This window comes from Janthinobacterium sp. GW821-FHT03A03, from assembly GCF_059421435.1.
On the sequence record NZ_JBWKUZ010000010.1, the window covers coordinates 122,624 to 163,050 of the forward strand.

General features: G+C 58.6%; 51 protein-coding genes (1 of these 51 cut by a window edge). 4 read left to right on the plus strand and 47 right to left on the minus strand.

Translation table 11 applies throughout. The features are described from left to right. Nucleotides 1-1,520: the 3' portion of a penicillin-binding protein 1A gene (locus tag AC07VI_RS18830; RefSeq protein WP_086145716.1), read on the plus strand. It extends 826 nt beyond the left edge of the window; the window shows 1,520 of its 2,346 coding nt (coding positions 827-2,346); the start codon falls outside the window, past its left edge; its stop codon occupies nucleotides 1,518-1,520. A gap of 182 nt (nucleotides 1,521-1,702) precedes the next feature. On the opposite strand, the gene cyaY is transcribed toward AC07VI_RS18830, so the two are convergent. Further along, complete coding sequence (gene cyaY, locus AC07VI_RS18835) at nucleotides 1,703-2,032, minus strand: iron donor protein CyaY (protein WP_086147742.1); 330 nt, start codon at nucleotides 2,030-2,032, stop codon at nucleotides 1,703-1,705. A 40-nt stretch (nucleotides 2,033-2,072) separates the two neighbouring features. Here cyaY and lptM point away from each other — a divergent pair, with 40 nt between their 5' ends. After that, on the plus strand, nucleotides 2,073-2,255 hold the full coding sequence (gene lptM / locus AC07VI_RS18840) for an LPS translocon maturation chaperone LptM (protein WP_070221692.1): 183 nt from the start codon (nucleotides 2,073-2,075) through the stop codon (nucleotides 2,253-2,255). Here lptM and msrQ read toward each other — a convergent pair. The 5 genes from msrQ to AC07VI_RS18865 form a co-directional block, all read right to left on the minus strand. After that, nucleotides 2,252-2,905 (minus strand): protein-methionine-sulfoxide reductase heme-binding subunit MsrQ, encoded by a 654-nt coding sequence (gene msrQ / locus AC07VI_RS18845; protein WP_086147741.1) that lies wholly within the window; start codon nucleotides 2,903-2,905, stop codon nucleotides 2,252-2,254. The genes lptM and msrQ overlap by 4 nt on opposite strands. 9 nt (nucleotides 2,906-2,914) lie before the next feature. Continuing rightward, nucleotides 2,915-3,892: a protein-methionine-sulfoxide reductase catalytic subunit MsrP gene (gene msrP, locus AC07VI_RS18850; protein WP_086147740.1), complete on the minus strand. Its 978-nt coding sequence runs from the start codon at nucleotides 3,890-3,892 to the stop codon at nucleotides 2,915-2,917. An 85-nt stretch (nucleotides 3,893-3,977) separates the two neighbouring features. Next, nucleotides 3,978-5,129 carry a c-type cytochrome biogenesis protein CcsB gene (ccsB, locus tag AC07VI_RS18855; protein WP_086147744.1) on the minus strand — a complete coding sequence of 384 codons (1,152 nt, stop codon included), beginning with the start codon at nucleotides 5,127-5,129 and terminating at the stop codon, nucleotides 3,978-3,980. 49 nt (nucleotides 5,130-5,178) lie between these two features. After that, entirely contained in the window at nucleotides 5,179-7,275 is a 2,097-nt protein-coding gene (locus AC07VI_RS18860) for a cytochrome c biogenesis protein ResB (RefSeq protein WP_492992268.1), read from the minus strand. Nucleotides 7,276-7,459: 184 nt separating this feature from the next. Next, entirely contained in the window at nucleotides 7,460-8,149 is a 690-nt protein-coding gene (locus tag AC07VI_RS18865) for a c-type cytochrome (protein ID WP_086147738.1), read from the minus strand. A 186-nt stretch (nucleotides 8,150-8,335) separates the two neighbouring features. Between AC07VI_RS18865 and yihA the strand changes: the two genes are divergently transcribed. Next, nucleotides 8,336-9,079 (plus strand): ribosome biogenesis GTP-binding protein YihA/YsxC, encoded by a 744-nt coding sequence (gene yihA, locus AC07VI_RS18870; RefSeq protein ID WP_086147737.1) that lies wholly within the window; start codon nucleotides 8,336-8,338, stop codon nucleotides 9,077-9,079. Nucleotides 9,080-9,155: 76 nt separating this feature from the next. On the opposite strand, the gene AC07VI_RS18875 is transcribed toward yihA, so the two are convergent. The 5 genes from AC07VI_RS18875 to AC07VI_RS18895 all read right to left on the minus strand — a co-directional run bounded on the left by AC07VI_RS18875 (nucleotide 9,156) and on the right by AC07VI_RS18895 (nucleotide 16,762). Then, on the minus strand, nucleotides 9,156-10,004 hold the full coding sequence (locus AC07VI_RS18875; protein ID WP_253251979.1) for a hypothetical protein: 849 nt from the start codon (nucleotides 10,002-10,004) through the stop codon (nucleotides 9,156-9,158). Between the two features lie 309 nt (nucleotides 10,005-10,313). Continuing rightward, nucleotides 10,314-13,424, minus strand: coding sequence for an efflux RND transporter permease subunit (locus AC07VI_RS18880; RefSeq protein WP_086147736.1), 3,111 nt, complete (start codon nucleotides 13,422-13,424; stop codon nucleotides 10,314-10,316). Beyond that, entirely contained in the window at nucleotides 13,421-14,590 is a 1,170-nt protein-coding gene (locus AC07VI_RS18885; protein ID WP_086147735.1) for an efflux RND transporter periplasmic adaptor subunit, read from the minus strand. The genes AC07VI_RS18880 and AC07VI_RS18885 overlap by 4 nt, the downstream gene beginning before the upstream one ends. A gap of 88 nt (nucleotides 14,591-14,678) precedes the next feature. After that, a complete protein-coding gene (locus AC07VI_RS18890) occupies nucleotides 14,679-16,037 on the minus strand; it encodes an ATP-binding protein (protein ID WP_086147734.1) in 1,359 nt (452 codons plus the stop codon). Beyond that, nucleotides 16,034-16,762: a response regulator gene (locus AC07VI_RS18895; protein ID WP_034753223.1), complete on the minus strand. Its 729-nt coding sequence runs from the start codon at nucleotides 16,760-16,762 to the stop codon at nucleotides 16,034-16,036. Before AC07VI_RS18895 ends, AC07VI_RS18890 begins: the two co-directional genes overlap by 4 nt. Before the next feature lie 187 nt (nucleotides 16,763-16,949). On the opposite strand from AC07VI_RS18895, the gene AC07VI_RS18900 reads away from it, so the two are divergent. Beyond that, the gene (locus AC07VI_RS18900) at nucleotides 16,950-17,495 is read left to right on the plus strand and encodes a Spy/CpxP family protein refolding chaperone (protein WP_226936494.1); all 546 of its coding nucleotides are present in this window, start codon (nucleotides 16,950-16,952) and stop codon (nucleotides 17,493-17,495) included. A gap of 70 nt (nucleotides 17,496-17,565) precedes the next feature. Here the strand turns inward: AC07VI_RS18900 and dsbD are convergent, their stop codons facing one another. From dsbD to AC07VI_RS19080, 36 genes are all read right to left on the minus strand, one after another. Next, nucleotides 17,566-19,518, minus strand: coding sequence for a protein-disulfide reductase DsbD (gene dsbD / locus AC07VI_RS18905; RefSeq protein WP_492992263.1), 1,953 nt, complete (start codon nucleotides 19,516-19,518; stop codon nucleotides 17,566-17,568). A 158-nt stretch (nucleotides 19,519-19,676) separates the two neighbouring features. Beyond that, nucleotides 19,677-20,069: a 50S ribosomal protein L17 gene (gene rplQ, locus AC07VI_RS18910; protein ID WP_034753219.1), complete on the minus strand. Its 393-nt coding sequence runs from the start codon at nucleotides 20,067-20,069 to the stop codon at nucleotides 19,677-19,679. Nucleotides 20,070-20,207: 138 nt separating this feature from the next. Further along, nucleotides 20,208-21,185 (minus strand): DNA-directed RNA polymerase subunit alpha, encoded by a 978-nt coding sequence (locus AC07VI_RS18915; protein WP_008444343.1) that lies wholly within the window; start codon nucleotides 21,183-21,185, stop codon nucleotides 20,208-20,210. Nucleotides 21,186-21,296: 111 nt separating this feature from the next. Then, on the minus strand, nucleotides 21,297-21,920 hold the full coding sequence (rpsD, locus tag AC07VI_RS18920; RefSeq protein ID WP_038496998.1) for a 30S ribosomal protein S4: 624 nt from the start codon (nucleotides 21,918-21,920) through the stop codon (nucleotides 21,297-21,299). Nucleotides 21,921-22,178: 258 nt separating this feature from the next. Beyond that, on the minus strand, nucleotides 22,179-22,583 hold the full coding sequence (rpsK, locus tag AC07VI_RS18925; protein WP_010394475.1) for a 30S ribosomal protein S11: 405 nt from the start codon (nucleotides 22,581-22,583) through the stop codon (nucleotides 22,179-22,181). Between the two features lie 17 nt (nucleotides 22,584-22,600). Beyond that, nucleotides 22,601-22,966 carry a 30S ribosomal protein S13 gene (gene rpsM, locus AC07VI_RS18930; protein WP_046681666.1) on the minus strand — a complete coding sequence of 122 codons (366 nt, stop codon included), beginning with the start codon at nucleotides 22,964-22,966 and terminating at the stop codon, nucleotides 22,601-22,603. Between the two features lie 14 nt (nucleotides 22,967-22,980). Continuing rightward, nucleotides 22,981-23,094 (minus strand): 50S ribosomal protein L36, encoded by a 114-nt coding sequence (gene rpmJ, locus AC07VI_RS18935; protein WP_010394471.1) that lies wholly within the window; start codon nucleotides 23,092-23,094, stop codon nucleotides 22,981-22,983. Between the two features lie 42 nt (nucleotides 23,095-23,136). Beyond that, nucleotides 23,137-23,355 carry a translation initiation factor IF-1 gene (infA, locus tag AC07VI_RS18940; RefSeq protein ID WP_005663428.1) on the minus strand — a complete coding sequence of 73 codons (219 nt, stop codon included), beginning with the start codon at nucleotides 23,353-23,355 and terminating at the stop codon, nucleotides 23,137-23,139. 18 nt (nucleotides 23,356-23,373) lie between these two features. Then, nucleotides 23,374-24,708 (minus strand): preprotein translocase subunit SecY, encoded by a 1,335-nt coding sequence (secY, locus tag AC07VI_RS18945; RefSeq protein ID WP_071325660.1) that lies wholly within the window; start codon nucleotides 24,706-24,708, stop codon nucleotides 23,374-23,376. A gap of 32 nt (nucleotides 24,709-24,740) precedes the next feature. Continuing rightward, nucleotides 24,741-25,172 carry a 50S ribosomal protein L15 gene (gene rplO / locus AC07VI_RS18950; RefSeq protein WP_034753211.1) on the minus strand — a complete coding sequence of 144 codons (432 nt, stop codon included), beginning with the start codon at nucleotides 25,170-25,172 and terminating at the stop codon, nucleotides 24,741-24,743. A 30-nt stretch (nucleotides 25,173-25,202) separates the two neighbouring features. Further along, nucleotides 25,203-25,382, minus strand: a complete 180-nt coding sequence (gene rpmD, locus AC07VI_RS18955) for a 50S ribosomal protein L30 (protein ID WP_010394435.1) — start codon at nucleotides 25,380-25,382, stop codon at nucleotides 25,203-25,205. A gap of 10 nt (nucleotides 25,383-25,392) precedes the next feature. Beyond that, nucleotides 25,393-25,911 (minus strand): 30S ribosomal protein S5, encoded by a 519-nt coding sequence (gene rpsE, locus AC07VI_RS18960; RefSeq protein WP_086147731.1) that lies wholly within the window; start codon nucleotides 25,909-25,911, stop codon nucleotides 25,393-25,395. Between the two features lie 9 nt (nucleotides 25,912-25,920). After that, entirely contained in the window at nucleotides 25,921-26,283 is a 363-nt protein-coding gene (gene rplR, locus AC07VI_RS18965; protein ID WP_010394431.1) for a 50S ribosomal protein L18, read from the minus strand. A gap of 13 nt (nucleotides 26,284-26,296) precedes the next feature. After that, the gene (gene rplF / locus AC07VI_RS18970) at nucleotides 26,297-26,830 is read right to left on the minus strand and encodes a 50S ribosomal protein L6 (RefSeq protein WP_076565202.1); all 534 of its coding nucleotides are present in this window, start codon (nucleotides 26,828-26,830) and stop codon (nucleotides 26,297-26,299) included. A 10-nt stretch (nucleotides 26,831-26,840) separates the two neighbouring features. Continuing rightward, complete coding sequence (gene rpsH, locus AC07VI_RS18975) at nucleotides 26,841-27,236, minus strand: 30S ribosomal protein S8 (RefSeq protein WP_071325662.1); 396 nt, start codon at nucleotides 27,234-27,236, stop codon at nucleotides 26,841-26,843. A 14-nt stretch (nucleotides 27,237-27,250) separates the two neighbouring features. Further along, nucleotides 27,251-27,556, minus strand: a complete 306-nt coding sequence (gene rpsN, locus AC07VI_RS18980; protein ID WP_010394423.1) for a 30S ribosomal protein S14 — start codon at nucleotides 27,554-27,556, stop codon at nucleotides 27,251-27,253. A gap of 2 nt (nucleotides 27,557-27,558) precedes the next feature. Next, nucleotides 27,559-28,098 carry a 50S ribosomal protein L5 gene (rplE, locus tag AC07VI_RS18985; RefSeq protein ID WP_010394421.1) on the minus strand — a complete coding sequence of 180 codons (540 nt, stop codon included), beginning with the start codon at nucleotides 28,096-28,098 and terminating at the stop codon, nucleotides 27,559-27,561. Nucleotides 28,099-28,104: 6 nt separating this feature from the next. After that, a complete protein-coding gene (rplX, locus tag AC07VI_RS18990; protein WP_034753204.1) occupies nucleotides 28,105-28,419 on the minus strand; it encodes a 50S ribosomal protein L24 in 315 nt (104 codons plus the stop codon). Between the two features lie 9 nt (nucleotides 28,420-28,428). Continuing rightward, nucleotides 28,429-28,797: a 50S ribosomal protein L14 gene (rplN, locus tag AC07VI_RS18995; RefSeq protein WP_008444317.1), complete on the minus strand. Its 369-nt coding sequence runs from the start codon at nucleotides 28,795-28,797 to the stop codon at nucleotides 28,429-28,431. 253 nt (nucleotides 28,798-29,050) lie between these two features. Further along, nucleotides 29,051-29,323, minus strand: a complete 273-nt coding sequence (rpsQ, locus tag AC07VI_RS19000; protein ID WP_010394415.1) for a 30S ribosomal protein S17 — start codon at nucleotides 29,321-29,323, stop codon at nucleotides 29,051-29,053. Next, nucleotides 29,320-29,511, minus strand: a complete 192-nt coding sequence (gene rpmC / locus AC07VI_RS19005; protein WP_010394412.1) for a 50S ribosomal protein L29 — start codon at nucleotides 29,509-29,511, stop codon at nucleotides 29,320-29,322. Before rpmC ends, rpsQ begins: the two co-directional genes overlap by 4 nt. 12 nt (nucleotides 29,512-29,523) lie before the next feature. Next, nucleotides 29,524-29,943: a 50S ribosomal protein L16 gene (gene rplP, locus AC07VI_RS19010; RefSeq protein WP_038497037.1), complete on the minus strand. Its 420-nt coding sequence runs from the start codon at nucleotides 29,941-29,943 to the stop codon at nucleotides 29,524-29,526. Nucleotides 29,944-29,945: 2 nt separating this feature from the next. Further along, nucleotides 29,946-30,761: a 30S ribosomal protein S3 gene (rpsC, locus tag AC07VI_RS19015; RefSeq protein ID WP_071325663.1), complete on the minus strand. Its 816-nt coding sequence runs from the start codon at nucleotides 30,759-30,761 to the stop codon at nucleotides 29,946-29,948. 9 nt (nucleotides 30,762-30,770) lie between these two features. After that, nucleotides 30,771-31,103, minus strand: a complete 333-nt coding sequence (rplV, locus tag AC07VI_RS19020) for a 50S ribosomal protein L22 (protein ID WP_170840583.1) — start codon at nucleotides 31,101-31,103, stop codon at nucleotides 30,771-30,773. Further along, nucleotides 31,100-31,375, minus strand: a complete 276-nt coding sequence (rpsS, locus tag AC07VI_RS19025; protein ID WP_008444295.1) for a 30S ribosomal protein S19 — start codon at nucleotides 31,373-31,375, stop codon at nucleotides 31,100-31,102. Before rpsS ends, rplV begins: the two co-directional genes overlap by 4 nt. Before the next feature lie 10 nt (nucleotides 31,376-31,385). Beyond that, nucleotides 31,386-32,213, minus strand: a complete 828-nt coding sequence (rplB, locus tag AC07VI_RS19030) for a 50S ribosomal protein L2 (protein WP_034753198.1) — start codon at nucleotides 32,211-32,213, stop codon at nucleotides 31,386-31,388. After that, nucleotides 32,213-32,530, minus strand: coding sequence for a 50S ribosomal protein L23 (rplW, locus tag AC07VI_RS19035; protein WP_010394398.1), 318 nt, complete (start codon nucleotides 32,528-32,530; stop codon nucleotides 32,213-32,215). The genes rplB and rplW overlap by 1 nt, the downstream gene beginning before the upstream one ends. Further along, on the minus strand, nucleotides 32,527-33,147 hold the full coding sequence (rplD, locus tag AC07VI_RS19040) for a 50S ribosomal protein L4 (RefSeq protein WP_034753197.1): 621 nt from the start codon (nucleotides 33,145-33,147) through the stop codon (nucleotides 32,527-32,529). Before rplD ends, rplW begins: the two co-directional genes overlap by 4 nt. Before the next feature lie 3 nt (nucleotides 33,148-33,150). Next, entirely contained in the window at nucleotides 33,151-33,807 is a 657-nt protein-coding gene (gene rplC / locus AC07VI_RS19045) for a 50S ribosomal protein L3 (protein ID WP_076565200.1), read from the minus strand. A 346-nt stretch (nucleotides 33,808-34,153) separates the two neighbouring features. Beyond that, nucleotides 34,154-34,366, minus strand: a complete 213-nt coding sequence (locus tag AC07VI_RS19050; protein ID WP_086147730.1) for a hypothetical protein — start codon at nucleotides 34,364-34,366, stop codon at nucleotides 34,154-34,156. A 221-nt stretch (nucleotides 34,367-34,587) separates the two neighbouring features. Continuing rightward, a complete protein-coding gene (gene creD / locus AC07VI_RS19055) occupies nucleotides 34,588-35,973 on the minus strand; it encodes a cell envelope integrity protein CreD (RefSeq protein ID WP_086147729.1) in 1,386 nt (461 codons plus the stop codon). 85 nt (nucleotides 35,974-36,058) lie between these two features. Beyond that, the gene (gene creC / locus AC07VI_RS19060) at nucleotides 36,059-37,480 is read right to left on the minus strand and encodes a two-component system sensor histidine kinase CreC (protein ID WP_099375286.1); all 1,422 of its coding nucleotides are present in this window, start codon (nucleotides 37,478-37,480) and stop codon (nucleotides 36,059-36,061) included. Continuing rightward, a complete protein-coding gene (creB, locus tag AC07VI_RS19065) occupies nucleotides 37,477-38,208 on the minus strand; it encodes a two-component system response regulator CreB (protein ID WP_492992258.1) in 732 nt (243 codons plus the stop codon). The genes creC and creB overlap by 4 nt, the downstream gene beginning before the upstream one ends. A 242-nt stretch (nucleotides 38,209-38,450) precedes the next feature. Next, nucleotides 38,451-39,296 (minus strand): DUF817 domain-containing protein, encoded by an 846-nt coding sequence (locus AC07VI_RS19070; protein WP_086147726.1) that lies wholly within the window; start codon nucleotides 39,294-39,296, stop codon nucleotides 38,451-38,453. Between the two features lie 145 nt (nucleotides 39,297-39,441). Continuing rightward, a complete protein-coding gene (gene rpsJ / locus AC07VI_RS19075; protein WP_010394389.1) occupies nucleotides 39,442-39,759 on the minus strand; it encodes a 30S ribosomal protein S10 in 318 nt (105 codons plus the stop codon). 179 nt (nucleotides 39,760-39,938) lie between these two features. Beyond that, nucleotides 39,939-40,427, minus strand: a 489-nt coding sequence (locus tag AC07VI_RS19080) for an EF-Tu C-terminal domain-related protein (protein WP_494808814.1), incomplete at its 5' end; no start/stop codon positions are given.

Genomic DNA, 40,427 nt, shown 5'->3' on the forward strand with positions numbered 1-40,427 from the left:
CCTTCGGCGTGCACGCGGAATATGTGTCGGAAATGGCGCGCCAGCTGGTCTACGAGCAATTCAAGGAAGACACCTACACGCGCGGCCTGAACGTCTACACCACCATCACCAAGGCCGACCAGGACGCCGCCTATATCGCCCTGCGCAAGGGCGTGATGGATTACGAGAAACGCCACGGCTACCGCGGCCCGGAAGCCTACATCGAGATTCCGAAAACCAAGGCCGAAGCCGACGACGCCATCGAGACGGAACTGGCCGACCACCCGGACAGCGATGACATCATCGCCGCCATGGTGCTGCAGGCTTCGCCCAAGTCCATCCAGGCCGTCACCTCGGCCGGCGAGGAAATCACCATTACCGGTCCCGCCCTGACCTTCGGCGCAGCCTGGCTGTCGGAAAAGGCGGCGCCGAACCGCCGCATCAAGCGCGGCGCCGTGATCCGCGTCATGCAAGAAGGCAACACCTGGGTCTTGACGCAGATGCCGGAAGTGCAATCGGCGTTTGTGTCGGCCAGCACCACGGACGGCGCCATCCGCGCCATGGTGGGCGGCTTCGATTACAACCGCAACAAGTTCAACCACGTCACGCAGGCGTGGCGCCAGCCCGGCTCGGCCTTCAAGCCCTTCATCTATTCCGCTTCGCTGGAACGGGGCCTGTCGCCGGCCACCATCATCAACGATGCGCCGATCTCGTTCGACGCGGGCCAGACGGGCGGCCAGGCGTGGGAACCGAAGAACTACGACAGCAAGTACGATGGCCCGATGACCATGCGCAAGGGCTTGATGAAATCGAAAAACATGATTTCCATCCGCATCCTGCACAAGATCGGCGCCAAGTACGGCCAGGAATACGCGACGCGCTTCGGCTTTGACGCGGACAAGAACCCGCCCTACCTGACCCTGGCCCTGGGCGCCGGCAACGTGACGCCGCTGCAGATGGCCGGCGCGTATGCTGTATTCGCCAACGGCGGCTACAAGATCAACCCGTATCTGATCGCCAAGGTGACCGATAGCGACGGCAATGTCCTGTCGCAAGCCAAGCCGGACCTGGCGGGCGAGGAAGCCAACCGCGTCATCGACGAGCGCAATGCCTTCATGATGAACAGCATGCTCAACGACGTGGTGCGCTTCGGCACGGCGAATAAAGCCATGGCATTGAAGCGCCCTGACCTGGCGGGCAAGACGGGCACCACCAACGATTCCATCGATGCGTGGTTTGCCGGCTACCAGGCCAAGCTGGTCGGCATCGCCTGGATCGGCTACGACCAGCCGCGCAACCTTGGCAACCGGGAAACGGGCGGCGGCCTGGCCTTGCCGATCTGGATCAACTACATGGCCAAAGCCCTGAAAAGCATTCCCGTCGAGGAACGTGCCGTGCCGGAAGGCCTGATCCATGTGGGCGACGAGTATTACTACGCGGAAAATCCACCGGGCACGGGCGTAGGCAGCCTGGAAGGCGCGGCGCGCGGCACGCCGGAGGAAGAGAAAGCCAAGGAAGCCGTCAAGAACGAATTGTTCTAAAAACACCCAACCAGACCTGCTGCGCGTCGCGCTTTGCGGTTTCAGATGCTCACTGTGCTAAAGCACAGCTCCGCTTCTCAACCGCAAATCCCATCCGCTCGCTACGGTTTTGTTAGGTGTTTAAAATAAAAAAAGGGCAGCCTGAAGAGGCTGCCCTTTTTTATTGCGCGCGGCTAAAACAATTACTTCAGCACGACGGGTGCGCCCGCCTGCTCGCTGGCCATGCTGGACAAGGCGGCAAACAGTTCGGAGCCGTCGCGCGTGTTGATCCATTCATTGCCCACGCGCTTGTAATGAAAACCGCCGGAACGGGCCGCCACCCACATTTCGCGCATGGGGGCCTGGCTGTTGACGATGATTTTCGTGCCGTTATCGATGAATTCGATTTCCAGCACGTTGCCGCTGCGGCTGCATTCGACGTCGAGCACGTCCGCATCGTTCAGCCGGTCCAGCGCCGCCTCGATGTCCGTCAGGGTGGCTTCGGCCAGGGCCAGGAATTCCGATTCGCTCATGCTACACTCCAAAGATCTTAATCAAACCGTGATTCTAATCGTGAAGTCATCCTCAGCGTTTTATATCGGCATCGCCATTGTGGTCTCTAGCGTCCTGGCCGGCTGCGGCCAGCCCGGCCCCCTGTACCTGCCCAAGCCGCCAGCGGCCAAGGGCGCGCCGGCCAAAGGCCCCGTCGAACCGGCGCCCGTGCCGCCGCCGCCCGTGATCGTGCCGGCGACCTAAACGGAGCGCACCGGGGTGGCGGCATGCGCCGCCCTGGCGTTCTTGACGCGCTTGCTCCAGGCGACATACACGCGCATTAACAGCAGTAGCGCGACGATACTGCCAAACAGGATCGGTTGCGCGAAATTGTGCTTGCCCGCCTTCATCCACCAGAAGTGCAGGATGCCCAGCGGCGCGATGATGTAAATCAAACGGTGCAGCCACTGCCAGCGCTTGCCGCCCAGGCGTTTGACCATGCCGTTCGTGCTCGTCACGGCCAGCGGAATGAGCAATACAAAGGCGATGAAGCCCACCGTGATGAATGGTCGCTTGAGCACATCCTTCCACATTTCCTGCACATCAAAAAAGTGATCGAACCACAGGAAGGTGGTGAAATGCAGCGCCGCGTAGAAAAACGCAAACAGGCCCAGCATGCGCCGCAACTTGATCAGCCAATTCCACTGCGTGAGGCGCCGCAAGGGCGTCACCGCCAGGCTGATGCACAGAAAATACAGGGTCCAGTCGCCCGTGCCCCGCGTGATGAATTCCAGCGGCTCCACCAGTTGTCCCGTATAGGTCAGCCACACCATGCGCGCAAACGGCAGCAGTGCCAACAGGAAAACCAGGCTTTTGAATAGCGACAACTGTTTCGGCGTGGGGTTGAGGGCCATGGTCTTTCCTTAAAAGAACTTCTTCAGGTCCATGCCCGCGTACAGCGAGGCGACATCGTTGTAGCCGTTGAACATCAGGGTCTTGCGCTTGCGCGTCAGAAAGCCGTCTTCGCCGATACGCCGCTCGGACGCCTGCGACCAGCGCGGATGGTCGACGTTCGGGTTCACATTCGAATAAAAGCCGTATTCGGACGGCGCCGACAGGTTCCAGGACGTGCGCGGCTGTTCCTTGACGAAACGGATCTTGACGATGGATTTGGCCGATTTAAAGCCATATTTCCATGGCAACACCATCCGCACGGGCGCGCCATTCTGGTTCGGCAAGGTTTCGCCATACATGCCCAGGGTCAGCAGCGCCAGCGGATGGTTCGCCTCATCGATGCGCAAGCCTTCCGTATAGGGCCACTGCAGCACGCGGCTGCCCACGCCCGGCATCTGCTTCTTGTCGGCCAGGCTGATGAATTCCACGTACTTGGCGTTGCCCGTCGGCTCGACCTTCTTGATAATTTCCGAGAAGGAATAACCAACCCACGGGATGACCATCGACCAGCCTTCCACGCAGCGCAGCCGGTAGACGCGCTCTTCCAGCGGCGCCAGCTTCAGCAGCGCGTCGAGGTCCAGCGTCATCGGCTTCTTGACTTCGCCTTCGATGCTGACCGTCCAGGGACGCGTGCGCAGGGTGCCCGCGTTTTGTGCAGGATCGCTCTTGTCCGTGCCGAACTCGTAGAAATTGTTGTAGCTGGTGGCGTCTTTATAGGCCGTCGGCTTGTCCAGCGCCGAATAGGCGGGATTCAATTTGGCTGCCAGCTTGGGATTGCTTCCTTGCGCGAACGCTTCGCGGCTGGCCATTTCCAGCAAGGCCGCACTGGACATCGAGCCCAGGGCGATTTGCTTGATGAAGCTGCGGCGCGATTCAAACACGGCGCGCGGCGTGATTTCGGAAGAATACGGCAAGTCGATGCCGTTGGGACTGCGCTTGATCAACATGGCGGCTCCGGAAAAAGGTGATTGGAGACACCTTACACCAGTTTTTCCGGGCCGTTCATGACGCTTCTGTCATGCAGATAAAGCGTTACAGCTTGCCGTAAGAGTGCAAACCTGAAAGAAACATATTCACGCCCAAAAAGGCAAACGTCGTTACCAGCAAGCCCACCAGCGCCCACCAGGCGGCGACACGGCCGCGCAAGCCCGTCATCAAGCGCATGTGCAGCCAGGCCGCATAGTTGAGCCAGACGATCAGCGCCCACGTTTCCTTCGGGTCCCACGACCAGTAGCCACCCCACGCTTCGGCCGCCCACAGGGCGCCCAGGATGGTGGCAACCGTGAAGAAGGCGAAACCGACGGAAATGGCCTTGTACATGACGTCATCGAGCACTTCCAGCGACGGCAGGCGGTCCATCAGGTAGCCGCTCGATTTGAGCAGGTAGGCCGAGGCCACCATGGCCGACAGGGCGAACGTGCCGTAGCCGATGAAATTGGCCGGCACGTGGATCTTCATCCACCAGCTTTGCAGGGCCGGCACCAGCGGCTGGATGTCGGCCGCGTCACGCGTGACCGTGTACCACATCAGGAAAACGACGGCCGCCGAAATGACCAGCATGACGAAGGCGCCCAGCTGGCGCGTCGCGTAATGCTGCTCGTAATACAGGTAAAACATGGCCGTGATCAAGGAGAACAGGATGAACACTTCGTACAGGTTCGACACGGGAATGTGGCCCACGTCGGCGCCGATCAGGTACGACTCGTACCAGCGCACCAGCATGCCCGTCAGGCCCAGTACGACGCCGGCCCAGCACAGCAGGGAACCGACGGAGGAGCCGAATTCCGAGCGGGCTACCAGGCCGATCCAGTAGAACAGGGTCGACAGCACGAACAGGGTGCCCATCCACAGGATGGCGGACTGGCTGGACAAGATGTATTTCAGGAAAAATTTCTGATTCGCCACGTCCAGATGGCCGGCGTACAGCTCGATGGCGAACAGCGACAGCACGGCCGCCACGGGAATCAGCCAGCGCACGGGCTTCCAGTGCCAGCCCAGCCACGCAAACGTGGGCGCGGCCGCCAGCAGGATGGCTTTTTCATAGATATCCATGAAGGCGCCAAAGCGCATGAGGCCAAACAGGGAGGCGGCCAGCAAGCCGGCGCCGTAGATCCAGTCGATCAGGCTCAGGCGCTTGAAAAAGCCCGGTTCCTGCGCATAAATTTGTTTATTTGCCAATTCCATCATTTTCTCCATTCCCGGCCACGCTGCAGCGCTCCAGACACAGCGCAGCTTACGCCGATTGCGGCAGTTTTGCCTTCAAGTTCTCAAATTCTTTTTCAAAGTCCAGGGTCTTGCGCTGCGTGCTCATGGCCATCAGGGCGTCGCTGCCGCCGTCGCCATCCTTGATCCACACCCACAGGCGGCGCTCGCGGATATAAAACATGGAAAACACGCCGATCACGAGGAACAGGCAGCCGAGGTAAACCACGCTCTTGCCCGGCGAACGCGTCACCTGCAGCACGGACGCCTTGATTTCCGTGAATTCGTCGAGTTGCAGATACACGGGCGCGCCGTAGAAGAAGCTGTCGGACAGCGCATTCGTGGCCAGTTGCAGGAAGCGGCCATGCTTGTCATCGGCGTCAACGGGCTTCAAGCCATCCTTGCTGCGCGCCGCCTGCCACAGGTCCCACAGGCTGCCGTTGAGAATTTTCATGAAGATATCGGCCGCCTTTTCCTGCTCGGCCGTCGGAACTTTCTCCAGGAAACGCGAAATGGCGAGGAAACCGCCCTCCTGTCCATTGCCGGCAAAGATGCCCAGGCTTTTCGCCGCCGATTCCTGCAGTTGGCCGCGCAAGGCTTCCGCGCCCGCCTGCGGCATGGCCCGCGCCGCATAGCGGGCGGCGGCCTGCTGGCGCAGTTCGGGATCTTGCAGTGCGGCACGCAAACGCATCCATTCCGTCACGCTGTAATTGTCATCGGCGGGAATGCGCAGGTAGCTGAACGGGTCGCTGGGGCTGACACGCATGCCGGCCAGAAACACCGTTGCACCATCAACCGTGACCGGCTGCATGTAATTCTGGTACTCGCGCGCCTGGCCCGTCTTGTCGCGCAATTTGTATTGCACCGAGGGGCCGACATTCTTCAAGTCCTTGTTATGCGCATTCTTCCCGGCCGAACCCAGGCGCTTGTCCAGGCCCACGGCAAACTTCTCGTTAAAACTTTCCGTCTTGTTGACGGCGCGCACATCCTGGCCCGCACTGAGGTTTTCCACGTTAAACGGACGGAAAGCCGACCATTCCACCGTATAGGAGTTGCCATCGCTGCGCTCGAGCGGCGTGCTGCCGCCCACTTCGCCGCCGATGTCGAAACGCTTGGTGGTCTTGCCCGTCATGGGAAAGCCCGTCAACTTGAGCTTGCTGCCGCCATCTTCAAAGCTGGACTGGTACAGGGCCAGGCCCTTGTACAGCAGCGGCTGGTTGACTTTGATTGTTGCTGGGAAACTTTCTCCCGTGACATGGTCGGTGATGACAACATCGCTGGCGAACAGCTTGGGCATGCCCGTGCTGTAGAAATCAATGTGGAATTTCTTCAGCAGGATGGTGATGGGCAAATCCTGGATCAGCACGCCATCGGCCTGGGGAATGATGGCCGTGTTGCTCGACGAGCCTTCCGGGATCATGGTATTGCCGCGGAAAGTAGGATTCGACAGGCTCAAACGGTGCTGGGCGGGAATGTCGGCGATCACGCCGCTGCCGGCAAACGGCGTCTTGCCAAAAAACCATTGCTGCACGCGGATCGGCATTTCCGAGTCGAGCAAGCCGCCCACGCAGATGATGACGATGGCGCCGTGAGCAAAGATATAGCCCCATTTATTGGCGGCGCCCCGCTTGGCGGCCACCAGGGTGGCGTTGTCCTTCTCGACCACCTTGGCCCCGTAACCGGCGTCTTTCAGGCGCATCACCATCTGCTGCGCCAGCACGGCGCGCGGCAGCGGCGCCTGCCATTCCGTCTTGTGATGGAAATTGCGCAGCGATTGCTCGCGCACATTGTCGCGCCAGCTGCGCATGTCCTTGAGCATCTTCGGCGCATTGCGCACGATGCACAGCGAGGTGGAAGCAACGAGGAAGCCCATGATGACGAGGAACCACCAGGCCGAATACACGGAATACAGGCTCAGCTTGTCGAAGACGGCGAACCAGAGCGGGCCAAACTGGTTGACATAGTTGGGCATGGGCTCGTTCTGCTTGAGCACGGTGCCGATGATGGAGGCGACGGCGATCAGGGTCAGCAGGCTGATGGCAAAGCGCATCGACGAGACCAGCTCGACGAATTCAGCCAGGCTGCGGCGCTGGGTTTTTAACTCGATTCCGGTCGTGCCTGTGCTCATACGTGGATACTCATACGGGATATGCAATCTTCAAGAAAATGTAGGCATGGAGCAGAGTGTTTCTCCGCGCAAGGCGGCAGCATACTCCTGTTTGGCCCTTGCCATGAAAAAGGGCAGCCTGTGGAAACGGCCGCCCTCTTCATGCACGCTGGTGCGCCTGGCAATCTCTTGCCACTATGAAAACTTACTTCAGGCCGGCGATATAGTCGGCCACGGCGGCGATTTCATCGTCCGACATGCGGGCGGCGATGGTGTGCATTTGCGCGCTGTTCTTGCGGGCGTCGGCCTTGGTGCTGCGGAACATGCTCAGCTGGGCCACCGTGTAATCCTGGTGCTGGCCGGCAATGCGGGGATACTGGACGGGAATGCCGTTGCCCGTCGCGCCATGACAGCTGGCGCAGGCGGCAACTTGCTTGGAAGCAATGCCACCACGGTAGATTTTCTTGCCCAAGTCTATCGTATCCTTGTTTTTCGCGGCGCCCGGCTTGGACAGCTGCGCGCCCAGGTAGGCGGCGATATTCTTCTTGTCGGCGTCGCTGAGCATCTTTGCGTACGTCGTCATGACGGGCTGGTTGCGCTCCGGCGTGGTGAAATCGACCAGTTGCTTGTAGATATAGCTTTCATGCTGGCCGGCCAGCTTCGGATTGACCGTGATGGTCGAATTGCCGGCCGCGCCATGGCAGGACACGCAGGCAGGCAAGCCGCGCGCCGTATCGCCATCGGCGTACAGGGTAGCGCCCTTGGCAGGGTCGGCCTTGACGGCGACGGCTGGCGCGTGGGCTGGTTTCGGTTCTTCGACCGCGGAAGCAGTTGCCGATACAGCCAGCAAAGCGAGCAGCATGGATTGGACAAACGGTGAAAACGCACGATTCATTCAGGCACCCTGAGACAGTGAGAAATTAGTGGTGGACATTGCCGCGCCCTGGGGATTTTTGCTTTATTTTCAGGACCGCAAGCCGCATCGCTGCTACGCCGGCAACAATAAACAACCCCTTATTGTACAATAGCTTCTTGGCGTTATCGCTCCCTTATCGCTCCCTTTTGTTGCTTTACTACTCCCATGTCAAAACTCTGGCAAGCCCGCTTCTTTACGACCGTCAACCAATTGCGTGACCTGCCCGATACCACGGTGCCGGAAATCGCCTTTGCCGGCCGCTCCAATGCCGGTAAATCGACCGCCATCAACATCTTGTGTAATCAGAAAGGCTTGGCGTTCGCCTCCAAGACACCTGGCCGTACCCAGCACATCAACTACTTCTCCATCGGCGGCGCCCATGTGGCGCAGCACCGCAAGGATGCCACCATCGTCGAAGAGATCGAATGCCTGCTGGTCGACTTGCCGGGCTACGGCTACGCGGAAGTCTCGGGCTCGGCCAAATTGCACTGGCAGCGCCTGCTGGGCGACTACGTGCAGCGCCGCGAGCAATTGGCGGGTTTGATCCTGATCATGGATTCGCGCCGCCCCTTCACCGATCTGGACATTCAAATGCTGGAATGGTTCGCCCCGACGGGTAAACCAATTCACTGCATCCTGACGAAAGTCGATAAGCTGAACCGCAATGAATCGGTCAACGCGCTGCGCCAGGCGAAAGCCAAGCTCGACAGCTACGTGGATGAAGACGGCGTCGGCTTCCCGTTCACCGTGCAGCTGTTCTCGGCCCTGAAACGCGTCGGCATCGAAGAAGCCAACGACAAGATCATGGAACTGGCCGGCATCAGCGAAGACGGCGCGGCCCAGATGGTCGAGCTGATCGAAATGGAAGACGACGTCGAACCGGAAGCGGGAAGCGACAAGCCGGCTTGATCCACATCAACGCTGCGTAAAAAAAGGCTGCCCGTTCACACGGTGCAGCCTTTTTTCTTACGCGGGCGCCGGGCGCCTAGCGCCGTCCCGGCCCCGGGCGCTTCTCGGAAAAGAATTCCTGGCGCAGGAAAGCCATCAGCTCGGCCGTATCCTCGACGCGGGCGCTGAGGTTGACGTTGCGCCCCAGGCGCCGCGATTCCCACACGAAATCGCCGGGCTTTTCGGCACGGATCATCTGAATCATCTTCTTCAGGATGGCCGTTTCGATGTCCGGCTCGTTGCCCAGTTCCACTTTTTCCTGCTTCGGCCAAACACGCTTGAAGCTCGCATTCCAGCCCTTGAACTTGACTTCGGCACTGAACGAAGTCTGGTTGACGATGGAAAACACGCCGCCCGAATCCTCGCGGTCGCTGCCGGAATTGCGTCCCTGCGCGCCGGCGATATTCGCCTTGGCCACGCGCATGGCGCGGTCGTTTTCGCTTTCCTCGGCCGGCGGCGCGGGATTTTGCGCCTCGCGCTGCTTGCGGCGCTGCTCGATCATCGAGCTCATGTCTTCAGCGGGTGGCGGCGGCAACGGCACTTTCGACACCAGCGGCGGCGTGTACGTTTCCAGTTTCGGCTTGTCGCGCGGCACATCTTTTGTGACCACGCGCTTGCTCGGGGCCGGCGGTGGTTTCACCTTGGCAACTTTCTTATCCTTCGGCTTGGGCGTCGGTTTCGGCTGCGGCTTCGGTTGCGGCTTGTCCTTCAGCGGCGCGATATAGACCATCGCGCTTTCCTTCTTCGGCGGCGGAATCTTCTCGATCTTGTCGCTACGCAACAGCACATAGGCCGCCAGCAGCACGTGCAGCAAGACGGACACGCCCAGCGCAACCTTGCGCGTGGTGCTGGTCCTGGACCCGTAGGCCGGTGGTGGCTGAATCACTTGTCCGCAGGTGGGACAAACATCGGAATCGGCAGCCATCAAATGGGTCGTGTCATGCAAAATGAATCATGCTTTCTGTGTAGCGAAGAAATAACATTACAGGGCAGCCATAGTGCCAGAGTCCCTTGCTTTTGGGAACACTTCTGCGGCCTTTCCAACCCGAAGCGTACAGGATAGCGACATTCCTTGCAGCGCTAGCCAGAGTACCCGAGCCGCCCCTTGACGGTTGTTACCGTATGTATCATGGCCCATACAAAACCGGCGCCGCATTCACGCTGGAACGGGGCGCCGGTCTGGGCATGCGGCGTGTCAGGCCTTGCTGTCGAGTATTAACAGTTGCTCGTCCGTCAGCGGCCCCGAGCCGCTGTACTTATCCAGGAACAAATAGATGACGGGGGTGATAAACAGGGTAATCACTTGTGAAAACAGCAAGCCCCCCACCACGGCCAGGCCCAGCGGCTGGCGCAGCTCGGCGCCGGCGCCCAGGCCCAGGGCGATGGGCAAGGCGCCCATCAGGGCTGCCGCCGTCGTCATCATGATGGGACGAAAACGCAGGATGCACGCCTGGCGGATGGCTTCAGGCGGGCTCATGCCTTCATTGCGCTGCGCATGCAGGGCGAAGTCGATCATCATGATGGCGTTTTTCTTGACGATGCCGATCAGCATCAAAATACCGATGATGGCGATCATGGTGAGGTCCATGCCGAACAGGCGCAAGGTCAACAGCGCCCCCACGGCCGCCGACGGCAAACCGGCCAGGATGGTCAGCGGGTGGATGTAGCTTTCATACAGCACGCCGAGCAGCACATAGATCACGGCCAGCGCGGCGATGATGAGGATGATCTGGCTAGCCTGCGAATCCTGGAACACGGCCGCGTCGCCGCCGTAGCGCGTGATGATGGAGGCCGGCAAGCTCATGTCCTTGCCCATCACGTCGATCTTGCCCGTGGCCACACCCAGCGGCACGTCCGGCGCCAGGTTGAAGGCGATGGTGACGGCCTGCAGCTGCCCCTGGTGATTGACGGAGGTGGGACCGATCGTGCGTTCCACATAGGCAATACTTGACAGTTTCACCAGTTCGCCCGACTTGCTGCGCACGGACACGCGGGTGAGCGCATCGTCATACTGGCGGTCCGGTGTGGCCGCTTCCAGGATCACGTAATAGCTGGCCGCCGAGGAATAGATGGTCGATACCTGCCGCTCGCCAAAGGCGCTGTACAGGGCCGTGCGGATGTCGGACATTTGCACGCCCAGCAGATTGGCCTTGTCGCGGTCGATCCTGAGGGACGCCTGCAAGCCCTTGATCTGCGAATCGCTGGTGACGTCGCGGAAGGCCGGGTCGGCGCGCATGCCTACGATAAACTTTTCCGCCCAGTCATTCAAGGCGTCGGGGCTGACGCTTTGCAGGGTGTACTGGTAGCGGCTCTTGCTCTGGCGCCCGCCCAGCTGCAAGTTTTGCACGGGGCGGAAATACACGGCCATGCCGGGCACGGCACTCGTCGCGCGGCGCAGGTTTTCCAGCACCACGGGCATTTTCGGCCGTTCGCTGCGCGGTTTCAGCACCATGAACATGCGGCCCGTATTGCCGCCGCCAACGAACGAGGTCACGTCCTGCACGCTGGGGTCCGCCTTGAGCACGGCCGCCACACGGGCTTGCAAGTCCTGCAGGGCCGCCGAGGAAATATCCTCCGACGCTTCCGTATTCACCTGGATCTGCCCCAGGTCTTCCTCGGGGAAGAAACCTTTCGGAATGGTCGCGTACAGCAGCACCGTCAGCGCGAACGTGCACACGGCGATGAACAGCACCACGTTGCGGTACGCCAGGGCCTTGTCGAGCAGATGCACATAAGCGTTGCGCAATTTCGTGAAACCGGCCTCGAAGTGGCGGCCGATGAAGGTTTTTTCGCCGTGCGTGGGATCGCTGTCATTGTGTTCGCGCGAATCGGCCGGCAGGAAGCGGCTGGCCAGCATCGGCACCAGGGTCAGCGACACGATGGCCGAGACGAGAATGGACAGCGAGACGACGACGGCAAACTCGTGGAACAGCAAGCCGATCACGCCCGGCATGAAGAAGATGGGGATGAACACGGCCACCAGCGAGACGGAAATCGAGATGATGGTGAAACCCATCTCCCTGGCGCCCACGAGGGCCGCCTGGATCGGTTTCTTGCCCATCTCGATATGGCGCACGATGTTTTCCAGCACCACGATGGCGTCGTCGACGACGAGGCCTACGGCCAGGGTAATGCCCAGCAGGGACACGTTGTCGAGGCTGTAGCCGAGCCAGTACAGCAGGGCCAGTGCGCCGAGCAGGGAAATGGGCATGGTGACGGCCGGAATGAAGGTGGCGGCCGCGCGGTGCAGGAACAAAAAGATCACCAGCACCACTAGGATGACGGTCAGGGCCAGGGTCAGGTTGACGTCGTGGATGGCTTCGCGGATCGACAGCGAACGGTCGTTGACCAGGCTGATCTGTATTGACTGCGGCAATTGCGCCTTGAAACCAGGCAGCAAGCGGCGCACGCCATCGACCACTTGCACGGTATTGGCATCCGGCTGGCGCTGTACCATCAGGCTGATCGAGCGCTCGCCATTGAAACTGCCGACGGCCTTGATCGATTGAAAGCTGTCTTCCACCTCGGCCACGTCTTTCAGCCGTACAGGCTGGCCGTTGCGGCTGGCGACGATCAGTTCGGCAAAATCGGCCGCTTTCATCATTTGCGGATTGCCCTGGATGGTCAGGGTCTGGCTGGGGCCGTCAAGAATGCCCAGCGGGGAGTTCGTGTTCGAGGCGCGCAGGGCCTGGGCCAGCTCGTCCATCGTCAAGTTACGCGCGTTCATCAGGTCGGCACGGGCACGCACGCGCACGGCGAAGCGTTTCTGGCCATTGACGATGACCTGGGCTACGCCAGGCAAGGTCGACAGGCTGGGAGCGATCAGGTTTTCCGCATAATCGTTGAGATCCGACAAGTTCAGCGAGGGCGACGTCATCTGGATGAACAGCACGGGCGCATCGGCGGGATTGACCTTGCGGTAAGACGGCAAGTCCGTCATTTCCGTCGGTAACTGGCGCTGTGCGCGCAGCAGGGCCGCCTGCACGTCGACGGCCGCCTCGTTGACGTTGATGCTGGCGTCAAACTCCAGGGTCAGCGAGGTATTGCCCAGGGTACTCGTGGAAGTGATCAGGCTCAGGCCGGAAATGGTGGAAAACTGTTTTTCCAGCGGCAAGGCCACCGACGAGGCCATGGTTTCCGGGCTGGCGCCGGCCAGGTCGGCGCTGACGTTGATGACGGGCGTGTTGTAGCTCGGCAAGGCCGCCACGGGAATTTGCAGATAGGCCAGCACGCCGGCCAGGATGACGGAGAGGGACAGCAGCACCACCATCACGGGGCGGCGGATGCTCAGTTCGGACAGGTTCATGCTGGCTTGCCCTGCGGTGCGGCGCCATCGGCAGCCTTGTTTTTTTCCGCCAGGCGCACCTTGCTGCCAGGACGCAGGTTCTGCTTGCCATCGACGATGACTTTTTCATCGCCCGCCAGGCCGGTGACGACGGCGCTGGGGCCAAATGCATACACGCGGGCAATCTTGCGCATCCTGGCTGTGTTGTCCGTCTCCATCGAGTACACGAAGGTGCCGGTGGTACTCGTGATGATGGCGTTTTGCGGAATGACGAGCGCATCCTTGAGCGTGCGCACGGTCAGCTGCGTATTCACGTACTGGCCTGGCCACAGGTCGGTGCCGCCATTGTTGAAACGGGCCTTGACCTTGATCACGCCGGTGGCGGGATCGACGGCATTGTCGATAAAGCTGAGTTTGCCTTCCAGCTGCTTGCCGCCCGCGTCCGACAGCAGGGCCGTGACGGGCACCTCGCCCGCCTTTTGTGCCGCCAGCAAGCCGGACAGGCTGCTTTCCGGCAAGGTAAACGATACATCGATGGGGTCGAGCTGGGTGATGCTGGTCAGCGAAGTGGCCGGCTGCACCAGGCTGCCCGGATACACGTTGATGGCGCCTACGCGGCCGCTCTGGGGCGCGCGCAGGACCGTGTAGCTGGAGTCGACCTGGGCGGCACGCAAGGCGGCCTGGTCGGCGGCCAGCAGGGCGCGCGCCGCGTCGAGCTGGCTTTGCAGGGTATCGACGGCGCCCTGGGCGATGAAGTTCTTGCTCAGCAGATCCTTGCTACGCTTGAGCTGGCGTTCGAAGTCCTCCACCGAGGCGCGGTCACGCAACACTTGCGCTTGCGCCTTGTCAACATTCGCATGCTCGCTGCGCGCGTCCAGCGTAAACATCAGCTCGCCCTGCTTGACGAACTGGCCTTCGCGGATATGCACTTTGGTCAGCGTGCTGGTCGTTTGCGGGTGCAGGTCGACACTGCTGATCGGCATCACGCTGCCATTGGCCCGCAGCACCATCGGCACATCCTGACGCAGCGGCGCCACCACACTGACGGTGGTGGGAGCCTGCGCCCCACCCTTGCCACCCTTGCCCCCTGCGCCGCTCTGGCTACCGGACTGATGGTTGAAATACCAGATGCCGCCACCGATACACAGGGCCGCACCCACCAGGATTGCCAGGCTAGTCTTTTTCATTATTCTGTCACGCTGTTGCAGCGCAGGGCTGCAGGTTGAAAGTGGTTACCAGAGGGGCTTAACGCGCAATATTGTCGCATGGAAATGATCACTTTCCCGCGTAATACTCTGGCACGATGAGGGTGACTTCCAGTCCACCGTCGACATGATTCGCCAGCAGGACCGTGGCACCATGCTGTTCAGCAATATTGCGAGCGATGGTCAAGCCGAGGCCCGTGCCACCCGATTCGCGCGAGCGCGAGGTTTCTATCCGATAAAACGGTTCAAACACCTTGGCCAGTTGATCTGGCGCAATACCTGGCCCGCCGTCACGGATGCGGACGCGCGCCGCACCCGCGATACGCTCGACGGTCACATGTGCGTACTGGCCATATTTGACGGCATTGTCGATCAGATTCACCAGGCAGCGCCGCATGGCGATGGGCCGCGCCATCAAGGCCATGCCCGCATGGCCGCTCAGCGTCACTTTCTGACCTGCATCGGCGGCGTCGGAACAGACGCTATCTAACAGGGAATCGAGGTCGAGCGCCTGCATGGCTTCCGTGCTGTCCATCGAGCGGGCCAGGTCCAGTCCTTCCTTGACCATGCTTTGCATGGCCGACAGATCGCCCACGAGCCGGTCATACAATTCCGTATCGGCCACCTTTTCCAGGCGCAGGCGCAAGCGCGTGAGCGGCGTCTGCAAGTCGTGGGTGATGGCGGCCAGCATTTGTGTGCGCTGGGAAATATGCTGGCGGATGCGCGCCTGCATGGCATTGAAGGCGGCGCTGGCCTGGCGGATTTCGCTGGCGCCCGACAGGGTCAGCGGCGGATGGTTGATGTCGTTGCCCAGGTCTTTTGCCGCCTGCGCCAGCTGTTTCAGCGGGCGCATGGTCATGCGCGTGACCAGGTAGGCGAGGATGGCGATGCTGATCAAAAATGGCAGCAAGGTGACCCAGTCGCTATGCTCGCCGAATGGCGGCTGCTGGCGCGGCGGCAACACCATCAGGCGCAGCACGTGGCCGTCCTGCATGCGCACGTCGAGGTTTTCGCAAGTGCCGCCCCAGGGCTTGGGACCGAACAGGCCCGATGACTTGCGCGGCTGCGTGCAGGCGGCCGGACGCTCGGCCAGCGCGCTGACCTTGAAGCCTTCGCCCAGCTTCGCCTGCAGGGCGGTGGAGAACTCCGTCGGCGTGCCAGGGACGTGCTCGGCGTCGGGGCGCAGTTCCAGGCGCACGCTGCCCTTGTTGGCCACCTTCAGATAGGCCGCGCGCGAGGCCAGCGGCACGATGTCGGCTGCCATCACCAGCTGCTCGGCCCGTTCCACGGCATGGTAGTCGCGATACTGCTCCAGCGCGCGCTGGCGTTCGCCCACGGCCAGCCACTGCGTCAGCGCGGCGGAAGCGACGATACCGATCAGCAAGAACATGAAGACGCGGCCTGTCATCGACCCCAGGAAGGCCTTCACGCGTGCGGCTCCACGTTGACTTGCCCGGCCAGCACATAGCCGCCGTTGCGCACGGTCTTGATGATTTGCGGCAAGCGCGCATCTTCACCCAGCTTTTGCCGCAGGCGGCTGATCTGGATATCGATCGAGCGGTCGAACGGGTCGGCGTCACGGCCCTGCGTCAGGTTCAACAGCTGATCGCGGTTGAGCACGCGGTTCGGATGTTCGAGGAACACGCGCAGCAAGCGGAACTCCGCGCCCGACAACATGATCACCAGGCCGCTGGGATTGAGCAGGTGGCGCGCCGTCAGGTCCAGGGTCCAGCCGGAAAAGCGGATTTGCTGCGCCTTGTCCGACGGCACGTTCGACGGCATGGCGTGGCTGCGGCGCAAGACGCTGCGTATGCGCGCCAGCAATTCACGGGGTTCGAACGGCTTCGGCAAATAATCGTCGGCCCCCATTTCCAGGCCCAGGATACGGTCCAGCGGCTCATTGCGCGCCGTCAACATAATCACCGGCACGGTCGATTGCGCGCGCAGCTTGCGGCACAGGGTCAGGCCATCGTCACCCGGCAGGTTCAGGTCGAGCACGATCAGATCGGGCCGCGTTTCATCGAGGATTTTCCACATGGCCGTGCCGTCCGCCGCGCCCAGGGTGCGGTAGGCGTTCGTTTCCAGGTAATCCGCCAGCAAGCTGCGGATATCGCGGTCGTCGTCGACGATGAGGATTGTAGAAGTGGGTTCCATGGTACGAATTATCCCCACTTCGCCGGGCCTTGCACAGCGCATTTGTATCGTCTTGTATATAGAGGACCCGAAGAAACATATAGATACAAACTGTCTGGCAGCGGACACTTCGGGGAAACATGGAGCGTCCAACATGGATTCATGTGCAGCAGCATGTACATCCCTCATCTTTTACAAAGGAATCCAGATGAACGCCTCAATGACAACCTTGCGCAAGAATTTGATCATCGCCATGAGCGTACTCGGCATGGGTGCGGCATCGCTGACCGTCCACGCCCAGGAAGCGGCCGCCAGCGCGCCTGCCGCCGGCACCAGGATGCAACATGATGGCCAGCGCGGCCAGCACCGCGCAGGCAACCCGGCCGAACGCATGGCCCAGTACCAGGCGCGCCTGCACGACAAGCTGAAGCTGACAGCCGCGCAGGAACCGGCCTGGGCCACTTTCACGGCCGCCAACGCGCCGAAAAAAACCATGGGTGACTGGAAAGCCAAGCGCGAAGCGATGGCCAAGCTGTCGGCGCCGGAGCGCATGGAGCAATGGATCGCCATGTCGAAGGAACGCGTCGCCAGCCAGGAAAGCCGCCTGGCTTCCCTGAAGACCTTCTATGCCGTGCTGACGCCGGAACAAAAGAAAGTCTTTGACGACAGCGTGCCTGGCGGCAAACATGGTGGCATGCGTGGCCGCCATCACGGCGAACACCATGGCATGCAGGAGCATCCCAAAGCCGGCTGAGTGCTAGCTGTGCAGAAATAGAAAAAGCCCGCGATGCGGGCTTTTTCTGATTGCAAACACAAGTAAATGCTTACTGCCCGTCAAGTTTGCGCAAGGAGGTCAGGAAAGTCGATGCATTCTGGAAGCCGATCACGCGCGACTGGGCGATTTCCTGTCCCTGCGGGTTGAACATGATGATGCCCGGCGGGCCGAACAATTGAAAACGTTTCAGCATGGCCTTGTCGTCGGCATCATTCGCCGTCACGTCCACCTGCAGCAGCACGGCCTGGCCCATCTTCTCGCGCACGGCGGGGTCGACGAAGGTCAGTTTTTCCATCTCGATACAGGATACGCACCAGTCGGCATAGAAATCCAGCAAGGCTGGCTTGCCGTTCAGCTGCGCAAGCGCCGCATCGAGCTGCGCCACGGTCTTTACGCGCGTAAACGCTTGCGCGTGGACCTGGCCGCCACCGAGGTGCGCCAGCGGCGCCAGCGGGTCGCGGCCGCCGCTGGCCACGCCGACCAGTTGCACCACGCCCAGCACGGCAAAGACGAGGCCGAAGGCCTTGGCGATCCAGGCCTGCTGCGCACCGCTCTTGCCCACCAGCAAATACATGCCATAGCCGACGAGCAGGACCGTCCAGCCCAGCATCTGCACGGCGCCCGGCAGGACCGGCGAAACCAGCCACCAGGCCACGCCCAGCTGCAGCACGCCAAAGAAGCGCTTGACGGCATCCATCCAGGCGCCGGCACGGGGCAGCAAGGTACCGGCCGACACGCCCACCAGCAGCAAGGGCACGCTCATGCCCACTGCCATGGCGAACAGGGCACTGCCGCCGATGACGACGTCGCGCGTCTGGCTGATGTACAGCAGGGCGCCTGCCAGCGGCGCGGCCACGCATGGCCCCACGATCAGGGCGGAAATGGCGCCCATGACGAATACGCCCGCCAGCCGGCCCGACGATTGCTGGTTCGATACGGACGTCAGCTTGCCTTGCAGGAAGGCAGGCACCTGCAACTCATAAAGCCCGAACATCGACAACGCCAGGCCCGCCATCAGCAAGGCAAAAAAGCCCAGCACCCATGGATTTTGCAATTGGGCTGCCAGGCCTTCGCCCGCCAGGCCGGCCGCCACGCCCAGCGCCGTATAGACGATGGCCATGCCCAGCGCATACGTCAGCGACAGCAGCAAGCCACGCGAGCGGCTGACCTTGGCGCCATCGCCGATGATGATCGACGACAAAATCGGCACCATCGGCAGCACGCACGGCGTAAACGCCAGCCCCAGGCCCAGCAGCATGAACAAGGGCACGATGACGAGCAGCTTGCCGCCCTTCAAGGCCGCTTCAATCTTGCCTAGCTCGCTTTGCGCGGGCGCGGCGCTTGCCGCCGCGGGCGCCGCAGCGACCGGCTCGGGCGTGCTGGTGACATCGGCCTGGGGAATGCTCAGTACGGACACGCCAGGCGACGCCTGCGCCTGCGGGCCGTTGACGGCCGCCGTATCGACCGCAGGCGCGCCCGGCAAGGCGAATTTCGACGGCAGGCCAGCGCCTGGCGCCATGCTCTGGCCGCCGCCGGCGCCTACCAGTTTCGCCGTGGCATCCTGCGGCGCATAGCACAGGCCCTTGTCGGAACAGCCCTGGCCCGTCGCCTTCAGCGTAAACGCGCCCGCCGTTTCCACGGGAATCGTGATGGTCAGTGTCTTGCGGAAGGTTTCCACATTCTTCTGGAACGTGTCGTCGAACTTGACCTTGCCGGGCGGATACACCGGCGTGCCCAGCTTGGCGCCCACGGCCTCAAACTTGAAGCGCTCGTGGTACATATAATAGCCGTCGGCAATCACATACGTGACAGCGATAGTGGACGGGTCCTGCATGCGGGCGGAAAACTTGAAGGCCAGCTCGGGATCGAGGAATTCATCGTCGGCGCGGGCGTGGCTGGCGCCAAAGACGGCCATGGCCAGCAGCAAACAGGTGGCAAGCCAGATCAGCAGTTGATGCAGGGGAGCGGCGCGCGCGGAGGCGCTGGAGGGGAAACGGGACATGAACTACCTTTTCGACCATTCGACAGAGGACGCGCGGAGCAGGCAGCGCTTGTGCCGGGCCGGCGCGAAAGAAGAATAGTACACCGCAGCAAGGATAGCTGCAGCAGAAAACAAAAAAGCCAGGCTAGGCCTGGCTTTCTCAGATGCAATTACTGGGATTACTCGCCAGCAACTTCAACTGCTTCGGTCGTATCTGGACGATCCATCAGTTCAACGAACGCCATAGGAGCGTTATCGCCGACGCGGAAACCCATTTTCAGGATACGCACATAACCACCGTTACGGTTGGCGAAACGTGGGCCCAGTTCAGCGAACAGCTTGACGACCATTTCACGGTCGCGCAGGCGGTTGAAGGCCAGACGCTTGTTTGCCAGGGAGTCGGTTTTGCCCAGGGTCAGAATTGGCTCGACAACGCGGCGCAGTTCTTTTGCTTTTGGCAGGGTGGTTTTGATCGCTTCGTGACGCAGCAGCGATACTGTCATGTTGCGCAGCATTGCCAGACGGTGGGACGAGGTACGATTCAGTTTACGGAGGCCGTGACCGTGACGCATGATAAATCCTTTCGGTGAGTGTTTAAATCCAGTTCTTCGATCGGCTGGGCGGGAAAACCCGACTAGCCGCGGACCGGTTTGGTACTACAAAATAAAAGCCTGGGACACCTGTCCCAGGCAGTTTGCTACAACTACGAATTACTTTTCCAGGCCGGCAGGCGGCCAGTTTTCCAGCTTCATGCCCAAGGTCAAGCCGCGCGATGCCAGCACTTCCTTGATTTCGTTCAGGGACTTGCGGCCCAGGTTTGGCGTTTTCAGCAGTTCGTTTTCCGAACGTTGGATCAGGTCGCCGATGTAGTAGATGTTTTCCGCTTTCAGGCAGTTCGCCGAACGCACGGTCAACTCCAGATCGTCGACTGGACGCAACAGGATAGGATCGACCAGCGGAGCGCGCGATGGCGCTTCGGCGGCGGCTTCCGTGCCTTCCAGGGCAGCGAACACATTCAACTGGTCCACCAGGACGCGGGCCGACTGGCGGATCGCTTCTTCCGGCGAGATCACGCCGTTGGTTTCGATGTTGATGATCAGCTTGTCCAGGTCGGTACGCTGCTCAACGCGAGCCGATTCAACGAAGTACGATACACGGCGCACTGGCGAGAACGACGCATCGAGGATGATGCGGCCGATGGTCTTGTTCGTGTCTTCCGACAGGCGACGCACGTTACCAGGAACGTAGCCGCGGCCTTTTTCAACCTTGATCTGCATGTCCAGCTTGCCACCAGCGGTCAGGTGGGCGATCACGTGGTCAGGGTTGATCAGTTCGACGTCATGCGGCAGGTCGATGTCGGAGGCCAGGATTGCGCCTTCGCCTTCTTTTTTCAGGGTCAGGGTTACCGAATCGCGGTTGTGGACTTTGAAAACCACACCCTTCAAGTTCAGCAACAGATCGACGACGTCTTCTTGCACGCCATCGAGGGAGGAATATTCGTGGACGACGCCAGCGATCGTCACTTCGGTCGGCGCGTAGCCCACCATCGACGACAGCAGAACGCGGCGCAACGCGTTACCCAATGTGTGGCCATAGCCGCGCTCGAACGGTTCCATCACGACCTTGGCGTGACCTGCACCGAGAGCTTCAACATCGATAATACGTGGCTTCAACAAACTGTTTTGCATGAAATGTCCTTTTCAATACCCTCGGCTCATTACACCGATAAGGCTGATGGCATTAGTGAAACGCCCACTTTACAAAAGCAAAGTGGGCGGAGATCTTGCTACTGACTACTATTAACGCGAGTACAGCTCGACGATCAGCGATTCGTTGACGTCGTTAGCGATTTCGTTACGCTCTGGCAGGGACTTGAAAGTACCTTCCATTTTCTTGGCATCAACCGAAACCCAGCTAGGCATGCCAACTTGTTCGGCCAGCGACAGTGCTTCAACGATACGCACTTGCTTTTTCGATTTTTCACGAACAGCGATGATGTCGCCAACTTTGACCGAGTACGAAGCGATGTTCACAACGATACCGTTCACGGTGAACGCTTTGTGGCTGACCAATTGACGCGCTTCAGCGCGGGTCGAGCCAAAGCCCATGCGGTAGCAAACGTTGTCCAGACGCGTTTCCAGCAACTTCAACAGCGTTTCGCCGGTGTTGCCTTTACGACGGTCTGCTTCAGCGAAGTAGCGGCGGAATTGACGTTCCAGCACGCCGTACATGCGCTTGACTTTTTGCTTTTCGCGCAGTTGGTTACCGTAGTCCGAGGTGCGGGCGCCGGATTTGACACCGTGCTGGCCTGGCTTGACATCCAGTTTGCACTTGCTGTCCAGCGAGCGACGTGCGCTCTTCAGGAACAGGTCTGTACCTTCACGGCGGGAAAGTTTTGCTTTAGGTCCGATATAACGTGCCACGATACTTCCTTTTTTTAAATGATAACGCCCCAGCCACATGCATGATCAAACACACTGATGCGGTTAGGCGCTAGTCTGATTTGGTTTCAATCAGACGGTGGCTGAAAACGAAAAACCCGTCAAACAGGATTTGACAGGCAAGAACAGCCGGGCAGTATAACCGTTTCCGGCTCCCTGCTCCAGCGTTTTCACACAACTGTACTGAGTTACAACAGACAGCAAAGCAGCTGGCGCCGAAGCGCCCTCTGCAACACTATCTTAGATACGACGACGTTTCGGTGGACGGCAACCGTTGTGCGGTACCGGCGTCACGTCCTGGATCTCGGTGATCTTGATGCCCAGGTTGTTCAGCGCGCGAACGGCGGACTCACGACCAGGACCTGGGCCCTTGATACGTACTTCCAGGTTCTTTACGCCACACTCAACTGCCACTTTACCAGCGGCTTCCGCGGCGACCTGCGCTGCGAATGGGGTCGATTTACGCGAACCCTTGAAGCCTGCACCGCCGGAGGTAGCCCACGACAAGGCATTGCCTTGACGATCGGTGATGGTAATGATGGTGTTATTGAACGATGCGTGGACATGTGCGATGCCTTCAGCGACGTTCTTTTTAACTTTTTTACGCACGCGTGCTGATGCGGCGTTATTTTGCGACTTAGCCATAATTATTCCCTAGCGGATTATTTTTTCAGCGATTGAGCGGCTTTACGCGGTCCCTTGCGGGTACGTGCGTTCGTACGCGTACGCTGGCCACGGCAAGGCAGACCCTTACGATGACGCATGCCGCGGTAGCAACCCAGATCCATCAAACGCTTGATGTTCATGGACAGTTCACGACGCAGATCGCCTTCGACGATGAATTTACCTACTTCATCGCGCAGTTTTTCCAGTTCGCTGTCATCCAGATCTTTGATCTTTTTGTTGGTTGCTACACCGGTCGATGCACAGATTTTCTCTGCGCGTGGACGGCCCACACCGTAGATGGCCGTCAGGCCGATAACGGTATGCTGATGATTTGGGATATTAACCCCTGCAATACGTGCCATTTGTTATTCCTCGATTAACCTTGACGCTGCTTGTGACGTGGTTCCACGCAGATAACGCGGACTACGCCTTTGCGCTTGATGATCTTGCAGTTGCGGCAGATCCGCTTGACTGATGCGAGAACTTTCATTTTTGGGCTCTTTCTTTCGCTTCTTTGGTTTGATTCAGTGTGTTACTTGGTACGGAACACAATGCGGGCTCGGCTCAGGTCGTACGGCGTCAACTCCACCGTCACCTTGTCTCCAGGGAGAATGCGAATATAATTCATCCGCATTTTACCTGAAATATGCCCGAGCACCACGTGTCCGTTCTCCAGCTTCACTCGAAATGTTGCATTTGGGAGATTCTCAAGAATCTCGCCCTGCATCTGTATGACGTCGTCTTTTGCCATTCGGTATGTTTACCGCGCTTAACGCGTCGGAATTCCGCCCTTGAAATTTGCTTTGCGCAGCAGTGAATCATATTGCTGCGACATCACGTAGTTCTGTACTTGCGCCATGAAATCCATGGTGACAACTACAATAATCAATAAAGAAGTACCGCCGAAATAGAATGGTACTTTCCACTGGGCTTGCATAAATTCCGGCAATAAACACACCAGGGTGATGTAGACTGCGCCGGCAAGTGTCAAGCGTGTCAGGATCTTGTCGATGTAACGGGCTGTCTGCTCGCCTGGACGAATCCCGGGAATGAACGCACCGCTTTTCTTCAAGTTATCCGCTGTTTCCTTGCTGTTAAATACCAGCGCTGTATAGAAGAAACAGAAAAACACGATCGCCACTGCGTACAACAGCGCATGGATAGGCTCACCAGGCCCCATCGATGCTGCCAAATCTTTCAAGAACCGCACCGCAGGGTTAGCGTTGTCGGCGCCCTTTGAAAACCAGTCCACGATAGTGGCCGGGAACAAGATGATCGAAGAAGCAAAGATCGGCGGGATCACGCCGGCCATGTTCAGCTTCAACGGCAAATGGCTGGTTTGACCGCCATAAATCTTGTTGCCTACCTGGCGCTTCGCGTAGTTGACCAATATTTTGCGCTGACCACGTTCGACGAATACGACGAAGTACGTTACCAGTGCTACCAGGATGACGATGAAAATCGCGCTGAAGCTGCTGATCGAACCATTCGACACCTGAGTGAACAAGCCACCCAACGCCGACGGCAGACCGGCTGCAATCCCGGCAAAAATGATGATCGAGATGCCATTCCCCAAGCCACGCTCGGTAATTTGCTCACCCAACCACATCAAAAACATTGTTCCGGTCAACAAAGTGACGACCGTCACGAAGCGGAATGCAAGACCAGGTTCCAACACCAGACCAGCTTGCGACTCCAGTGCGACTGCAATGCCCAACGCTTGGAACAGTGCCAGCGCAACCGTGAAATACCGGGTGTACTGGGTGATCTTGCGACGACCTGCTTCGCCTTCTTTTTTCAACGCTTCCATCTGCGGTGACACGATCGACAGCAATTGCATGATGATCGAGGCCGAGATATAAGGCATGATACCCAGCGCAAACACTGTAAAACGAGACAAGGCACCGCCCGAGAACATGTTGAACATGCCCAGGACGCCGCCTTCGTGCTCCTTGAACAGCGAGGCTAATTGTGTCGGGTCAATCCCGGGAACCGGGACGTGAGCACCGATACGATAAACCACCAATGCGCCAAGCAAAAACCAGAGCCGCCCCCAAGGGAAACCGGCCGCTGCACTTTTAGCAAGTTGTGGATTAGTCGCCAATTTTCGCTCCGATCAAGCTGTTAGCGGTCAACTCAGGCTACCGAGCCGCCGGCTGCTTCGATGGCTGCTTTCGCGCCAGCGGACACTTTCAAGCCCTTCAAATTCACCGCTTTGGTGATTTCGCCGGACAAGATCACGCGCACGTCACGGGCCAACACGCCCAGAACGCCAGCTTGCTTCAAGACCAGAATGTCGACATCGCCAACAGCCAGGTTGTTCAGATCGGACAGGCGCACTTCAGCTTTGAAGGTGGCGTGCATCGATTTGAAACCGCGCTTAGGCAGACGGCGTTGCAGAGGCATCTGACCGCCTTCGAAACCGACTTTATGAAAGCCGCCCGAACGCGATTTCTGACCTTTGTGACCACGACCCGAGGTTTTACCCAGGCCGGAGCCGATACCGCGGCCGACGCGACGCTTGTAGTGCTTAGCGCCTTCGGCTGGTGCAATAGTATTCAATTCCATGATTTGCTCCGTTCGTGTAAGCCCGAAGGCTTACCCGACAACTTTAACGAGATACGATACTTTATTGATCATGCCGCGTACGGATGGGGTGTCTTGCAATTCGGAAACCGAATTTACACGACGCAGACCCAGACCGCGCACGGTAGCGCGATGCGATTCGCGCGTACCGATCAAGCCCTTGACCAATTGCACTTTGACTGTGTTTGTCATTTTGTCCACCTTAAGCCAGAATGTCTTCAACCGACTTGCCGCGCTTGGCAGCGATATCGGAAGCAGTGCTCATTTTCGACAGGCCATCCAGCGTAGCGCGTACCAGGTTGTATGGGTTGTTCGAACCGGTGGATTTTGCCACCACGTCCGTCACGCCCATCACTTCGAAGATAGCGCGCATTGCGCCACCAGCGATCACGCCGGTACCAGGCTTAGCTGGGTTCATCATGACCTTGGAAGCGCCGTGACGACCAACAACCGTGTGATGCAAGGTGCCGTTTTTGAGCGGTACTTTGATCAGGTTGCGACGGGCTTCTTCCATTGCCTTCTGCACGCCAACTGGCACTTCTTTCGATTTGCCCTTGCCCATGCCGACGCGGCCATCGCCATCACCAACTACGGTCAGCGCGGCGAAACCCATGATACGACCACCCTTGACCACTTTGGTCACGCGGTTGATCGCGATCATTTTTTCGCGCATGCCATCATCCGGCTTGTCGCTTTGCATTTTTGCTTGCATTTTTGCCATGATTGATCCTTAGAACTTCAGACCGGCTTCGCGTGCGGCTTCTGCCAACGCTTTCACACGGCCGTGGTAACGGAAACCGGAGCGGTCGAACGCAACTTCGGTAATTCCTGCTTTCAACGCTTTTTCAGCGACGCGCTTGCCGATCAAGGCTGCAGCAGCGGCATTGCCGCCTTTGCCGGATTGGCCCGCCAGTTCAGCGCGAACTTCCGCTTCAGCCGTCGAGGCCGAAACCAGGACTTTAGCGTCCGGGCTGATCAGGTTGGCGTAAATGTGCAGGTTGGTGCGATGCACCGACAAGCGATTTACTTTCAATTCCGCAATCTTGATGCGGGTTTGGCGTCCGCGGCGAAGCCGTGATTCTTTCTTATCCATCGTCAGCCCCTAATTACTTCTTCTTGGTTTCTTTAAGCTTAACCACTTCGTCCGCATAGCGAACGCCCTTGCCTTTATAAGGCTCAGGAGCGCGGTAAGCACGAACTTCAGCGGCTACCTGGCCAACCTGTTGACGGTCGATACCTTTAATCAGGATCTCGGTCGGGGTTGGTGTTGCGCAGGTAACGCCGGCTGGCATGTCATGCACTACAGGGTGCGAAAAACCCAGGGACAGATTCAGCTTGTCGCCTTGAGCTTGCGCCTTGTAACCCACGCCTACCAGGTTCAGCTTTTTCTCGAAACCCTTGGTGACGCCAACAACCATGTTGTTGACCAGTGCGCGCAGCGTGCCGGACATGGCATTGGCTTCGCGGCTGTCGTTCGCCACGTCGAAAGTCAGGGTTCCTGCATTGTTTTCTACTTTGACCAGGCCGGTGAGGACTTGGGAAAGTACGCCCAGCGGGCCTTTTACGGTGATCGCTTGTGCGGAGATGGCGACTTCGGCGCCAGCTGGCACTACGATAGGCATTTTAGCTACTCGAGACATGTGTAACTCCTTAAGCCACGTAGCAAATAACTTCGCCGCCGACACCGGTAGCGCGTGCTTTGCGGTCAGTCATGACGCCTTGCGGAGTCGACACGATCGCCACACCCAAGCCATTCATCACAACAGGGATCTCGTCTTTACCCTTGTAGACGCGCAGACCCGGACGGGACACGCGCTCCAAGCGCTCAATAACGGGACGGCCAACATAATACTTCAAACCGATCTTCAGTTCCGCCTTGCCACCAGCTTCGGCAACAGCGAAATCTTCAATGTAACCCTCGTCCTTCAGGACGTTGGCAATCGCAATTTTGACTTTCGACGATGGCATGGCCACGGTCGTTTTTTGCACGCCTTGTGCGTTGCGAATGCGGGTCAGCATATCGGCGATAGGATCGCTCATACTCATTGCATATTCTCCTATTACCAGCTTGCTTTTGTCATACCCGGAATTTCACCACGCATGGCGAATTCACGGAGCTTGATACGACCCAGACCGAATTTACGGAATGTGCCGCGCGGACGACCGGTGATGGCGCAACGGTTACGTTGACGCGTCGGGTTCGAGTTACGTGGCAGCGCCTGCAGTTTCAGGCGAGCTTCGTAGCGCTCTTCTTCCGATTTCGATTGGTCATCGACGATGGCCTTGAGAGCTTCGCGCTTAGGGGCGAATTTCGCCACCAGGTCAGCACGCTTGATCTCACGATTAATCAGTGACAGTTTGGCCATGATCAGTTCCTGAAAGGGAATTTAAAGGCGGCGAGCAAAGCTTTGGCTTCGTCATCGGTCTTAGCGGTTGTCGTGATGCTGATATTCATACCGCGCAACGCGTCAATCTTGTCGTATTCGATTTCAGGGAAAATGATCTGTTCCTTGACACCGATGTTGTAGTTGCCACGACCATCAAATGCACGGCCGTTCACACCACGGAAATCGCGTACGCGCGGCAGAGCCACGGTAATGAAGCGATCCAGGAACTCGTACATGCGAGCGCCGCGCAGGGTGACCATCGTACCGATCGGGTAACCTTCACGGATTTTGAAGCCTGCGATCGCTTTGCGGGACTTGGTGGTCACTGGCTTCTGGCCGGCGATCTTGGTCAAGTCAGCAACTGCGTGCTCGAGAACTTTCTTATCCGCGATAGCCTCACCAACACCCATGTTCAGGGTGATCTTGGTCAGGCGTGGAACTTCCATTACCGACTTGTAACCAAACTTGCTGGTCAGGTCGGCAACGACTTTTTCTTTATAGAATTCTTGGAGACGTGCCATGATTTCTTAAGCCTTCACTACTTCGCCGGAGGATTTAAAGATGCGAACTTTCTTGCCGTCCACTTCTTTGAAACCCACGCGATCTGCCTTGCCAGTCGCTGCATTAAACAATGCAACGTTGGACACGTGAATTGGCATGGTCTTATCGACGATACCACCAGTTACGCCAGTCATCGGGTTTGGCTTAGTCGCTTTTTTAGCGATGTTAATGCCGTCAACCACGATATGTTCAGCATCGATACGCTGCTGTACCACACCACGTTTGCCCTTGTCTTTCCCGGTCAGAACGATGACTTCGTCGTTTTTACGAATCTTATCCATTACGACTCCTTACAGGACTTCCGGTGCCAGGGACACGATTTTCATGAACTTCTCAGTGCGCAGTTCGCGCGTGACAGGTCCAAAAATACGGGTACCGATCGGTTCCAGCTTGGCGTTCAACAGAACGGCGGCGTTGCCGTCGAACTTCACCAGGGAACCGTCTTGGCGGCGAACACCTTTAGCGGTGCGCACAACCACGGCGTTATAAATTTCACCTTTTTTGACACGGCCACGTGGCGCAGCAACCTTGACGGTTACCTTGATCACATCGCCAATGCCAGCATAACGGCGCTTGGAGCCGCCCAATACCTTGATGCACATGACTTCTTTGGCACCGGTATTGTCAGCCACTTCGAGCCGGCTTTCAGTTTGAATCATAGTATTCTCTTTCCCAACTTAAGCCGAAGAATCCACACAATGTAGACCCACGGTCAGTCTTGGTCCCGCCAGAGCCGCCCTGCTGGGCTTCACTGTTTGGGTGCATGACCTTCATACATCAACTGACCGCGAATGCTACTGTCTGTGGCCAGACACTTTGCGGCGTTACATGAACGAAGCCCGCAAGTATTACATACAATTTGCGGGCCTGCAAGTACTAATTAAAATCCACCGCCGAAACGGTGGTTTTTATTTAAACGGTTGGTGCGGCTTGAACCACACGTGTCACCGTCCATGCCTTCGTTTTGGAGATCGGGCGACCTTCCTGGATCTCGACCGTATCACCGGCCTTGACTTGGTTGGTCTCGTCATGCGCGTGATACTTGTTCGAACGCATGATGATCTTGCCATACAAAGGATGTTTTACGTGGCGCTCGATCAGAACGGTAACGGTCTTGTCCATCTTGTCCGAAACCACTTTACCGATCAGCGTGCGCTTGAGCGACTGTTTCACTGGTTCGTTCATTTGGCTTCCTTCAGATTCATTACCGTCTTCACACGCGCGATATCGCGGCGTACCTTCTTGAGCTGCGAAGTGTTGCTCAGCTGTTGCGTAGCGATTTGCATACGCAGGCCGAACTGTGCCTTCAACAGATCATTCAGCTCTTTTTGCAGAGCCGGCTGGTCCTTGCCGCGGAGTTCAGATGCTTTCATATACAACTCCAATTATTGGCCGACTTGACGTACGACAAACGTCGTAGCCAGTGGCAGTTTAGCGGCGGCAAGACGGAAAGCTTCCCGTGCCAGCGCTTCATCAACGCCATCCATTTCGTACAGTACTTTGCCTGGCTGAATTTCAGCGACGTAGTACTCTGGATTACCTTTACCGTTACCCATACGGACTTCAGCCGGTTTGTTCGAAATCGGTTTGTCCGGGAAAATACGGATCCAGATACGGCCACCGCGCTTGATGTGACGCGTCATTGCACGACGCGCCGCTTCAATTTGACGCGCAGTGATACGACCGCGCGCAACTGCCTTCAGACCGAATTCGCCAAACGACACGGCGGTGCCGCGGCTGTGCGAAATACCGGTGTTACGGCCTTTCTGCTCTTTACGATACTTTCTGCGTGCTGGTTGCAGCATGATTATTCTCCTGCTTTCTCAGCTGGTGCAGCGGCGGCCGGTTTAGCGGCGCGCACACGAGCAGCACCTGGTGCTGTGGATGGTTTCGCACCCGCTGGACGTGGGCGGCCGGCTGGCTTGCCATCGTCACGGCGTGGACCGCGGCTCTTCTTCTCGTCAGCTGGAGTATCGATGACTGGTGCATCGCCGTTAGGCGCGCGGTCACCTTTGTATACCCACACCTTGACGCCGATGATACCGTAGGTGGTCGACGCTTCGCTGGTACCGTAGTCGATATCGGCGCGCAGGGTATGCAGAGGCACGCGGCCTTCGCGGTACCACTCTTTACGCGCGATTTCGATACCGTTCAGACGGCCGGACGACATGATCTTGATACCGAGAGCACCCAGGCGCATTGCGTTTTGCATTGCACGCTTCATGGCGCGGCGGAACATGATCCGTTTTTCCAGCTGCTGAGCGATCGAATCGGCGATCAGTTGCGAATCGATTTCCGGCTTGCGGATTTCTTCAATGTTCACGTGAACAGGTACGCCCATGATCTTGGTCAAAGCGGACTTCAGTACTTCGATGTCTTCGCCTTTTTTACCAATGACCACGCCTGGGCGCGAGCTGTAGATCGTGAAGCGCGCGTTCTTGGCTGGGCGCTCGATAACGATGCGGCCAACGGAAGCGTTCTTCAGTTTCTTTTTCAGGTAAGCACGTGCTTTCAAGTCTTCGTTCAGCATGGCAGCGAAATTACCGTTGCCTGCATACCAGCGCGAAGCCCAGTTACGGGTGACCGCCAGACGGAAACCGGTTGGATGAATTTTCTGACCCATCGTGGCTCCTTAGTTACCGACAGTCACGTAAACGTGACAGGATTGTTTCGAAATACGGTCGCCACGGCCTTTTGCACGCGCGGTGAAGCGCTTCAAGACCGGACCTTTTTCGACGTAGATCGTTTTCACGAACAATTCGTCGATGTCGGCGCCATCATTGTGCTCGGCATTCGCAATAGCGGATTCCAGAACGCGCTTGATGATCGCAGCACCTTTTTTCGGGCTGAATTGCAAGATGTTGAGTGCAGCGTCAACTTTCTTGCCACGGATCAGGTCAGCAACCAGGCGGCCCTTTTGGTCCGACAGGCGCACACCTTTGAGGATAGCTTTAGTTTCCATTATTTCTTAGCCTTTTTGTCAGCTGCATGGCCCTTGAACGTACGGGTCAGTGCGAATTCGCCGAGCTTGTGACCAACCATGTTTTCGGAAACATAAACCGGCACGTGCAGCTTGCCGTTATGCACCGCGATCGTCAGGCCGATGAAGTCAGGCATGATTGTCGAACGACGCGACCAGGTTTTGATTGGCTTTTTGTCTTTGGCAGCTTGCGCAGCTTCAACTTTTTTCACCAGGTGGGCGTCACAGAACGGCCCTTTTTTCAATGAACGTGTCATGTGCTACCCCTTATTTCTTGCCGCGGCGCGAGACGATCATGGAAGTAGTACGCTTGTTGCTGCGTGTCTTCTTACCTTTAGTCTGTTGGCCCCAAGGCGAAACTGGATGACGACCAGCTGCTGTTTTACCTTCACCACCACCGTGCGGGTGATCGACCGGGTTCATGACCACACCGCGAACGGTAGGACGAACACCGCGCCAGCGCATCGCACCAGCTTTACCGATTTTACGCAGGCTATGCTCGGCATTGCCGACTTCACCAACCGTTGCACGGCACTCGATGTGCACGCGACGTACTTCACCCGAGCGCAGACGCACTTGAGCGTAGGTACCTTCACGTGCCATCAGCACAACGCCGGCGCCAGCGGTACGTGCCATTTGGGCACCTTTACCTGGCAGCATTTCGACGCAATGCATCACGGTACCGACTGGGATGTTACGGATTGGCAAGCAGTTACCCGATTTGATCGGCGCTTCCGAACCGTTCATCACGCTGTCGCCAACGGCCATGCCTTTGGTTGCGATGATGTAGTGACGCTCGCCGTCGGCGTAGCACAGCAGAGCGATATTCGCGGTGCGGTTTGGATCGTATTCGATACGTTCCACTTTCGCTGGAATACCATCTTTGGTGCGCTTGAAGTCGATCAGGCGATAGTGTTGCTTATGACCACCACCGATATGACGGGTGGTGATGTGACCGTTGTTGTTACGACCAGCGGTCTTGGATTTCTTTTCAACCAGGGCAGCGAACGGACGACCTTTGTACAGGTCGGCATTCACCACCTTTACCATGCCGCGACGGCCTGGCGAGGTTGGTTTCATCTTAACGAGTGCCATTATGCAGCCTCCTCGGAGAAGTTGATTTCCTGGCCAGGCTTCAGGCACACGAAAGCACGCTTGGTATGGTTACGACGACCGTTGAACTTGCCGGTGCGCTTTTGCTTACCTTCGCGGTTTGCAGTTTGCACGGACAGAACTTCAACCTTGAACAGCAGTTCGACCGCTGCCTTGATTTCAGGCTTGGTTGCATCCGGCAGTACGCGGAATACAATTTGCTCGTTCTTTTCCGCGACCATGGTGGCCTTTTCGGAAATGACCGGCGCCAACAGCACCTTCATCAAGCGTTCTTCGCTATGTTTCAAAATCGCGCTCATGCCAGCATCTCCTCAATCTTAGCCAATGCAGCTTTGGTGACCAAGATCTTCTTGTAGAACACCAGGGACATCGGGTCTGCATGACGTGGCTCAACGACGAGTACGTTAGGCAGGTTGCGCGATGCCAGTTCCAGGTTTTCGTTCAGAACGTCGGTGATGATCAGAACCGAATCAAAGCCCAGGCCGTTCAATTTTTGCGACAGCAGCTTGGTTTTTGGCGCGTCGATCGTCAGATCGTCGATGACGATCAGGCGCTCTTCGCGAGCCAGCTGCGACAGGATCGAGCAGATACCTGCGCGATACATTTTTTTGTTCACTTTGTGGGTGAAGTTTTCGTCAGGCGAGTTCGGGAAAATCCGACCACCGCCGCGCCACAGTGGCGACGACGACATACCAGCACGAGCACGGCCGGTACCTTTTTGGCGCCATGGCTTTTTCGTCGTGTGGTGAACTTCTTCACGGTCTTTTTGCTTGCGGTTACCACTACGTGCATTCGCTTGATAAGCGATGACGACTTGGTGGATCAGCGCTTCGTTGTAGTCACGGCCGAAAATCGTATCGGCTGCAGCAACGTTCGAGGCGGCTTGACCTTGCGCATTCAGAAGCTTGAGTTCCATCGTTTAAGCTCCCTTCTTGGCTTTGGTTTTGATGGCTGGCGAGACAACTACCTGGCCATTTTTCGCACCTGGAATCGCGCCTTTGACCAGCAGCAGCTGACGGTCGGCATCGATACGGGCGATCACGAGGTTCTGGATCGTACGGTTAACGTCACCCAGATGACCGGTCATGCGCTTACCAGGGAAAACGCGACCTGGATCTTGTGCCATACCGATGGAACCTGGAACGTTATGCGAACGCGAGTTACCGTGCGTTTGACGGCCGGAAGCGAAGTGGTAACGTTTGATAACGCCTGCATAGCCTTTACCAATGGTAACGCCTTGCACGTCGATCTTTTGACCGACTTCGAACAGGGAAGCGGCGACAACATCGCCAGCTTTCAGTTCAGCGGCTTTGGCAGCGTCGACACGGAACTCTTTCAACAGAGTACCGGCTTCAACACCAGCTTTAGCGTGATGACCAGCAACAGCTTTGGTCACGCGGGAAGCGCGACGTTGACCGAATGCGACCTGAACAGCGGAGTAGCCATCTGTTTCAGGGGTTTTGATTTGCGCAACACGGTTGTTCGATACGTCCAGCACGGTGACAGGAATCGAATCCCCTTCATCCGTGAAAATGCGCATCATACCAACCTTGCGACCGAGAAGGCCTAGGCTCATTTTTTCTCCATTCCCACCTGCGATTGGGCGGGGCTTGTTTAACTACAAAGTAACGTAGGACTCAAAAAAGACGAATCCATACCGAAGCCGGCTAGTATATAGCACAAAAACCCTTGACGCAACAAGTTAACACGAGGTATGTCAAAGTGTTGCGCGACGCCCGTGCGGGAGTTGTCAAAGAGGGCAAATATCGGGCAAAACGGGGGGGCGGATGGTCATCCATGCGGGTCGACGCCATGACGACAAAGGCGCGAGGCGGGCTTGCCGCCCGACTCGCGCCTCACGCTTTCCCGCCTTCACGCAGCGCCGCGCCGGTCGCCGGGCGATCGCCACCAGGCACCCGGCACTAGCCGCCGTGCGTCCTGTCGCAGCTGGCGGTGCAGGTGTCAAGCATCATCTGGCAGATCGGGCTGCTGCTGCCCAAGCCGCCAGCGCCCGTGCAACTGGCGATTTTTTGCCAGCAACCGTAATAGCATTGCTGTAATTCTGCGCTGGTGGCATAGGCATAACTGCCGCTCAGACTGCAGGCGAAGAGGAAAAAAGCCAGTTTCTTGATCATGGTGCTGTCTCCAGGTTTTTCATCGATTGGGATGGAAGGACTTGCCAAGCAGTGGCAAGCCATCCTGCCTGCCGCCGCCCTACTACTTTGGTACGTCGCGCATGTATATTCATGCTTTGCGGAAATTAATACCAAAGAGTACCGTAAACAATACCAACTTAAAACCACTTATTTACCAAATCAGCAATGTTTTTTATGTATGCCGTGGCAAGGCCTCTGGATTACTGGCTACCCTTGCCCACGTGGTACCAATCAACCTTGCGTGTCGCCACCATGATGGCCGCCAGCACGGCAAACAGCAGGATGCTGCCCATCACCAACGCATTGTTTTCCGAACTCAGCAAGCCGTACAGGGCACCATACAGCAGCGTCAGCCCCACGCCGAAACCGATGCCGCGCCAGGCGTTGTGCAGCACGTGCATCAGATAAAAGCTGGTCAGCACGATACAGGCGGCGCTGGCGATCAGGTAGGCGGCCAGGAAGGCGATGTGTTCTGCCAGGCCCACCAGCAGCAAGAAGAAGATCACCAGCGACAAGCCGACCAGGAAGTACTGCACCGGGTGGATCGGCAGGCTTTTCAGGATTTCAAAGATGAAGAAGGCGGCAAAGGTCAGGGCCACGAACAGCAAGCCATATTTGGTGGCCCGGTCCGATTGCGAATACACGTTCACCGGCTCGATGAAGCCCACGCTGAAGCGGTCCACCTGGCCCAGCGGCGCGCTGTCGGGCATCTTGAATTCCCCCTCGATCGTGCTCAGTTGCGTTTGCGCATTGGTGGCCAGCGAGGAGATGCTCCACTCGACCTGAAAGCCATCGGCGTTGATCTGGCGGAATTTCGGCGACGGCAGGAAGCGCCCGCCAAACTGCGGATGGGGCCAGTTCGACTTGATGCTGATCTGACTGTTTTTCGCCAACGGCACGAAGTGCTGGCGTTCGATGCCATCGAGGCCCAGGTCAAAGCTGAAGCCCACCTGCTGCGGCGCCGCCAAGGGCATGGCGCCCAGCGGCGCATGCAAGCCGCTGCGGAAGGCAAACAGATCGCTGCCCTGCTCGAACTCGATTTTTTGCCCGCCCCAGTCAATTTTCGGAATGTTGCGGATACCGCGCACGTCCTCGATGGACAGGGCCACGAACGGGGCACCCAGGGTCACGCGCGAGTCCGGCGACTTGCGCGGCAGCTGGCCGCTGGCCGGCACTGTAAAGTCGCCCTTGAAGGCGTGCTGGCCGCTATAGACCAGCACCTGATGGATGCCGCGGTAACGGCGGTCCGTTTCGATGTTACCGTCGAGTAGTAAATTGTTCGGGTAGACAAGCAGACGACGCTGCACCGTGCGGCGCAATAGCTCCGTGCGCACCGCCGATTTCGCTTCCTTGTCATCGCCCTTGGCCACCTCCACGCGCTCTTCATACTGCTCCGTGTAGGGAATCACCAGAATGGGACCGATGATGGTTTGTTCGCGCACCGAATCGGCGGCAATGCTGTTGACGGCTTCCTGGCGGAATTCCATCCGCTCCTTGATCGTTTCCTGAATCATCAGCAAAGGCAGGCCGATCAGCAGCATCAGGCCGAACACGATCAACGCTTTGACTAACAGAGTTTTTTGCATGGCGCATCCTTGAAGTAAGGCGGCCAGTGTAAAAAAACTGTATGCGCTGACGATGCGTTCTGTGTGAAGTCAGCAAAAAATTAGGTCAGGCCAGCGGCAGCCGCAGGCAGGCACAGGCGCCGCCATCCGGATGGTTAGCGACCTCGACTGCACCACCATGCAGGGAAGCCACCTCGCGCACGAAGGGCAGTCCCAGGCCCGTGCTCTTGCCTGCGCTCGGGCGCGGCAAGGAATAAAATCGCTCGAAGACGCGTTCGAGCGCATATGCCGGAATACCTTCGCCGCGGTCGCGCACGGCGATTTCCACCTGGCTGCCCAGGCGCCGCGCCGTCAGGTCGATGCAGCTGCCCGGCGGCGCAAAGCCGGCCGCGTTATCGAGCAGGTTACCCAGCGCCTGGCGCAGCAACAGGGCATCACCGGCCACGCTCAACTCGCCGCATTGCAGTTGCAGGCCCACGCCGCGCGCCGCCAGCGTTGCGGCTGCGTCCTGCGCCACTTGCGCCAGCAGGGGCGCCAGCGCGATGCGCTCGGGCGCGTCCAGGCGCTGCTGCTTTTCCACGCGCACGAGGGCCAGCAGCTTGTCGATCAGCTGCCGCTGGCGTGCATTCTGTCCGAGGATGCTGCCGAGGAACTGCTGCCGCTCTGCCGGCGCCATATCTTCCTGCAGCAGCTCGGCCGAGGCCTGGATGGCGGCGATCGGGCTTTTCAATTCATGCGCCAGTGTGTGCATCAACTGCTCCACGTACTCTTTGCCCTCCAGGCGCGTGCGCATCGCTTCCAGCGCCCGCCCCAAGGTGCCGAACTCGTTCTTGCCCAGGGCCGGCAGCGCCACCTTGCGCCCGGCTTCCACCTCGCCGATATAGCGCATCAGTTTGCCCAACGCATGGTGCAGCCACCAGGCGAAGGCCAGGCCGATCAGCAGGGACAACAATAGCAACACGGCGCCGCGCTGCAGGATCTTGCGCTGGCTGCGCTCGACAAAGGCTTGCACGCTGGCGTTTGGCTTGGCCACCGTCAGCACCCCGATGACCTCATCGCCATCGCGAACAGGCGCGGCTACATGCATTACCGTCGACATCTCATCATCGGACCGGCTGCGGGTGCTGCGCGCCCCATACTTGCCCTGCAAGCTGAGGTACACGTCGTTCCAGCGCGAATAGTCGCGGCCCACGTCACGCCCGCTGGAATCGAACAGCACGATACCGCGCCGGTCCGTGATGTAGATGCGGTAATCGAGAGTCCGCTTGCGCACCCCATTGATATTGATGTCCACGCCATGGCGCGCATAGTCCTGCATGCGCGCCAGCACCGGCGACTGCGCCAGCGTGCCCGCCTTCAGATCGGGCGCCACCAGGCTGGCCAGCAGCTGCGAGGTGTCGACCAGGGTATCTTCCAGGGTCGAGCGCACGCCAGGCTTGACCTGCTCCATGAAGACGTTCAGCAGAAACCACGCCGCCAGGCCCACGATCAGGAAGTAGCCGAGCAAGATGCGCAGGCCGATTCTCATGCGCAAGCCAGGCTGTAGCCGAGGCCACGGTGGGTCTGGATGGGGTCGAGCTGCGCATCGATGAGGCGCAGCTTGGCGCGCAGCGACTTGACGTGCGCGTCGACCGTGCGCTCGAGCGTATCGGGTGCCCCGCTCCACACCCGCTGCATCAGCTGCGCGCGGGACAGTACATGACCCGGATGCTCGATCAGGGTTTTCAGCAACAGATATTCATAGCGGGTCAGCTCCAGCGGCTGGCCGTAAAACAACACCCTCGCCTCCGGCGCGCGCAATTCGAAGCGCTCCGCCGCAGCCGCGGCAACAGGCGCAACCATCGTCATGCCTGATTCGCGCGAAGTCGGCGTACTACCGGCACGCCGCAGGATGACGCGGATGCGCGCCACCAGTTCGCGCGGTGAAAACGGTTTAGTGACGTAATCGTCGGCGCCAATTTCCAGGCCGACGATGCGGTCGATTTCGTCGCTGCGAGCGGTCAGGAAGATCACCGGCACATCGGAAAACTGGCGCAAGCGCCGGCATACTTCCAGCCCGCTCATGTCGGGCAAGCCCACGTCGAGTACCACGAGCACGGGAATTTCTGCCGCCTCGCCGGGATGTGTGCGCAACGCGGCCAGCGCCTGCTCGCCCAGCATCACGTGGCGCGGCGCAAAGCCATCCGTGCGCAGGGCATAGGCGATGCTATCGGCAATCGCCTGTTCATCTTCCACGATCAGGACAGTCTTGGACATGGGCGGCGGCACACATTGATGGAGAGACCCGGAGTATCCCTGAAGCGGTCAAGCGGCGTCAATCGCGCGCGCAAATGGGCAGCGGCAAAAAGCCTCCCGCAAGAAATCACGAATGGCCTAGTTATCACGGCATAACGCCACCGATGCGCCTTGCCCAACACCCGCACAAGAAAACGTTGAAAACCATACCCCCAGGCGATGCTGCGCGGGCGCTTCGACGCGATAGCGGCCATATCGCGCGGCTAAGGCTGGGCGACGTGGATGCTGGCCTTGATGTGCTTGAGGTGGGCCACGATGGTGAACGTCATCACCACCAGCAGCGACCATGAGCTCCATTTGCTGACATGCACCACCGACCATGCGCCAAGCTGATTCGGGTAGCGCCATACGCCCCAGAAGGTACTGATGTTTTCAGCTAGCCAGATAAAGAAGCCGACCAGCACGAAACCGAGCAGCAAAGGCATGCTGCGGTCGCGGTCGAGCGGACGAAATACCACGGTGGTGCGCGCGTACAAGCCCAGCGCGCAGGCGGCCAGGTACCAACGATAGTCGCCGATGTAGTGATGGGTGAAGAAGTTGGCGTAAATTAGCAGCGCGATCAGCACCGCCATCCAGTACGGCGGATGGTGGCGTATGCGCATGTCGAGCAGGCGCCAGGTCTGGATGATGTAGCTGCCGACGGCAGCGTACATGAAGCCGGAAAACAGGGGCACGCCAAGCACCTTGCTGTAGGCAAAGTCGGGATAGCTCCACGACTGGATCGTCCCCGAGACCTTGAACACCTCCAGTGCGAAGCCGACCGCATGAAACAGGCAGATGGCTTTCAATTCATCCCACGTTTCCAGCCCGCTCCAGACCATCGCCCCCTGGATCGCCAGTGCCACCAGCAGCAGCACGTCATAGCGCGGCAGGCCGAACAGGCCTGTGCGCGGCACCAGGAAGACGGCAGCAAAAAACAGCCCCACGAACAGGCAGGACCTCGCCTCCTTGATGCCGAAATACAGGAACTCGGTCAGGAAGCGCGGCCAGCCGCGCAAGCGATGGCGGGGAGTGGCATTTAACAGGTGGGTATCGATGGCGTTAAGCATGCAGCAACTTTATCGGCCGCCCGCGGCACTGTAAAGCGATTTTGCATGCGCACCAACGGCAATGGGGCCGGGCGCACTCACGATCGTGAGCAGGCCCGGCCCCATCATCAGGCAGCGGGACACCCGCCGGCCTTCTTAAAGACGATTATTGCAGTTTGATTTCAACATCAACACCAGCTGGCAGGTCCAGCTTCATCAGCGCGTCAACGGTTTTGTCCGTTGGGTCAACGATGTCCATCAGGCGTTGGTGCGTACGGATCTCGAACTGATCGCGCGAAGTTTTGTTGACGTGCGGGGAACGCAGCACATCGAAACGCTGAATACGGGTAGGCAGTGGTACTGGGCCTTTGACGACAGCGCCGGTGCGCTTCGCGGTTTCAACGATTTCCAGAGCGGACTGGTCGATCAGTTTGTAATCGAAAGCCTTCAGGCGGATACGGATTTTTTGGTTTGGTGCCGACATGATATTTCCTTAAAAGAACGAACCGCGCGGTTTGCACGGCAATGAGGTAATACGGGAATTTCTGACGCAACAACCGTCAGGGTCGACATGATAGCACCAAAATGCTTGCCAACCCCGGCAGTTGAATAAAAAGAAGGGCGCCGGGCGACGACGCGTCTTCTTTTATGCAGGCTTAAGAATTAAGCCAGGATTTTTGCAACCACGCCGGCGCCGACGGTACGGCCGCCTTCACGGATAGCGAAGCGCAGACCTTCTTCCATCGCGATCGGGTTGATCAGCTTGACGGTGATCGACACGTTATCGCCTGGCATGACCATTTCTTTGTCTGCTGGCAACTCGATCGAACCGGTCACGTCCGTCGTGCGGAAGTAGAACTGTGGACGATAGTTGTTGAAGAATGGCGTATGACGGCCGCCTTCGTCTTTCGACAGAACATAGATCTCGCCGGTGAAGTGGGCGTGCGGCTTGATCGAGCCTGGCTTGGCCAGAACTTGACCACGTTGCACGTCTTCACGCTTGGTGCCGCGCAGCAGCAGACCAACGTTGTCGCCAGCTTGACCCTGATCCAGCAGCTTGCGGAACATTTCCACACCGGTGCAAGTCGTTTTGACGGTATCGGTGATGCCGACGATTTCGATCTCTTCGCCGACCTTGATGATGCCGCGCTC

Excerpts from the sequence above, each read along its gene's own strand:
- cyaY (WP_086147742.1), bottom strand. The coding sequence starts at position 2,032 with ATGAGCGAATCGGAATTCCTGGCCCTGGCCGAAGCCACCCTGACGGAC.
- msrQ (WP_086147741.1), bottom strand. The coding sequence starts at position 2,905 with ATGGCCCTCAACCCCACGCCGAAACAGTTGTCGCTATTCAAAAGCCTG.
- msrP (WP_086147740.1), bottom strand. The coding sequence starts at position 3,892 with ATGTTGATCAAGCGCAGTCCCAACGGCATCGACTTGCCGTATTCTTCC.
- ccsB (WP_086147744.1), bottom strand. The coding sequence starts at position 5,129 with ATGGAATTGGCAAATAAACAAATTTATGCGCAGGAACCGGGCTTTTTC.
- AC07VI_RS18860 (WP_492992268.1), bottom strand. The coding sequence starts at position 7,275 with ATGAGCACAGGCACGACCGGAATCGAGTTAAAAACCCAGCGCCGCAGC.
- AC07VI_RS18865 (WP_086147738.1), bottom strand. The coding sequence starts at position 8,149 with ATGAATCGTGCGTTTTCACCGTTTGTCCAATCCATGCTGCTCGCTTTG.
- yihA (WP_086147737.1), top strand. The coding sequence starts at position 8,336 with ATGTCAAAACTCTGGCAAGCCCGCTTCTTTACGACCGTCAACCAATTG.
- AC07VI_RS18880 (WP_086147736.1), bottom strand. The coding sequence starts at position 13,424 with ATGAACCTGTCCGAACTGAGCATCCGCCGCCCCGTGATGGTGGTGCTG.
- AC07VI_RS18885 (WP_086147735.1), bottom strand. The coding sequence starts at position 14,590 with ATGAAAAAGACTAGCCTGGCAATCCTGGTGGGTGCGGCCCTGTGTATC.
- AC07VI_RS18895 (WP_034753223.1), bottom strand. The coding sequence starts at position 16,762 with ATGGAACCCACTTCTACAATCCTCATCGTCGACGACGACCGCGATATC.
- AC07VI_RS18900 (WP_226936494.1), top strand. The coding sequence starts at position 16,950 with ATGAACGCCTCAATGACAACCTTGCGCAAGAATTTGATCATCGCCATG.
- dsbD (WP_492992263.1), bottom strand. The coding sequence starts at position 19,518 with ATGTCCCGTTTCCCCTCCAGCGCCTCCGCGCGCGCCGCTCCCCTGCAT.
- rplQ (WP_034753219.1), bottom strand. The coding sequence starts at position 20,069 with ATGCGTCACGGTCACGGCCTCCGTAAACTGAATCGTACCTCGTCCCAC.
- AC07VI_RS18915 (WP_008444343.1), bottom strand. The coding sequence starts at position 21,185 with ATGCAAAACAGTTTGTTGAAGCCACGTATTATCGATGTTGAAGCTCTC.
- rpsK (WP_010394475.1), bottom strand. The coding sequence starts at position 22,583 with ATGGCTAAGTCGCAAAATAACGCCGCATCAGCACGCGTGCGTAAAAAA.
- rpsM (WP_046681666.1), bottom strand. The coding sequence starts at position 22,966 with ATGGCACGTATTGCAGGGGTTAATATCCCAAATCATCAGCATACCGTT.
- rpmJ (WP_010394471.1), bottom strand. The coding sequence starts at position 23,094 with ATGAAAGTTCTCGCATCAGTCAAGCGGATCTGCCGCAACTGCAAGATC.
- infA (WP_005663428.1), bottom strand. The coding sequence starts at position 23,355 with ATGGCAAAAGACGACGTCATACAGATGCAGGGCGAGATTCTTGAGAAT.
- rplO (WP_034753211.1), bottom strand. The coding sequence starts at position 25,172 with ATGGAATTGAATACTATTGCACCAGCCGAAGGCGCTAAGCACTACAAG.
- rpmD (WP_010394435.1), bottom strand. The coding sequence starts at position 25,382 with ATGACAAACACAGTCAAAGTGCAATTGGTCAAGGGCTTGATCGGTACG.
- rpsE (WP_086147731.1), bottom strand. The coding sequence starts at position 25,911 with ATGGCAAAAATGCAAGCAAAAATGCAAAGCGACAAGCCGGATGATGGC.
- rplR (WP_010394431.1), bottom strand. The coding sequence starts at position 26,283 with ATGGATAAGAAAGAATCACGGCTTCGCCGCGGACGCCAAACCCGCATC.
- rplF (WP_076565202.1), bottom strand. The coding sequence starts at position 26,830 with ATGTCTCGAGTAGCTAAAATGCCTATCGTAGTGCCAGCTGGCGCCGAA.
- rpsH (WP_071325662.1), bottom strand. The coding sequence starts at position 27,236 with ATGAGTATGAGCGATCCTATCGCCGATATGCTGACCCGCATTCGCAAC.
- rpsN (WP_010394423.1), bottom strand. The coding sequence starts at position 27,556 with ATGGCCAAACTGTCACTGATTAATCGTGAGATCAAGCGTGCTGACCTG.
- rplE (WP_010394421.1), bottom strand. The coding sequence starts at position 28,098 with ATGGCACGTCTCCAAGAATTCTATAAAGAAAAAGTCGTTGCCGACCTG.
- rplX (WP_034753204.1), bottom strand. The coding sequence starts at position 28,419 with ATGGATAAGATTCGTAAAAACGACGAAGTCATCGTTCTGACCGGGAAA.
- rplN (WP_008444317.1), bottom strand. The coding sequence starts at position 28,797 with ATGATTCAAACTGAAAGCCGGCTCGAAGTGGCTGACAATACCGGTGCC.
- rpsQ (WP_010394415.1), bottom strand. The coding sequence starts at position 29,323 with ATGAACGAACCAGTGAAACAGTCGCTCAAGCGCACGCTGATCGGTAAA.
- rpmC (WP_010394412.1), bottom strand. The coding sequence starts at position 29,511 with ATGAAAGCATCTGAACTCCGCGGCAAGGACCAGCCGGCTCTGCAAAAA.
- rplP (WP_038497037.1), bottom strand. The coding sequence starts at position 29,943 with ATGCTGCAACCAGCACGCAGAAAGTATCGTAAAGAGCAGAAAGGCCGT.
- rpsC (WP_071325663.1), bottom strand. The coding sequence starts at position 30,761 with ATGGGTCAGAAAATTCATCCAACCGGTTTCCGTCTGGCGGTCACCCGT.
- rpsS (WP_008444295.1), bottom strand. The coding sequence starts at position 31,375 with ATGACACGTTCATTGAAAAAAGGGCCGTTCTGTGACGCCCACCTGGTG.
- rplB (WP_034753198.1), bottom strand. The coding sequence starts at position 32,213 with ATGGCACTCGTTAAGATGAAACCAACCTCGCCAGGCCGTCGCGGCATG.
- rplW (WP_010394398.1), bottom strand. The coding sequence starts at position 32,530 with ATGAGCGCGATTTTGAAACATAGCGAAGAACGCTTGATGAAGGTGCTG.
- rplD (WP_034753197.1), bottom strand. The coding sequence starts at position 33,147 with ATGGAACTCAAGCTTCTGAATGCGCAAGGTCAAGCCGCCTCGAACGTT.
- rplC (WP_076565200.1), bottom strand. The coding sequence starts at position 33,807 with ATGAGCCTAGGCCTTCTCGGTCGCAAGGTTGGTATGATGCGCATTTTC.
- AC07VI_RS19050 (WP_086147730.1), bottom strand. The coding sequence starts at position 34,366 with ATGATCAAGAAACTGGCTTTTTTCCTCTTCGCCTGCAGTCTGAGCGGC.
- creD (WP_086147729.1), bottom strand. The coding sequence starts at position 35,973 with ATGCAAAAAACTCTGTTAGTCAAAGCGTTGATCGTGTTCGGCCTGATG.
- creC (WP_099375286.1), bottom strand. The coding sequence starts at position 37,480 with ATGAGAATCGGCCTGCGCATCTTGCTCGGCTACTTCCTGATCGTGGGC.
- creB (WP_492992258.1), bottom strand. The coding sequence starts at position 38,208 with ATGTCCAAGACTGTCCTGATCGTGGAAGATGAACAGGCGATTGCCGAT.
- AC07VI_RS19070 (WP_086147726.1), bottom strand. The coding sequence starts at position 39,296 with ATGCTTAACGCCATCGATACCCACCTGTTAAATGCCACTCCCCGCCAT.
- rpsJ (WP_010394389.1), bottom strand. The coding sequence starts at position 39,759 with ATGTCGGCACCAAACCAAAAAATCCGTATCCGCCTGAAGGCTTTCGAT.